This is a genomic window from Oerskovia merdavium, from assembly GCF_014836755.1.
GTDB classification, from domain to species: Bacteria; Actinomycetota; Actinomycetes; order Actinomycetales; family Cellulomonadaceae; genus Oerskovia; species Oerskovia merdavium.
Genome location: NZ_JACSQF010000001.1, coordinates 175852 through 231743, shown reverse-complemented (window position 1 = coordinate 231743; position 55892 = coordinate 175852). Strand labels below are relative to the sequence as shown.

Below are 55892 nucleotides of genomic sequence, written 5' to 3'. Positions count from 1 at the left end.
GGACCTTGGTCCCGGGCGGCTGGAGGACGGTTCCAGGTGGACTAGCCTCTTCCCTGGGAAGATCCGGAGAGCCGTGAGATGTGGGGGTCGATGTGAGTATCCGAGTGGCACCGAGCGCGGACGTCGCCGAGGGCGCCGAGATCGGCGACGGCAGCCAGGTCTGGCACCTGGCGCAAGTGCGCGAGGGCGTCCACCTGGGCGAGGGTTGCGTGGTGGGCCGTGGAGCTTACATCGGCACCGGCGTGCAGGTGGGGCGCAACTGCAAGATCCAGAACTACGCGCTCGTGTACGAGCCCGCCGTGCTGGGAGACGGTGTCTTCGTCGGCCCGGGGGTCGTCCTGACGAACGACACGTACCCGCGAGCGGTCAACCCCGACGGCTCCCTCAAGAGTGCTTCCGACTGGGATGCGGTCGGCGTGCGGATCGGTGACGGTGCCTCGATCGGGGCACGGGCGGTCTGCGTGGCTCCCCTGTCGATCGGTGCGTGGGCCACGGTGGCTGCTGGAGCGGTGGTCACGCGCGACGTCCCGGCGCACGCCATCGTCGCCGGGGTGCCCGCACGGCGGGTCGGCTGGGTCGGGCGGGCGGGCCACCCGCTGCGGCAGGACGGCCAGCACTGGGTGTGCCCCGAGACGGGGGTCCGGTACGAAGAGCACGACGACACCATCAGAGAGGTAGTGGCAGCATGAGCCAGAGCATGATCCCGGCGGCGAAGCCGATCATCGGCGACGAGGAGCGCGAGGCCGTGGACCGCGTGCTGCGCAGCGGCATGATCGCGCAGGGCCCGGAGGTCGCTACCTTCGAGAAGGAGTTCGCCGAGGTCCTCGTCGACGGGCAGACGTGCGTGGCGGTGAACTCGGGCACCTCGGGGCTGCACCTGGGGCTGCTCGCTGCGGGTGTCGGCCCCGGCGACGAGGTCATCGTGCCCTCGTTCACGTTCGCGGCGACCGCCAACTCGGTCGCACTGACCGGCGCGACACCGGTGTTCGCGGACATCGAGCCGGACTACTACTGCCTCGACCCGGAGTCGGTGCGCGCGGCCATCACCCCGCGCACCAAGGCGATCATGCCGGTGCACCTCTACGGTCACCCCGCGAACATGGCGGCGCTGCAGAAGCTGGCCGACGAGCACGACCTGCTCCTGTTCGAGGACGCGGCGCAGGCGCACGGTGCGATGCTGGACGGGCGCCGCGTGGGGTCGTTCGGGACCTTCGCGATGTTCAGTCTCTACCCGACGAAGAACATGACCTCCGGCGAAGGGGGCATGGTCTCGTGCGCGACCGAGGACGTCGCCCGCAACGTGCGCCTGCTGCGCAACCAGGGCATGGAACGTCAGTATGCGAACGAGGTCATCGGCTTCAACGCGCGCATGACCGACGTGCACGCGGCGATCGGGCGTGTGCAGCTCACCAAGGTCGAGGGGTGGACGGCGACGCGCCGCTCCAACGCCGACTTCCTCTCCGCGCACCTGGAGGGGGTCGTGGTCCCGGCTGTCGCGCCGGGGGCGACCCACGTCTACCACCAGTACACGATCCGCGTGCCCGAGGACCGTGACCGCGTCGTCCAGGCCCTGCGCGAGGAGCACGGAGTCGGGTGCGGGGTCTACTACCCGATCCCCAACCACCGCCTCGAGAGCCTCGCGCACTTCGCGCCGGACCTCCACCTGCCGCGCACCGAGGAGGCAGCCGCCCAGGTGATCTCCCTGCCGGTGCACCCGTCCCTGTCGGCCGAGGACCTCGACCGCATCGTCAACAGCGTCAACAGCGTCGTGAAGGCGGGTGCCTGAGATGGCGAACCTGCGGGCGGGGCTCATCGGGCTCGGGAGCATGGGACGTCACCACGCGCGTGTCCTGCGGGAGATCGACGGCGTCGACCTGGTCGCCGTCGCCGATCCTGGTGGCGACCCGTTCGGGGTGGCGGGCCCCCTGGAGGTGCTGCGCGACGTCGAGGAGCTCGTCGCCGCGGGCATCGACATGGCGATGGTCGCCGTCCCGACGGTCTACCACGAGGAGGTCTGCGTCGCGCTGGCGGACGCAGGCGTGCACACGATGGTCGAGAAGCCGATCGCCGCGACGGCCGAGGCCGGACGGCGGGTCGCGCAGGCGTTCACCGATGCGGGTCTCGTGGGCTGCGTCGGGCACGTCGAGCGCTTCAACCCGGCGCTGCAGGAGGCTCGACGACGCCTGGAGGCAGGCGAGCTCGGCGAGGTCTACCAGATCGCGACCCGCCGCCAGGGGCCGTTCCCCGCCCGGATCGCGGACGTCGGGGTCATCAAGGACCTCGGCACGCACGACATCGACCTGACCTCGTGGATCGCACGTTCGCCCTACCGCAGCATCTCGGCGCAGACGGCGCACCGCAGCGGCCGAGAGCACGAGGACATGGTGCTGGCCACCGGGCTCCTGGACAGCGGCGTGATCGTGAGCCACGTGGTGAACTGGCTCTCGCCCATGAAGGAGCGCCTGACGATCGTCACCGGTGAGCGCGGCGCCTTCGTCGCGGACACGGCGAGCGCGGACCTCACGTTCTACGCCAACGGTGTCATCCCCACCGAGTGGGACTCGATCACCGTGTTCCGTGGCGTCGCCGAGGGCGACATCATCCGGTATGCGCACGCGAAGCGCGAGCCGCTGAGGGTCGAGCACGAGGCCTTCCGCGACGCGGTCCTCGGGGTCCGCGACGACGTCGTCTCCCTGACGGCCGGGGTGCACACGCTGGTCGTCGCCGAGGCCGCGGCCGAGTCGGCGAGGACCGGGCAGACCATCAGGCTCTGACGCGGACCTGACGCCGAGGACCGGTGGTGGGCGAGGACACCTCGCCCACCACCGGTCCTCGCGCGTGGCCTTCGGACGGGACCCGCACCGACCGGCCGTCGGGCCTGCTGTCCCGCGACGCGGGTGCCCATGGTGCGCGGGCTCCTGGCGGCGGATCTTCCCGGACGTGCGTACAGGACTTTGCCCCGGGACCGGTACGCTCTTCACGTCACCTGGAAGGAACACCGTTGATCGTCTTCATCGTCGGCACGACCGCCGAACTCATCAAGATCGCCCCCGTCCACCACGAGCTGATCAGCCGTGGGAGCACCCCGGAGATCTGGTACACGGGCCAGCACGTCCAGGAGCTGCCCGCAGTGCTGGGCGACCTTGAGCTGCCGGATCCCGCCGTGTGGCTCGTGCCTCGTGAGAGCGCGAAGAACCTGGCGCGCACCGCCCAGGTGCCCGGGTGGGTGACGCGTGTCGCGCGGACGACGCTCTCACGACGCGCGGAGCTGCGCCGACGTCTGCGGGCGGACGGTCGCACGCCGGTCGTGCTGGTGCACGGGGACACGTTCACGACGTTCATCGGCGCGATGATCGGGCGCATGCTGGGTGCGAAGGTGGGGCACATCGAGGCAGGGATGCGTAGCGGTCACCTGCTGCACCCGCTGCCCGAGGAGATCAACCGCAAGCTGACCTCCGGGCTGGTGCACCTGCACTTCGCCCCGAGCGAGGTCGAGGTGAAGAACCTCTCGGGTCGTCGCGGGGTCGTGTGCACCGGAGGGAACACCGTCATCGACGCTGTGCGCCTGGTGCTGGAACGTGGACCCGCCGACGAGGTCGGCGACCTGCCGGCCGGATACGGCCTCTCGACGCTGCACCGGTTCGAGCTGGTCCGTGACCAGAAGGCGTACACGCAAGCGCTCCGCGTGCTCAAGGACGCCTCGGCGAAGATGCCGATCGTGTACTTCGCAGGCGAGTCCGAGAAGGCGCGTCTGGTCGAGTACGACCTGCTGGGGCTCTTCGACGACCGGTTCGTCATCAAGGACAAGCTGCGCTACGTCGACTTCCTCCCCGTGCTCTCCGGGGCCCGGTTCGTCGTGACCGACTCGGGCGGCGTGCAGCAGGAGTGCGCGCACCTGGGGATCCCGTGCGCGATCCACCGGCTCAAGACCGAGAGCCACCAGGGGTTGGGCGAGAACGCGATCCTCACCGAGATGGACGTCGCTCGGCTGGAGCACTTCCTGCAGGACGTCGACTCCTACCGTCGCACGGACCTCGAGGACGACGCCCACCCGTCGCGCGTCGTGGTCGACGCGATCGAGCGGCTCGAGGTCTGAGATGAGCTCACTCCGACGCGGGGCCGCCGCCCCTCGACCGATCCTGCCCCTGGAGGGAAGCCGTGCCCTCGTCCGCTGAGCGACGCGTACTCGTCGTCCTGCCCGCATGGAACGAGCAGGAGGCGCTGCCAGGAGTCCTGGACGACGTGCAGGCCACCCTTCCTGACGCAGACGTGCTCGTGGTCAACGACGGCTCGACGGACCGCACGAGCCAGGTGGCGCGTCGGGGCCGAGCCATGGTGCTCGACCTGCCGGTCAACCTCGGGGTGGGCGGGGCCATGCGCGCGGGGTACAAGTTTGCCCAGCGAGAGGGCTACGACGTCGCCGTCCAGCTCGACGCGGACGGCCAGCACGACCCTGCCGAGGTGGCCTCGCTGCTGCGGGTCATGGCTGAGGAGCAGGCTGACGTCGTGATCGGTGCCCGTTTCGCCGGCGAGGGCGCGTACTCCGTCCGCGGACCGCGTCGGTGGGCCATGCGGGTCCTCTCGCTCGTCCTGTCGAGGGTCGCGAACACACGGCTGACGGACACGACCTCCGGGTTCAAGGCCTCCAACCGTCGCGCGATCGAGCTCTTCGCGCGTGAGTACCCGGCCGAGTACCTTGGCGACACCGTCGAGTCGCTCGTCATCTCGGCGCGCTCGGGTCTGCGTGTGCGCCAGGTCGGGGTCTCGATGCGGCCTCGTGCCGGCGGCACGCCCTCGCACAATCCTGTCAAGGCCGCCGTCTTCCTGGCACGTGCCGTCCTTGCACTGCTCATCGCGCTCACGCGACCGGTCACTCTCCCGACGGAACACTCATGAAGCTCTACTTCCTTGCTCTCGCGACATGCGTCGTGGTCGTCGTCGTGCTGCTGATGCTCATGCGTACCCGACGCATCAAGGAGAAGTACGCCGCGGTGTGGCTCGTCCTGGCGGTCGCGGTGTGCATCATCGGTGCGTTCCCCGAGACGGTCTCGTCGATCGCGTCCCTCGTCGGAGTCGCCACCGCGAGCAACCTGCTGTTCGCCTCGGCTCTCGCCGTCCTGTTCGGGGTCTGCATACAGCTCAGCGTCGAGCTGTCCGCCACCGAGGAGAAGGCCCGGACGCTGACCGAGGAGATCGCGCTCCTTCGGCTGGACGTCGACCGGCTGGCTCGGGCTCAGTCCTGCGCGCCGGAAGGAGCACAGACCGAGACCCTCGGGCGAGGTGAGGGACAAGACGTTCGGCAGGGTGCCGTGGACGAGGAAGCAGGGGGACATCATGGCGACTGAGGAGCCGCAGACGACCGGCGGCGAGCCGGCGACCGGGCGCGCAGCGAGGCGCCCCCGGAGGGCGGTGCGAGCCGGGGTGATGCTCCTGGCGTTGTTCACGTTCCTGTTGACGTGGGCGTTCGCGTCACCCCTGGGGGCGACCCCTGACGAGAACTACCACATGGCAAGCATCTGGTGCGCTGAGGGCGAGCGCGACGGCGCCTGCCTGACGAACGGTGACGGCACCGTCTTCGCGGTGCCGGAGGCTCTGCCGATGAGGGTCTGCTATGCGTTCGACCCGGAGAAGGCGGCGACCTGCCAACCCGAGGTGGAGCTGGTCGGGACCGACCGTTACGTGGTCACCAAGGTCGGCAACTTCGGCGAGCACGCCGGCGACTACCCGGGGCTCTTCTACTCGGTGATGAGCCAGTTCGTCGGGCCCGACGTCCAACGCAGCATCCTGGTCATGCGTGTGCTGAACGCTGCGATCTTCACGCTGCTCGTCGGTGTCGTGTACGCCTTCTCGTCCGTGCGCGTGCGCCGAGCATTGGTGGCGACCACAGCGGTCACGCTGGTGCCGCTCGGCGCTTTCCTGATCCCGTCGATCAATCCGAGCGGCTGGACGATCGGTTCCGCTTCCATCCTGTTCTTCGCGCTCTACGGGGCCGTGCAGTCACGCTCCAGGACGACGATCGCCGTCCTCGCTTCGACCGCGGTGCTCGCGTTCACCATGAGCGTCGGTTCACGCGCTGACGGGGCCGTGTACGCCGGGCTCGCCGTGGTGGTCGCCACGATGCTCGGGCTGCGCTCGCTGCGCCCGACATGGCGCAATCTCCTGCGTCTGGTGCTACCGGCCGTGATGCTCGGCGTGGCACTCCGGGTCTTCCTGTCGGTGGGCAGCTCTGCGGTGCAGGCACCTCAGGAGGGATCGAGCGGTTCGTGGCCGGTCGTCCAGATCTTCCTCGACGTCTTCCAGTACATTCCGGGCTCGCTCGGTTGGTTCGCCCTCGGCTGGGGGGACACGACCATGCCCACGATCGTCTGGGTGCTCGTGGGTACTGCCTGCGCGGGGGTCGTGTTCGTGGGTCTCGCGCATCTCGGTCGCCGCCGTCTGGTCGCGACGCTCATTGCGGTCGGCGCACTCCTCGCCGTCCCGACGTACATCGCGGCGACGTCCTGGGTCGCGGGCGCTGCGCTTCAGGCCCGGTACATCTTCCCGATGGTGATCATCGCGGTTGCCGTGCTCACTCTCGTCACCGAGGCGCGCGGACCTGCCGCGACCACGTCGCGCGGTCTGACGCTCACCGTTCCTCAGCGGTGGTTCGTCGTCGGGGCGATCTCGGTCGCGGGCGCCGTGGCGATCTACATCAACCTCCGCCGGTACGTCACAGGTGTCGACGTGCAGAAGCTGCGTCTGACGCCTGCCGAGTGGTGGTGGCCCGGCGCACCGGTGTCGCCCGAGGTGCTCTGCATCATCTCTGCAGCGGCGCTCGTCACCGTGCTCGTCCTCGCCACGCGCGTGCTCGTCCCGGGGGCAGCCGACGTCGCCGGCGGCCCTGCCGCGAGCGACGAGCTCGGGGGATCGAGGTCCGTCGCGAGCGGAGCGGCTCCCGTCGCGCCGGTCCCGGAGGCTCCCCTGAAAGCCCTTGAAGCGACCGTGCCGCGACACGCTCGCGCAGCCCCTCAGAACTGATCGGAGCCCCTCCTTGCGCATCCTCCTCGACGCCACGGCCGTCCCCGCCGATCGCGGAGGCGTCGGGCGATACGTCGACGAGCTCGTGCCCGAGCTCGCAGCGGCCGGGATCGACCTCACGATCGTCGTCCAGCAGCGCGACGTCGAGCACTACCGACGGCTCGCCCCTGACGCGCGCGTCGTCGCGGCCCCCGCATGGACGGCCCGACGACCGGCTCGTCTGCTCTGGGAACAGACGGGGCTGCCGATGCTGGTCCGACGGATCAAGCCCGACGTCGTGCACAGTCCGCACTACACGATGCCCCTGCTGACCCGCACCCCCGTGGTCGTCACGCTGCACGACGCGACGTTCTTCACGACCCCCGAGCTGCACCTGCGCTCCAAGGCGGTCTTCTTCCGGACGGCCATCCGTGTCGCGGCACGCCGCGCCGCACGCCTGATCGTGCCTTCGCGTGCGACCCGTGACGAGGTGGTGCGCCTCGTCGGCGTCCGTCCCGAGAAGTTCACCGTCGCCTACCACGGCGTCGATCACGCGCTGTTCCACCCGACGAGCACGGCCGAGCAGTCCCGTGTCAGGGATTCGTTGGGGTTGGCCGAGGCGAGCTACGTGGCCTTCCTCGGTACGCTCGAGCCCCGCAAGAACGTGCCCGCTCTGGTCCGAGGCTGGGTCGCGGCGTGCGCGGACCGGGTGGACCCGCCCGCGCTCATGCTGGCGGGTGGTCGAGGGTGGGACGACAAGGTCGATGCCGCGATCGAGGCGGTCCCGGCCCATCTCACCGTCCGTCGCACCGGCTTCCTGCCGCTCGAGGACCTGCCGGCCTTTCTGGGGGGAGCCGTCGTGGTCGCCTACCCCAGCCTGGGCGAGGGGTTCGGCCTGCCGGTCCTGGAGGCCATGGCATGCCGCGTCCCGGTCCTCACGACCAGGGAGCTGTCCCTTCCCGAGGTGGGCGGCGAAGCGGTCGCCTACTGCGGAACCGATGCGGACTCGATCGGTCGGGAGCTCGCCGGGCTGCTCGACGACCCAGCGCGGCGCGGGATGCTGGCCGAGGCGGCTGCCGAGCGGGCCGTCGGATTCACGTGGGCGGCGGCGGCGCGCCTGCATGCGGAGACCTACGAGGCAGCCGCCGCCCACTGACCGCCGGGATGCGGGGCGGTCGGTGGGCGGCTTGCGGCGCCCCGCAGCCGGTCAGGCGGAGCGGAGCGTCTCGAGGTGTGCGCTGACCTGGTCCAGCGTGGGCAACAGCCCCAGTGCGGCTGCCTCGCTGAGCCCGGGAGCCGCGAGGTCCTTCTCCGAGAGCAGCGGAGTCAGCGGTGAGCCGTCCCGCGCCGAGGTCGGCCACTGGACGCCGACCTCCGGGTCGAGCGGGTGGATGCCGTGCTCTCGACCGGGCGAGTAGCCCGTCGAGCACAGGTACACGACGGTCGAGTCGTCCTCGAGCGAAAGGAACGCGTGGCCGAGGCCCTCGCCCAGGTAGATCGCGCGCCGGTCGGTGTCGTCCAGAAGCACCGAGTCCCACTGGCCGAAGGTCGGGGAGCCGACGCGGATGTCGACCACGACGTCCAGCACCGCACCCTTGGGGCACGTGACGTACTTGGCCTGTCCGGGAGGGGTGTCGGCGAAGTGGATGCCGCGGAGGACTCCCGCGGAGGACACCGACATGTTCGCCTGTTGCAGGTCGAGGCGGTGCCCGAGCGACTCCTCGAACTTCTCCGACTTGAACCACTCGAGGAAGACTCCCCGGGGATCACCGAACTGCTTCGGGGTGATCTCCCAGGCTCCGGGGACGGACAGCTCGCGATACTCCACAGGACGGCTCCTTCAGGCGGGTGCGTGCGGTGGATCGGTATCCACCACGGCCAAGGGTCGAGTCTAGTGTCGTGCGCGGCGTCCGGGAGCGGACGGCGAGCGCCCGCCGTCCTGCGAGGGCGGGCGCTCGTGGTGGCTGGTCAGTCGCGCTCGAGCAGACCGAGCAGGTAGGAGCCGTACCCCGACTTGACGAGCTTCTCGGCGCGCTCGCGCAGCTCGTCGTCCGTCAGGAAACCGCGGCGCCAGGCGACCTCCTCGGGAGCGCCGACCTTGAGGCCCTGGCGGTGCTCGATCGTCTTCACGAAGTCGGAGGCCTCGACGAGCGAGTCGAACGTCCCCGTGTCGAGCCAGGCGGTACCGCGGGGGAGGACCTCGACCTGCAGGCGCCCCTGCTCGAGATAGGTCCGGTTGACGTCGGTGATCTCGTACTCGCCCCGCGCAGAGGGGGCGAGGTCGCGTGCGATGGCGACGACGTCGTTGTCGTAGAAGTACAGGCCCGGCACGGCGTAGTTCGACTTGGGTGCGGTGGGCTTCTCCTCGAGCGAGAGCGCCTTGCCTGCCGCGTCGAACTCGACGACGCCGTAGGAGGTGGGGTCGGCGACCCGGTAGGCGAAGACGGCCCCACCGTCGAGGTCCGCGTAGCGCGAGAGGGTCGACCCCATGCCAGGGCCGTAGAAGATGTTGTCGCCCAGGACGAGCGCTGCGGACTCGGTGCCGATGAAGTCGGCCCCGAGGACGAATGCCTGTGCGAGCCCGTTCGGCTCGGCCTGGACCGTGTACTCGATCGACACCCCGAACTGCGAGCCGTCGCCGAGCAGCCGTCGGAACTGGTCCGCGTCGTGCGGGGTCGTGATGATGAGGATGTCCTTGATGCCCGCCAGGATCAGCGTCGAGAGCGGGTAGTAGATCATCGGCTTGTCGTAGACGGGGACGAGCTGCTTGCTGATACCAAGAGTGATCGGGTGCAGACGAGTGCCGGATCCGCCGGCCAGGATGATTCCACGCATGCGGGCCATTGTGCCGCATCGACCGATCATCGGCGCCGCGCGCTCCGGATCTCGAGGCGTTCGCGGATGCTCAGCCCCAGGGAGACCGACCAGCGCAGCGGGGCTTGGTACCAGGCGTCGTAGCGGCTCGAGAGATAGCGTCGAGCGCTCACGTGGTGTGCCCGGATCATCGGTGCAGGGTCCTTCTTCCAGGAGACTCCCTGGACGTGGGTCACCTCGGCTGCGGGGACGAACACGTTGCTCCACCCGGCCTGCCCCAGGCGGTCCCCGAGGTCGAGGTCCTCGAAGAACATGAAGTAGTTCTCGTCGAATCCTCCGACCTCCGCGAACGCCTCGCGACGGAGGAGGAGGCAGGCGCCCGAGAGCCAGCCGGCGGCCCGCTCGGTCCCGTCGCCCGGGTCGTTGGCGCTGCGGTACGCGCGCGAGTACGGGTTCTCGGCCCAGATCCTGCCGAGGACGGCATGCCCGGCGCCCAGACGCAAGGACGGGATGGCCCGCGCCGAGGGGTACTCGCTCCCGTCCGGGTTGAGGATCTTGGGCCCGAGAGCACCTGCGCGGGGATGGCGCCTGCCGGCGTCGAGGAGCACGTCGAGCGATCCGGGCGTCCAGACGAGATCGGGGTTGGCCACCACGATCCAGCTCCCCTCGGCGCCGCGGGCACCCAGGTTCGCGGCTCTGCCGTACCCGAGGTTTCCTCCTGACTCGACCACCCGCGTCCCGGGCTCCCGCGCGAGCTCGTCGGCGATCTCGCTGGGGCCGCCGTTGTTGACGAGGACGAGCTCGGTCGGGAGAGCGGTCGCGGATCTCAGCGAGGCCGCGAAGTCGAGGAGCTCTGCCCCGGGGTTGTAGATCACGCAGATGACACGAAGGGCGTTCGTTGCGCCGGTAGAGCTGCTCATGATGGCGCTCAGCCTATCGACACCTCGGACCCTGTCGAACCACGCCCGAGGCGCCCGCATCGGGCGTCCCGCGCGTCAGAGATCCACGCGCTCGCTCGTCCGCAGGCGGGAGAGCCGCTCAGGGTCCTGGGCGAGGGCCGTGGTCAGTGCGGGGGAGAGGACGACCACCGAACCGTCGACGGCCAGGACCTGCAGCGTGCGGCGCAGCAGCCGGGAGGCGTCGCCCTCCTGGACGAGGTCACGCGACCCCGGGGCGACGTCGTCGCCGAGCCGTGACGCCCAGGTGACCAGCTCGCCGTGGAGCACGGCTCCCGGCTCGAGCGCGACCGCGTCCGGGTCGACCTCCTCGACCCAGCCGATCTGGTCGCCGTACGTCATGACGGCCGAGCCTGCGTCGATGGCGCCGGCAGGAAGGTCGCCGTCGAACCGACGGGCGAGCGCGGGGAGCGGGACGGCGACGACAGGCGCGTGCGTCCCCGCCCAGGCCGCCGGCCGGGACGTCACGACGACGTCCGCGTCGTGCGCGAGGCCGAGGAGCGCGGGCGCCCCGGCCTCCTCCTCCCGCTCGACGGCGCCGCTCGCCGGGGTGTCCGGCAGGAGGACGAGCGTGGCGCCCGTCCTCCATGCGGCGAGGCCCCAGACAATCGCCCGCCAATGCGGGGGCAGGTCGAGCACGACTCGTGTCCCCGGGGCGGCGTCGAATTCTTCGACGAGGAGGTTGACGGTTTTGTTGATCCAGTTGTGCAGGACCGCTCCCGAAAGCTCCACGCGCTCGCCGTCGTCGCCGTACCAGGTGACACGGGGGCGCCCGGGGTCTCGGATGATGAGACGTTGCAGGTCAGCGACGTGAGCGACGGGTGCTGGAGAGGGGGCCATGGAGTCAAGCCTAGGGTGCGGTGGTCGGCGCGGTGGACTCCGTGATTTCACCCACGGGATCCGCTCGATAGCACATTTCGGCTTGACGGACGCGCATGACACGCGTGTAATTTCCCTAATGCAGTTTCCAAAGAACGGCATGAAGGGGCGCATCATGTGGAACGTGCTGGGCGAGGACCAAGGGGCATTCCCCTCGGATGCAGGTCGGACGATCGAGACGGTGGCCCCTGTGCTGCCGCTCTTCGGTCAGGTGGTGGACGACACGCTCATGGGGTGGCAGGAGCGTGCACTGTGCGCTCAGACGGATCCCGAGGCGTTCTTCCCGGAGAAGGGCGGCTCGACCCGCGAGGCGAAGAAGGTCTGCACGGGGTGCGAGGTCCGGTCCGAGTGCCTCGAGTACGCCCTCGAGCACGACGAGCGGTTCGGCATCTGGGGCGGTCTCTCGGAGCGTGAGCGCCGCAAGCTGAAGCGTCGGGTGGTCTGACCGGGCACCGCCCGGCTGAGGGGCCCGCGCGCCGTCGCGACGGGCCTCTGCACGGGGCACCCCCGGGTGCTCCGGGTCCGCGACCTGCCGAGCCGAGGTCCCACGATCCACGACGGACGCGGGTCATGATGACGGCAGGATGACTTCTTCAGACACCACCACCGTGACCGGGCCCCTCTCTCAGCCGGGTGCAACGCAGCAGCGTGCACGCGGCGTAGCGGCTGATGCCGCGGTGGCGGCAGCGGGCTCGTCCTCCGCGACGGTCACGGTCACCGCCGTGATCGTGACGCAGGGACACACGCGCTACCTTCCTGAGACTCTCGACGCGGTCAGGGCGCAGTCGATCGCCCCCGACGCGGTGATCGTCGTCGACGTGGCCACGTCCCGGGCCATGAGCGAGTACCAGGAGCTGCACCTGGGCGGTGCGCGCTTCCTCGCAGCCCCGCACGCCCGGTCGTTCGGGCAGGCGGTCGACACGGCCCTCGCGTCGCGCGGCGAGGATGCCCCGCCGACCTGGCTGTGGCTGCTGCACGACGACTCCCCGCCGGAGCCGGGCGCTCTGGCCGAGCTGCTGCGTGCGGTCGAGCACTCCGCCACGGTCGCGGTCGCGGGCGCCAAGCAGCGTCGATGGGACGCCGGCGGTGACGACGACGGGCTGCTGCTCGAGGTCGGCTTCACGATCTCCCCGCTGGGCCGTCGGATGACCGGCATCGACGAGCACGAGATCGACCAGGGCCAGCACGACGCCCGGGAGGACGTCCTGGCGGTCGGGCTCGCCGGCGCGCTGGTGCGGACCTCGGTCTGGCTGGAGCTGGGCGGCACCGACCCCGAGTACGGGGTGTTCGGGGACGGGCTCGACCTGTGCCGCCGTGCGCGCCTTGCCGGGCACCGGATCGTCGTCGTGCCTCGGGCAGTCGTGCGCCATGCGCAGGCCTCGCTCCTGGGGCTTCGGCGCGAGGACCAGCGCGACGACGAGCAGGAGGCTCCTGCTCCCGACGTCGACGCGTCCTACGGTGCACGACGACGGAGCCTCCTGCACCAGCGGCTCGTGAGCGTCTCCGCTCCGATGCTCGTGCCGGCCGCTCTCGCGATGATCCTCTGGGCCCCCTTTCAGGCCATGTACCGTCTCGCGGTCAAGCGTCCGGGCCAGGCGCGGGACGAGATCCTCGCGCCCTTGTGGGCGGTCTTCCGCTTCCGCGCGCTCGCGCGCTCGCGCAGCAGGGTCCGGCGGACGAGCGTCCTCCCGCGCCGCGCCCTGGCGCCCCTGCTGGGTACCTGGCGGGACGTGCTCGGCGAGCGCCGGGACCACCGCCTCGCGCACGCCGAGCTGAGCAGGACGGTCAAGGCCCCGACGGACCTCGAACGCGCCGAGCTGCGGGCCCTGGCCCGACGTCGACGCGCGATGCTCTCGGTGGTCGTGGTCGCCCTGCTCGGGGTGACCGCGGTCGTGTTCGGCCCGCTGCTCTCCGTGCTCGGCGCCGGGGGCCGGTTCGTCGGCGGAGCTCTCCTGCCTGCGCAGGGCCGTCTCGCCGAGACCTGGCAGGCGGCCACGGGCGGCTGGGTCGCGGAGGGGATGGGAACGGCCGCTCCGGCCGACCCGTTCACGGCCCTCCTGCTGTCGGCCTCGCTCCTGGGCGGGGGCGTCGCGCAGCCCGTGATCGGCGTGCTCGTCGTGATCTCCTTCCTCGTCGCGGGCCTCGGGGCGTGGTTCGCCGCCGGTGGGGTCACGCGCTCGGTGTGGTTGCGCGCCTGGGCGACCGTGGTCTGGGTCGCGGCACCCTCTCTCGTGCTCGCTCTCGGCGACGGCAGGCTGGGAGCCCTCGTCGCCCATGCGGCGCTTCCCTGGGTCGCCCTCGGGGTGCTGCGGGCGCTCGGCATCCATGCTCGGGACGAGGTCGCTCCCGCGCTCGTGACGAGGTCCGTCGTCGAGGTCGGCTCGACGCCGCCGGCCCCCCGCGTCGTCCGGACGGCCCGGAGCCGGCGCCAAGGCTCCATCGGAGCGGCTGCTGCGGCCGCCCTCGCGCTGCTCGTCGCGGTGTGCGGTGCCCCCGTGCTGCTCCCCGTCACCGCCCTCGCGCTGGCCGTCGTCGCCGTCGCGGCCGCACAGCACCGCAGGTACCTCCTCCTGGTGCTCCTTCCCTCGATCGTCCTGCTCGCGCCCTTCTGGGGGCGGGTCGTCACGACCTGGGACGACGGCGGCTGGCGACTCCTGTTCGCCGACCCGGGGGCTCCCGTGCAGGCCGTGACCGCACCTGCCTGGCAGCAGCTGCTCGGACAGCCTGTCGAGACTTCCGCCTGGTTCGACCTGGACGCCGGCGCCGTGGGAGAAGCAGCCCGCTGGGCGCCGCTCGCCACGGGTGCGCTGGTCGTCGCCCTCGCGATCGTGGCCCTGTTCCGTCGACGAGGAGCGGCCGTCGTGAGCGCCTGGTTCGTCGCCGTGCTCGGCCTCGTGACGGCTGCCGTGGCGGGTTCCGTGGAGGTCGCCGTCGGCGACCACGGGTCGACCTCGGGCTGGCCCGGAGCCGGGGTCTCGGTGGTCCTCCTGGCGCTCCTGGGCGCAGCGCTGCTCGGGGCGCCCGCCCTGCGCGGCCCGGCCCGCCCGTCCGTGTCCGCCGGCCCGCGGGACCGGGCCCGCGCCGCCTGGCGGGTCGGCGCCGTCGGGCTGCTCGCACTCGTCGCGCTCGCCGTCCCCGCGGCGTCGCTCACCTCGTGGGTCCTGTCCGCGACCGAGCAGGACGGCGCGGTCGGCGACCTGACCGTCACGACCGAGCCCGTCGTGCCCAGGGTGGGTCAGCAGATGCAGGACTCCGAGCGTGAGGTGCGCGTGCTCTCGATCGAGCTGGGGCCAGGCGGGGTGCTCGAGTACGCGCTGCTCCGTGGTGACGGTCCGCAGATGATCGACTCGTCGAGCGTCGTGCACGTCCGTGCCCTGGACGACCCGTCGTTCACGCAGGGCCCCGTCCCGGACCTCGTCGCCGCCATGGCCTCCGGGAGCTCGGCCGACGCAGCGACCGGGCTCGCCGACCTCGCCGTGGGGGCGGTCCTCATCCCCGCCGAGCCGGCCCCCGACCCGACGACCGCTCGCGAGCGCGCCGAGCTCGTCGCGCGCCTCGACATGGTGCCCGGCCTCGAGCGCGTGACCGAGGGGCAGTCGGGCGTGCTGTGGCGCGTCGCGCCGGGCCCGGCGGAGACCGACGCGCCCGCCTGGGCACGCGTCGTCGACGCCCTCCCCGCGACCCCTGCCGCAGGGGACGAGGCGAGCGGCGCGGTCGCCGTCGAGCGTCTCCTGCCTGCCGACGACAAGACCGTGGCGACCCGGGTCGACCCCGGTGCGCAGACACGCGCCGTGGTGCTCGCCGAGACGGCCGACCCCGGGTGGTCGGCGACGCTCGACGGCCGGAACCTCCCGCGCGCGGACGTCGACGGGCGCCAGGCCTTCCTGCTCGGTCCTGACGGCGGGTTCCTGAGCATCGAGCACGACCCCCCGCACCGGCTCCCGTGGCTCGTCGCCGCCGGGGTCACCCTGTTGATCTTCGTGCTCCTCGCCGTGCCGGTGGGACGTCGTCGGACCGGAACGAGGTAGTACCCGTGACCACCAGTCGCCCACGCCCACGCCCGCGCGCTGCCCTCCGCCGGGTCGCGACCATCTCCACGGGCCTCGTGGCCGTCGCGCTCACGGGGGTCGTGGCCGTCGTCGGTGTCCCCGAGGGCTGGGGTGCCGCACCGGGGGCGGTCGCGTCCGACGTCGAGCAGATCGAGGCGTCGACGCCCGAGCGCGTGCTGGTGTGCCCCGCACCCGTGCGCCTCGCGGACACGACGCAGGTCGGGGACGCGCAGTTCAGCGCGGCTCCCGTCGAGACCGCGACGGCCTTGCGGGCGGCGGTGGTCGGCGCTGCGGGGGCGGGCACGGCGAACCCGGGGGACACGCCCGTGAACCTCACGGGCCTCGACGCGCTGGACGCCTCGCCGCTCGAGCAGGGCGACGGCGCCACGACGGTCTCGCTGGCCGACGTGACGGGCAGCGAGGTGCTGCGCGTCGGTGCCGGGATGCCGGTCGACACCCGGGTCGCGGCGTCGGTGGGCTCGGTGACGACGGCAGGCGACCTGCGAGGTCTCGCGGCGGCGAGCTGCTCGGCACCGGACATCAGCCACTGGCTCGTCGGGGGGAGCACCGAGGTCGGCAGCAGCGCCCAGCTCGTGCTCCAGAATCCCGGACGCACGCCCGCCACGGTGCGGTTGAGCGTCTGGGGGCCCGGTGGTCCGGTCGTGCTGAGCGGGGGCGGTCAGTACCTCGTCCCGCCCGGCGAGGAGGTCGTGACCCTCGTCGAGGCGGTCGCGCCCGAGCAGCGCCGTCTGGCGGTGCACGTCGAGTCCACGGGCGGCACGGTCGCCGCCTACCTGCAGCACAGCACGCTCGACGGCCTGGTGCCGGTCGGGGTCGACTTCGTGGCCCCCGGGGCCGAGCCGGGCACGGCGCTCGCGCTCGGCGTCACGAGCGCGGGTGAGTCCGTCGAGGACCCCAGCGCACCCCAGCTGCGCCTGCTCGCGCCAGGGACCGAGGCGGGGACCGCGACCGTGACGGTCTACGGGACCGACGGGCGGGTGCGCTTGCGAGGCGGCGAGGAGCAGGACCTCACCCCCGGCGCGGTCACGGACGTGTCGCTCGGTGGGTTGCCCGTCGGCGACTACACCGTCGTGGTGGACTCGACCGTGCCGGTCGTCGCCGGAGCCCAGCAGGCGCGCGCGGGCGACCCGGTGCCCGACTCGCTCGACGACACCCCGCAGGTCGACCGTGCGTGGGTGGTGGCCACCGCGCTCGACCCGGCAGCGGCGTCGCGACCGGTCGGCGAGGACACGTCCGAGGCGGCAGGGGCGATCGAGCCGACCACGGCGCGGACGACCGACCGCGGGACCGTGGCCCTGGTCCCTGGCACCAGCAGCACCGTGCGCGTCGGGGCTGTGCCCTCGACCCCCTCGGAGCGCGCCGACGACGCGACATCGACCGGCGCCTTCAGTGGGACGCTGCGCGCCTACGGGGCCGACGGCGCCCTGCTCGGGGAGACCGCTCTCTCGGTCGGGGCGGGGACGACCATCAGCCTGGACGCGCTCGAGCTCGGCGGTGGGACGGATCCGGCGGTCCTGACGCTCGACGCGAGCGAGAAGTCTGCCGGGTCCTCCGAGGACGGGCCGGCCCCCGTGTGGTCGGTGCTCGCGAGCGCGGGTGCGCCCGTGGCCGGCGCGGCAGAAGGGGCGCCCGGCTCGTTGCTGTCGGTGCTCGTCCCGGTGCCGCCGGCGTCGAGCCAGGGCACGGTAGCGGTTCGTGCCACGAGCACCGCGGGCCTGCCCGACTGACTCTCAGTGCCCGCCCTGGTACCGCGGGTCGATCTCCTCGGGGGTCCGCGCGAGCATGTGCGCGACCTGCTCCACGACGACGTCTCGCACCAGGTCCGCCGTGTCGTCGTCGTCGAACGCTCGCGACTCGATGGGCCGCCGGTAGACGACGATCCGGGCGGGCTGCCCGGAGTCGGCGGGGAAGTACCGCCCGAGCGGTACCCCGGCGTCCTCCCAGGGCGCGGGGTCGGAGGGGGGGACGTCCTCGACCGCGAACTCGGTGCCGTGCAGCTGCTTGGACCAGCTGCGCTCGAGCAGGGCGATCGTGGCGATCACGTGCGCGTCGAACTTCTCGCCGCGCGTGCGGTTCGCCGGTGCCGAGGGCGGGAGCAGAGGACCTCGGATCCCCCGCCCGCGTCGGTCGCGGCGGCGCGGGTGCGGCCCGGAGTCGTTGAGGTCGGGCCCGCGCGCAGGGATGCGCAGCGACGCCACGAGTGGCGGCGGCGCGTCCGTCGCGGCCCGCTCAGGGCGTCGACGGCGCCCGTGCGGGGCGGGGGAGGGGGCGGGCGAGGGGTGGGCGGGCACGTCTCCGAGCCTAGAGGACGGCCGGGCGCCGTGCCCGGGCCGTCCGGTCGCGAGGACGGGACCGGCGTGTATGGCATCGTGACCACCGCGCAGGGCGTAGTGTCAGCCCGTGAGATCCGTCAGACAGTGCTCGCGCACCGCATGCACCCGTGCGTCGGTGGCGACCCTCACCTACGTCTACGCGGACTCGACCGCAGTGCTCGGGCCCCTGGCCCACATGGCCGAGCCCCACAGCTACGACCTCTGTGCCGAGCACGCCGAGCGGCTCACCGCCCCCCGCGGGTGGGAGGTCGTGCGGCTGACGCAGCACTTCGAGGAGACCGGACCCAGCGACGACGACCTGTCCGCGCTGGCGGAGGCCGTCCGCGAGGCGGGACGCACGCGCCGCGGCGCGGAGCCCGACGACGTCACGGAGGTCGGGCGTCGAGGTCACCTGCGGGTCCTGCGCGCCGAGGGCGACTGAACGCAGGGTCCAGTCGTCCCGGCTAGGCTGGGCCGGTGCCCATCGACCTGACCCAGCTGATCAAGGCCTACGACGTCCGGGGCACGGTCCCGGACCAGTTCAACCCCCAGGTGGCCCGAGCGATCGGCGCCGCCTTCGCGCGCGTCGTCGTGCTCCCTGAGGCGACCCCCGGCGAGCCGGGAGCGCGGCCGCGCGTCGCCGTCGGGCGGGACATGCGTGACAGCGGACCAGAGCTCGTCGACGCGTTCGCGCAGGGCCTCGCCGACGCGGGCGTGGACGTGATCCGGATCGGCCTGTGCTCGACCGACGGGCTCTACTACGCGTCCGGTGCGTTGGACATCCCTGGGGCCATGTTCACGGCCTCGCACAACCCCGCCGTCTACAACGGCATCAAGCTGTGCCGGGCCGGTGCGCGCCCCGTCGGGCAGGACTCGGGTCTGGTCGCAGTGCGCGAGCTCGCCCAGGAGTACCTCGACGGTGAGCTGCCCACCCCGGTCGAGGGCCGGGGCGAGATCACCGACCGCGACATGCTCGCCGACTACGCGGCCTTCCTGCGCTCGCTCGTGGACCTGCGCGGCATCCGCCCGCTCAAGGTCGTCGTCGACGCGGGCAACGGCATGGGCGGCTACACCGCTCCCGCAGTCCTGGGGACGGCGGCGGGCCTCGAGGCGCTGCCGCTCGACGTCGTGCCCCTGTACTTCGAGCTCGACGGCTCGTTCCCGAACCACGAGGCCAACCCGCTCGACCCCAAGAACCTCGTGGACCTGCAGGCCGCGGTCGTCGAGCACGACGCGGACCTGGGCCTTGCGTTCGACGGCGACGCCGACCGCTGCTTCGTGATCGACGAGCACGGAGACCCCGTGTCGCCGTCCGCGATCACGGCCCTGGTGGGGCTGCGCGAGGTCGAGCGCGAGAAGGCTGCCGGGCGGGTCCCGACGATCATCCACAACCTCATCACCTCGCGCGCGGTCCCGGACTTCATGTCGGCTGCGGGCGCGAAGGTCGTGCGGACGCGCGTGGGTCACTCGTTCATCAAGGCACAGATGGCCGACAACAACGCGGTGTTCGGCGGCGAGCACAGCGCCCACTACTACTTCCGTGACTTCTTCTTCGCCGACACGGGCATGCTCGCGGCGATGCACGTGCTCGCTGCGCTCGGCGGGCAGGAGCACCCGCTCTCGGCGCTCGGCGAGGTCTACGAGCCGTACACCTCGAGCGGGGAGATCAACTCCGAGGTGGCCGACGTGCCCGCCGCTCGGGCCCGTGTCGTCCAGGCGTACGTGACCGAGGAGGGGGCGGGGCCGGTCGTGGTCGACGAGCTCGACGGACTCACGGTCTCCCACTGGGACTCCCACCCGCAGTGGTGGTTCAACCTCCGTGCGTCCAACACCGAGCCGCTCCTGCGGCTCAACGTCGAGGCCGCCGACGAGGACATCATGGAGAAGGTGCGCGACGACGTCCTGTCGCTCGTGCGCGCCACCGAGAACGAGAGCTGAGGTCGAGCACATGAGCAAGGACACGACGGCGGGGGTCCCCGCAGGTGGATCCGTCACCCTCGACGCCTGGGTCCGGGAGGCGTTGCGCTGCCCCGTGACCGGCGCGACGCTCGTCGACGGCATCGGCCCCGACGGGAGTCCCGAGCTCCACTCGACGGACACCGAGCGCCCGCTCGCCTACCCGGTCCGCGACGGGATCCCGGTGCTGCTCGAGGGCGACGCGCGCGCCCTGTAGGGTCGTCGCTCCAGCGTCCGTCGCCGTGGGCCCCGCTTCCCCTCGGGTGGCTGAGGCCCCTCCAGCTCGGACGTAGTCCTCACCTCCGACGACGGTGAGCGGGCTCTACGCAGGGACGACCGGCGTCGTCGACTGGTCGGGACACGACGAGGCTCCGTGATCAGGACCGGTGCCCAGCGCCCGACACCGACTCGAGCACCGCAAGGTTCTGCCGCGCGAGGTCGGCGGTCGAAGGGTTCCGTGCGGCTACGTCGAGGTGCGCGCGGGCGAGATCGAGGTCTCCTGTCCGAGCTGCGGCGACACCGCGCAAAAGCCGCGCCCGGGGATCCTCACCTTGGTCGAGGACCTGGTCGAGCACGGACGCGGCCGCCATCGGGTCGGCCAGCGCGAGGTGCCCGAGCGCCAGCGAGACGCGGGCCTCGGAGGACGCGGGGTGGCTCTCCAGGGCGCGTTCGGCCCACGCGACGGTTGCTCGCGCAGACGGCTCGTGCCCGGCCTCCGAGCCTGCCGAGAAGGTTTGTGCGGCGATGAGGGCGACATCTCCATCCCAGGGGCGGAGTGCCTTGGCGAGGCCGAACGCGGACTCCGCGGCGTCGACGTCACCGACCGCCGCGGCCGCGGTCGCGCGGGCGAGGGGGATCTCGCCGGCCGACGCGAGGAACAGCACCGCGCAGAAGATCCCGCCCGTGGCCAGAGTGAGCGGCGTCGTCCACGGCTTCCGACGTACCGTGAAGCTCTGCGCGTCCGTCCCCTGTGCACCGTGCGGGCCGGAGACCAGCGCTCCCGCGGCGAGGCCTACGAGCGTGACCGTGCCGATCGTCGTGAAGTGCGTGCTGAGCGCGAAGGTCGTGCCGACCACTGCCGCGAGCGAGCCGTGGACGAGCAGTCTCCGAGCGTCCTGAGGCACTGGGGAGCGTACGTCGGTCCGCGCGTTCGCCCGGGAGGCCGCGCGGCCCCCGACGACGAGCACGGTCAGCGCGAGCGCGAGCGCGGCCAGGAGCAGTGGTACCCCGCCCGAGACGGCGGCTTGGAGCGGCCAGGCGTGCGGTGAGTCCAGGGCGAGCGATGGGTCGGAAACTCTGACGGCGAGATCGGACCGGTAGGCCGGATAGGCGTCGACGAGGCCGCTCGGTCCGTTCCCAACGAGCGGCCTGTCCTCGACCAGGTGCCGTATCGAGGCCCAGAGGTCGATGCGCCCCTCGGTCGTGGTCGCGGCGAGCGGGTCCTCGCCCGTGAGCCGGGCACGTGAGGCGGGGAGGAGCAGGGCGCCTGACAGCGCCAGGCCGGATGCAACGAGCGGCGCCAGGACAGTCGGGGTCGAGCGGCGCGAGGTGAGACGTACGGACCCCCGCGGCCGCAGCCGCGGCGCGACCGTGAGGATCGCACCGACGATCACGGTGCCCAGCAGCGCGGCGCGCGACCCGGACACCACGACCACGGTGATCGCGGCGAGCGCGCCGGAGAGCGGGAGGAGTCGGACGGTATGGCCCGGGACGACGTGCGGAGAGGCTGGCGACAAGGTCGAGACGACGTACGGCAGGAGGAGCGCGAGCAGGACCATCCCGCAGATGCCCTGGTCGGTCGCGTTGCCCAGCAGCGCACCGGGGCGGGAGACGTCGCCCCCCGTCGGTCGCAGACCGGTCGCCTCGAGGACGCTCACCACACCGAGGACGACCGACACGACCGAGAGCATCCTTGCCCATGCGAAGAGCACCCGGTCGGGGGCGTCTGGTCCGAGGACGCGCGCCCCGGCCCAGACGACTCCGACGTACACGGGCAGGGCGACGAGCCCCTCGTAGCGGGGCCATCGCCCGACGACCTGTGCGAACGGCGCGTCGGAGGCGAGGGCGGCGACCACCAGCCAGGCCGCGCCCAGGCCGAGCAGGATGGCGACGGTCCGCGGGAGCTTGCCGCGGCGGGCCACGGGGACCGTTGCCAGAACTGCGCACGCCGCGACCGCGAGCTTGGGGAGCGTGAACCGGTCGAGCCCTCCTGGCAGGAGGACGAGCGGGACGCAGGCCATCAGCAGGAGTGCCGCGCGGCCGTCGCGCACGGCGGCGAGCCCCGCGCTGACGACGGCAGGACGGCGTGGGCCCGAGAGCCGGGGATCGGGTGGAGGCACCGGACGAGAATAGTGGCCCTCACGAGCCCATGCCGCACGACATAACTACCTAGACCGGGACAAAAAATTGTATGTCCGAGGCATCCTCCGACACACTGTGCGCGTCCGTCCGCATCGGTGCGCGACGGATCCGAACGAACGGAGCATCGATGCCCCTCCCACCACGGACCCGACCTGCCGAGCGACGAGCTCGCCGGGAACGCCTCGCTCGACGCGTCGGCGGCAGGAGCCTCGCCGCCGCCCTGGCGCTCGCGGTTCTGCTGCCGACCGGAGCGGTCGCGGCCACGGACCAGGTGCCCGCCGGATCGCTGGCGGCTCAGTCTGCGCAGGTCGCGTCCTCGTTGAGCCTGAGCGGCAGGGTCGTCTCCCCGGAGAGCCAGCCGGTCGCAGACGTCCTGGTCCAGGTGCACGACGTTGCTGACGGGACGAGTCCCGTCGGGACCTGGACGTCGGTTGACGGGACGTTCAGCCTTGCCGGCCTCGATCCGACGACTGCTTACGAGGTCGCGGTCCACGACTCGACCTCGATGTACCTCGGAGGTTTCGTCGTGAGTGCCGGAGGAGAGAGCTGGCTCACCCGGGACCGTTCGAGCGCCCAGGTGTTTTCCGAGACGACTGCCCTCGGTGACGTCCGACTCGAGGCGCCTTCGACCATCCAGGGCAACGTGCTGGATTCGGAAGGACGGGCAGCGGCAGGAACGCAGGTCGTGGCCAGCGCTACCGACGAGTCGCTGAACGCGCTGGTCGGCGAAGACGGCACGTTCGTGATCGAGCGGGTCAGCACCCGCAACGACTATGTCCTTTCGGTCTCGGGCCAGCCGGGCATCAACACCTCGCAGTACCTCACGCTCAAGGACGGGACCTGGATCACGCAAGGCGACCTCGCGAGCGCGACCCCGGTGCGTGGGGGCACGTCGGACCTCACTGTGCGACTTCGCCCCTCTCCACGGATCGACGGGACGGTCCACGATGCCGACGGGATGGGGATCGACGGCCTGTACGTCCAGCTGCTGAAGAGCGGGTCGGGTGAGTGGGCAGGCTCCTCCCCGACCCTCAACTACGGGAAGTTCGCGTTCGACGGGCTCGAGATCGGTGCCGACTTCGTCCTGTTCGTCTCGAGCTACAGCGACCCACGCTATCTCGGTGGCTACGTCCGTGTCGCGGACGACGGGACCGCCACACTGGTCCCGGACGTCGCGGACGCGACGCGGGTCTCTACCGGGACGCTCGACCTCGACGTCACGGTCGGTGAGACGGGAGGGTTCTCGGGGCGGCTCACGGGCATCAGCGGGGCCTCGGAGTACCACTCGTTCACGCTCCACTCCGCGGACGGAAAGATCGTCGGCTGGCCCGGGCAAGTCGCGGTGGACTGGGGCCTCGGTGCGGACGGGGCGTACTCCCTGCGCTCGTCGACCCCTGGGACCTACCGGATCGGCGTCAACCGGCAGAGCGGCATCTCCCGGTACGCCGCGACGTACTTCTCGGCGACCAAGGCCCGGGGGGCGTCGACGGCCGCCAAGGCGTCGCCCGTGCTGCTGACCGCGGGCGAGATCACCCCGGACGTCGACGTCGAGCTGCGTACTTGTGCTTCCGTCAGCGGAAAGCTGACTGGATGGCATCCAACGGCCGCGACGGTCACCGTCTACGACGACGAGAATCCCGACGTCGCGACGCGCCAGGCGATCGTCGCCCCGGACGGGACGTACTCGGTCACGGGCCTGCTGCCCGGGCGCTACCACGTCGCTGCGGACTACTTCTCCGACTCGGGGCCGGCTGTGTGGGGCAAGGTGTTCCTGGGCGGCGGCGCGACAGAGCCTGAGCGCACGCGTCTCGACGTCCCTCGCTGCGCACCCGTCAAGGGCGTGAACATCGAGGTCCCGGTGCCTCGCCTCGAGGCCACCGAGGCACCGGCCGTCTCGGGCACGCCGGTCGTGGGTGCGGAGCTGGCCGTGACGCCGGGCGCCTGGACCCTCGAGGGGGCCTTCGAGCCGTCCGGACCGACGACCGTCCGGTACCAGTGGCTGCGTGACGGCAAGGTGGTCAAGGGGGCCAAGAACGCGACCTACGTGCCAGTCCGCGCCGACGTCGGCAAGAGCTTGTCGGTCCAGGTGACCGCCGAGCTGACGGGCTTCCGCAAGGGAAGTGTCACATCAGAGGGCACCGCACGGGTCGTCGCGGTGGCGCCTGGAAGCTGATGCCCGGCTGGCCCCGCTCTGGCGCATGACGGCGCCCCTCGCGGCACGACCGCAGGCCGGCACCCCTCGGGGCACGACCGCATGACGGCGCCCCTCGCGGCACGACCGCAGGCCGGCACCCCTCGCGGGGTGCCGGCCTGCGGCGTCTCAGGACCGAGGGGTCAGCTGTTCGCGGCGGCCTTCAGGTCGTCGACGAACGTCGGGTTGGCCTCGAGCCACTCGCGCACCGAGGCGTCGTTGTCCGAGCCCTCGTTCTCGTTGAACATGATGTTCTCGAGCGAGAAGAGCTGCTCGTCGCTCAGCGTGAGCGCCGAGATCCAGGACGCGACGTCAGGGTGGTCCGCGGTGAAGCCCGTGCGGGCGACCGAGTGGATCTTCTCGGCGTCACCCATCGCGCCCTCGGGGTCCTCGAGGTCCTTGACGGGGAACGCGTCGTAGGCCCAGTGCGGGCGCCACAGCGTCACGGCGACGTTCTCGCCCGCGTCGGTCTTGCTCTTGAGCTCGGCGAGCATGGCCGGGGTCGAGGAGATGACGAAGTCCATGTCGTCCAGGCCGTAGGTCGGGATGGCCTCGTCCTGCGTGATGCGGGTCAGGCCGGCGCCGGACTCGATGCCGACGATGCGGTTGTCGAACAGGTCGGCGTTCGCGGCGAGGTCGGCGAGGCTGTCGACGGGGGCGTCCTCGTTCACGGCGACGGTCAGCTTGGCGTCGTCGTACCAGTAGCCGAGGTCCTCGAGGTCGTCCCCGAACTTCTCCAGGTAGTCGGCGTGCGTGAGCGGGAGCCACATGTCGAAGTTGACGTCGAAGTCGCCTCCCGCCATGCCCGTGTAGACGACGCCGGGGTCGGCCGTCTCGGTGCGGACCGAGTAGCCCTCGTCCTCGAGGATCGCCTTGAACAGGTGCGAGACCGCGATGCCCTCGTCCCAGCCGGAGTGGATCGCGATGGTGATGTCCTTGCTGGGCTCGGCCGGGGCCGAGCCGGAGCCCGAGTCGGTCTCGCCCGAGGCGCAGGCTGCGAGCCCGAGCCCCAGCGCGAGCGAGGAGGCGACGATCGCCGTGCGACGACGGGCCTGGTGGTGACGTGCGGGAGACATGCTGTCCTTCCTTCGGGGGCCGGCCGCTGGGGCGGCCGTGCCCTCCTGGGTTGGTGGTGGTGCAGAAGACGTGCCGGCCCGGACGGGGCCGGGGCTCAGACCGCGCTGGCCGCGAGGGCCTTGGCGACGGGCGAGCGGGTGCTGAGCGCAGAGGTGACGCGGTCGAGGAAGATCGCGAGGATCACCACGGACAGGCCGGCCTCGAAGCCGAGCGAGATGTTGATGCGCTGCAGGGCCGCGACGACGTCGCCTCCCAGCCCGCCGGCACCGACGAGACCTGCGAGCACGACCATCGAGAGCGAGAGCATGATGACCTGGTTGACGCCGGCCATGATGGTCGGCATGGCGAGGGGGAGCTGGATCTGGCGCAGGATGCGCCCGGGAGTCGAGCCGAACGCATGGCCGGCCTCGACGACCTCGGAGTCGACCTGGCGGATGCCCAGCTCGGTGAAGCGCACGCCGGGGGCGAGGGCGAACACCACGGTCGCGACGATGCCAGGGACGGGGCCCGTGAGGAAGATCATGACCATGGGGATGAGGTAGACGAACCCCGGCATGGTCTGCATGAAGTCGAGCACGGGACGCACGACGCGTGAGACCTTGTCGTTCCGGGCGGCCCAGATGCCCAGCGGGATGCCGATGACGAGGGAGATCACGCTGGCCACGAGCACGAGCGCCAGGGTGTCCATGGCGTTGTCCCACTGGTCGACGCTCGCGATCACGACGAAGCCGACGAGGGCGGTGACGGCCAGCTTCCACCCCTTGGCGAAGAAGGCGAGGACCGCGAGCACGAGCGCGACGACGAGGAAGGGCGGGCCCTGGAGGACCAGCGCGAGAGCGTCGTAGCAGGAGAGCAGGACGTCCTTGACGACCGCGAAGAACGGCTTGAACGAGGCGATCAGCCAGGCGACGAAGAGGTCGACCCAGTCGCCGAGGGGCAGCCGGGGGACGAACGTGTCGGTGGTGCTCATGCGTTCGCTCCTTCCGTCGTGGGGACGTCGTGCGGGGCGGTCGCGCCCTCGGCAGCGTCGTTCGAAGGACGGGGTCCGTCGTTCTCGTCCTCGTCGGGCCCGACGTCGTCGCTCTCGTCGAGCGTGGGCGGCACCATGGCCTCGAGAAGGGTCACGCGCGGGATCACGCCGACCAGGCGGTTCCTGTCGTCGGTGACCGCGACGGGAAGGGGGGACTCGGCCGCGGGGGCGAAGAGCTCCGCGAGGGGGGTGTCGACGCTCACGGGAGCGACGCCGTCGTGCACGATCGACTCGATGCTCGTGTGGTCGCCGCCCGACTTGAGGAGGGCGACCGCGTCGTCGTCGCGCACGACGCCGCGCAGGACGCGCTGACGGTCGACGACGTAGGCCGCCGACACCTGCGCCTCGCGCATGGTGCGGCTCGCCACGCGCGGGCCCCCGCCGAGCGGGACGACCGCCGTGGGGCGGACCATGACCGACGAGGCGGTCAGGACGCGGGTGCGGTCGACGTCGGCGACGAACTGCGCGACGTAGTCGTTCGCGGGGTCGGAGAGGATCTCCTCGGCCGTGCCGATCTGGACCGTGCGACCGTCGCGCATGACCGCGATGCGGTCTCCCAGGTGCATGGCCTCGTTGAGGTCGTGGGTGATGAAGATGATGGTCTTGCCCAGGGTCTGCTGGAGATCGAGGAGCTGTTCCTGCATCTCGCGGCGGATGAGCGGGTCGAGCGCGGAGAACGCCTCGTCCATGAGCAGCACGTCGGTGTCCGCGGCCAGGGCACGGGCCAGGCCCACACGCTGGCGCATGCCGCCCGAGAGCTGCGAGGGCAGCGAGTCCTGCCAGCCGCCCAGGCCCACGAGGTCGAGGGCCTTCTGCGCCTTGTCGCGGCGCTCGGCCTTGCTCATGCCCTGGATCTCGAGCGGGTACGCGGCGTTGTCCAGGACGGTGCGGTGGGGGAGCAGGGCGAAGTGCTGGAACACCATGCTCACGCGGCTGCGCCGCAGGGCGCGCAGCTGCTTGGCGCTCACGGTCGCGAGGTCGGCGTCGCCCAGGAGGACGTGGCCGGCGGTGGGCTTCCACAGGCCGTTGAGCATGCGGATGAGCGTGGACTTGCCCGAGCCGGACAGGCCCATGACCACGAAGATCTCGCCCTGCTTGACGTCGAAGCTCGCGTCGATGACCGCGGCCGTGCCGAGGGGCTTGACGTCGGTGCGGCTCGCGCCCTCCTTGAGGCGGCGCACGGCCTCCTGCGGGCGACGGCCGAAGACCTTGTAGACGCCCTGGACGCTGACGGCCACGGGGCGGTCGTCGGGAAGGGCGGCGGCGCCGTGGGCGCCGGGATACGGCTCGGTCTCGACCGGGAGCAGGACCGGGGCCGTGCTCTGCCCGGTGCTGCTGTCGGTGCTGTTGCTCGTGCTGCTGGTCGTCATGCTGGCGGTGCTCGCCACCTTCCACGTGTCGTGGCGGTTCCGGAACGCTCCGGGGAGGGCGCCAGGGGGACCTGGCAGCGACCTCCCGGTGCGCTCAGCGCCGTCAGGCGCGTCACGGTCCACCGGATCGTGGCCCGCTGCCTGGGGCCGCCCGGGAGGGTGGCCGCCGCGAGACGCTGCGGGCCGTGACTTGTCGCCGGACGGCGAGGTGCCGGGCCGGGACAGGTCGATCTGTCTCCTGCACCCTGCCCGATCCCAGGGCGAATTGCTACCGAGTGACCAGTGTGCATGGCGGTTTGCGGAGAGTTGCTTGACTGTTCAATCGTTGCGAGCGCGCGGTTTTGACCATTCACAGGATCGTTACTGCTTCGTGATCTTGAAATGGTCAAGCAGATTTGTTATCGCGCGCGGGCGCGAACTGTTGTTACGGCTCCGCGCCGTTCCTCAGGGGTGCCGGTCTCGCGCAGGCCAGCCTGTGGCTCGCGAGCGACGCCTCGTCCTACATCACCGGTACGACGATCCACGCAGACGCCGGCTACACCTCGCGCTGAGCGCGGCACGACGGCGACCCGTCCTGTGCGGGTCGTCGTCGGGCGCACCGCGTGGCGGGCGAGCGTCCGACGTGGTCGTGCTCGGCGCTGTCCGGGTCACCCCCGGTAGTCTGGAGCGACACCGTCAGAACCGTCGTTCGGAGCACCATGTCTTCTGCCACGCCCGCCGCCCAGGCCTCCTTCGACGAGGTCCCCGGCCGCTACAAGGTCCGCGACCTGTCCCTCGCCGAAGCGGGTCGCCACCAGATCCGCCTGGCCGAGCACGAGATGCCCGGGCTCATGGCGCTGCGCGCCGAGTTCGGTGAGTCGCAGCCCCTGGCCGGCGCGCGCATCGCGGGCTCGCTCCACATGACCGTCCAGACGGCCGTCCTCATCGAGACCCTCGTCGCGATCGGTGCGCAGGTGCGCTGGGCGAGCTGCAACATCTTCTCGACGCAGGACGAGGCCGCCGCGGCCATCGTCGTCGGCCCGCACGGCACGCCCGAGGACCCCCAGGGCGTCCCGGTCTTCGCGTGGAAGGGCGAGAGCCTCGAGGAGTACTGGGACTGCACCGAGCAGATCCTGCTGTGGCCGGGTGACGAGGGCGCGAACCTCATCCTCGACGACGGCGGCGACGCCACGATGCTCGTCCACCTGGGCCTGCAGTACGAGCGCCTCGGCACGGTCCCCCCGGACACGCTGCCGGGCGAGCCGGACCACACGCACGAGATGAACGTCGTGCGCTCGGTCCTGCGCCGCGCGCTCGCCGCCGACCCGCTGCGGTGGACCGGCATCTCCGAGCAGCTGCTCGGCGTGACCGAGGAGACCACCACGGGCGTGCACCGCCTGTACCAGCTCGCCGAGTCGGGCGAGCTGCTGTTCCCCGCGATCAACGTCAACGACTCGGTCACCAAGTCGAAGTTCGACAACAAGTACGGCATCCGCCACTCGCTGCCCGACGGCATCAACCGCGCGACCGACGTCCTCATGGGCGGCAAGGTCGCGTTCGTCGCGGGCTACGGCGACGTGGGCAAGGGCGCAGCAGAGGCCTTCCGTGGTCAGGGCGCGCGCGTCATCGTGTCCGAGGTCGACCCGATCTGCGCGCTGCAGGCCGCGATGGACGGCTACCAGGTCGCGCGCATCGAGGACGTCCTGGGCGAGGCCGACTTCTTCATCACGACCACGGGCAACAAGGACGTGGTCACGGCCGAGCACATGACGGCGATGAAGAACAAGGCGATCGTCGGCAACATCGGCCACTTCGACAACGAGATCGACATGGCGGGGCTGGCCCAGATCCCGGGCATCACGCGCACCGAGATCAAGCCGCAGGTCCACGAGTGGACGTTCCCGGCCACGGGCGACGAGGAGCCGCGCTCGATCATCGTCCTGTCCGAGGGCCGTCTGCTCAACCTGGGCAACGCGACGGGCCACCCGTCGTTCGTCATGAGCAACTCGTTCTCGAACCAGGTCATCGGCCAGATCGAGCTCTTCGAGGACAGCAAGCGCCCCGAGGGCGGGCGGACCTACGAGCGTCAGGTCTACCGCCTGCCCAAGGTCCTCGACGAGAAGGTCGCGCGCCTGCACCTCGATGCTCTGGGCGTGCGCCTGACCGAGCTCTCGACGAGCCAGGCGGACTACCTCGGGATCCCGGTCGAGGGGCCGTACAAGCCTGAGCACTACCGCTACTGAGCGGACGCGCGCGCCCCTGAGCGCGAGGTCGACGCCGCAGGGCCGGGTTCCGGGAGGAGCCCGGCCCTGCGGCGTCGGTCTTCCCGAGCGCACCCCTCCCTCCTGCGCGAGGATGTACCCAGCACCGCGCTGACAGGAGAAGACGATGGCGACCGTCCCGAGCGAGCCCACGATCAGCGACCCCGAACGCGCCGAGCTCGAGGCCCTGCGCGCCGAGGTCCAGCGCCTGCGGGCCGAGCGGAGTGCACCCCCACCGTCACCCGGAGCGGCCGTCGCCGCCCCCCACCGCCACTGGGTCCGTTGGACCGCGGTGACGGTCCTCCTGGTCCTGGCCGGGGTCCTCATGCTCGGCTCGGTCCTCGCCCGCTACGTGCGCGGCGAGATCCTCGACACCGACCACTACGTCGCGACCGTGACCCCGCTGGGCTCGGACCCGGCGATCCAGGCGGAGATCGGCACCAAGGTCAGCGACGCGATCCTCGACCGGATCGACCTCGAGTCGGTCACGACCCAGGCACTGACGACGCTCACGCAGAACGCAGAGCGCCTCCCGCCGCAGGTCATGGGTCTGGCCCCGCTGCTCGCGAGCCAGGGCGAGTCGTTCGTCCGATCGACGGTCGACCGCATGGTGACCTCCCCGACGTTCGAGGAGCTGTGGATCGTCGCGAACCGTCAGGCGCACAAGAACCTGGTCTCGGTGCTCACGGGGGAGGGGGAGACGTCCGTCACGGCCGACGCGAACGGCCAGGTCACGCTCTCGCTCGGCCCCATGATCGACGAGGTGACCAAGCGGCTCTCGGCGCGCGGCTTCACGTTCGTCGAGAACCTTCCGTCGATCAACCCGCAGTTCGTGCTGTTCACCTCGGACGACGTCGTCACGGCCCAGCGAGCCGTCGCGTTCCTGGACAAGGCCGCGAACGTCCTGCCCTGGCTCTCGCTGGCGGTCGCGGTCTGCGCGGTGTGGGCCGCGCCGCGCGGCGGTCGTCGTCGCGCCGTGGTCCTGGCAGGCGTCGCGTACATCGTCGCCATGGCGCTCCTCGCGATCGGGATCACGGTCGGGAGGTCGCTGTACCTGAGCGCGGTCCCGTCCGACACCCTGTCGCCCTCGGCCGCGACGGCCCTGATCGACGCGGTCCTCGTCCCGCTGCGCACCTCGTTGCGGGCCGTCTTCGCGTTCGGTCTGGTCGTCGCGCTCGCGGCGTACCTCACAGGGTCCAGCCGGTCGGCGGTCGCGGTGCGCGGGGGCTTCAACTGGGCCGTGCGCGCGGTCAGCCGTGGCCACGCGGGTGACGGTGGGCGCGCGCCGCACCCGTTCGAGATCTGGGTCGCGAGGCTCCGCTGGCCCCTCGTCGGGCTCGTCCTCGCCGGCGCGCTGACGGTCCTGGTGTTCTCGCGCTACCCGAGCGGGAGCACGATCCTCGTGATCGCCCTGGTCGCGGCCGTCCTCGTGATCGCGATCCAGGTCGTCTCGGCGCCCGCGCGCGGCGCGACCCGGGCGACGGTCGAGGGAGAGGCGGGTGCCGCCGTCGGGCAGGGGACCGCCGAGACCCCCGAGGAACCCCCGGTCCCGGCGGCCCGCTAGCGTCCTGCGCACGGGGGACAACCCCCGTGCACGACGGCGGAGCGCACCCTGGGCGCAGAGGCGCGCGTCGGGAAGACTGGTGGCACCGCTCGAACCAGATGCAGGAGCCCTGACACCATGTCTGCTGTGACCTCTTCCCAGCCGCTCGGCGACGCCGGGCCCACCGGCGGCCCTGCCGACCCCACGGGTCCCGTGCCCCCTGCCGAGCCGTCCTCGCCGCCGTCTCCGGGCGGCACGCACCCGGCGTCCGCAGGCGCTGACGCGCCCCCGACGGCCCGCCCTCCCCGCCCGGGGCGGGTCCCCGTGCCCGTCGACCCGCGCTACACGGACCACCGCGAGGACGTCGGCTTCCTGCGCGCGCCGTTCGCGCGCAGCACGTGGCGCGAGTTCGGGTACATCTGGCTCTCGCTGCTCGTCGCGCCCGTGGCCTTCGCCTACGCGATCTTCACGGTGAGCTTCACGGCCGGGATCCTCGTGACGGTCGTCGGGCTGTTCGTGACGGGCGCGCTCGTCCTCGGGGCCCGCGGCTGGGGCGGCATGTACCGGACCATGGCGCGCTCCATGCTGTCGGTCGACGTCCTTGCCCCGGCCCCCTACGAGCGCCGCCGGGGGTTCTGGCGCGTGCTGTGGTCGACCGTGTCCGACGGGCCCGGGTGGCGTGCCCTGTCGTTCATGCTCGTGAGCTTCGTGCTCTCGATCGTGTCGTTCGTCGTGAGCGTGACCTTCTTCTTCACCGCCGTGGGGGCCATGACGCACTGGTACTGGTCCCAGTTCCTCCCGCTCCAGCAGGCGGCCGACGGCACGTGGCACCGCGGCGCACAGATGGGTACCGACTGGTTCGTCGACACCCCGATGCGTCAGTCGGCGCTCGCGGCCGCCGGAGTCGTGCTGTGGTGGCTGTGGCCGCAGCTCGTCCGGGGCTTCGCGCAGCTCTTCCGCCTGCTCACGATCAACCTCCTGGGCCCCACGCGCGCGAGCCTGCGTGTCCGTGACCTCGAGAAGTCCCGCGGTCGGACGGTCGAGGACGCCGACGCCAAGCTGCGCCGCATCGAGCGCGACCTGCACGACGGTACCCAGGCCCGGCTCGTCGCGGTCGCGATGCAGCTCGGAGAGGCCAAGGAGCAGCTCGCCTCGGGCGGCGACGCGACCGAGGCGCTCGAGCTCGTCGACAGCGCGCACGCCTCGACCAAGGAGGCGCTCGTCGAGCTGCGCGAGCTCGCGCGGGGCATCCACCCGCCCGCGCTCGACAACGGCCTCGCGGTCGCCCTGGAGACGCTCGCGGCGCGCTCGCCCCTGCCCGTGACGGTCGACGTCGACCCGCGCGTCGCGCCCTCGCCCGCAGTGGAGACCATCGCGTACTTCTGCGTCGCCGAGCTCGTGACCAACGCCGCGAAGCACGCACGCGCGTCCGGGGTGTACGTGCTCGTCGAGGAGCAGGGCAGCACGCTGCGCCTGCGCGTGCGCGACGACGGGCAGGGAGGCGCCCGGGTCTCGACACCCGACGCCCAGGGGCACCGCTCGGGGCTCGCAGGGCTCGAGGAGCGGGTCCGCTCGGTCGACGGCACGTTGGACCTCGTGAGCCCGGTCGGTGGGCCTACGGTGGTCACCGTGACCTTGCCGAGCAGGGTCTGACCCCGTCCGCTCCACCGGGTCGAGCACGACCCGGAACACGGGACTGCCTGCCTGCCCGCCGGCCGTGCGGCCTCCCGCTCCACCCCGACCCTTGAACACAGAAGAGGTACACCGTGCGGCTCGTCATCGCCGAGGACTCCGTCATCCTGCGCGACGGGCTCGTCGCGCTGCTCACGCGCCGCGGCCACGAGGTGGTCGCGGCGGTCGGCGACGGGGACGCGCTCGTCGCGGAGGTCGGCAGGCTCGGGGTCCTGGGCGAGCTGCCCGACGTCGTCATCATCGACATCCGCATGCCCCCGACCTTCACCGACGAGGGTCTGCGTGCGGCCCTGGCGCTGCGGGAGTCCTCGCCGGGGCTCGGGGTGCTGCTGTTCTCGCAGTACGTCGAGACGCGCTTCGTGAGCGACCTGCTCACGGGCGGCGCTGAGGGTGTGGGCTACCTCCTCAAGGACCGGGTCGCGGACGTGAGCGAGTTCCTCGACGCGCTGACCCGGATCGCCGCGGGGCAGACGGTCCTGGACCCCGAGGTCGTGAGCCAGCTCATGGGCGCCTCGCGCCTCGACGACGGCCTGGGACGCCTCACGCCGCGCGAGCGCGAGGTGCTCGAGCTCATGGCGCAGGGGCGGTCCAACACCGCGATCGCGGAGAGCCTGTTCCTGTCGTACGGCGCGGTCGAGAAGAACGTGACGGCGATCTTCGGCAAGCTCGGCCTGCCGCAGGACGCGGGGGACCACCGGCGGGTGCTCGCGGTACTGAGGTACCTGCGGGACTGAGCGTGACGTGGTGGTACCTGCGGGACTGAGCGTGAGGTGGCGGTACCTGCGGGACTGAGCGTGAGGTGGCGGTACCTGCGGGACTGAGCGTGAGGTGGCGGTACCTGCGTCCGGGGGACAGCCCCCGCACCGGCTCGCTGGATCGCCTCCACGGCCTCGGGGGCGGCTCCCATTCTGGGACGAACCGGGATCTTCAAGACTGACAGGGAACCTGATCCCCGTCTCGAGGAGCATCCCGTGGCCGTCGTCGACGCCCCCTCCGCACGGCCGTCCCGGCCGCTCGCGCCGCCCGCTGCACGTCCCGACCGCACGGCGGACGGCGTCCCTCGCCGCAGCGTCGGCCGCCACCCCGCCCAGGTCTCGGGCAAGACGCCCGCGACCGGACCGCTCGACCGGACGCTCCGCCGTCGGGCTGCCGTGCCGCCCGGCGGCGCCGCCAGGCGCGACGTGTTCGTCGACGCCGTGCGCGCCCTCGCGACCCTCGCGGTCCTCAGCGTCCACTGGCTCATGCCCGAGGCCACGTGGGACGGCGAACGGCTGGGCATCGGCAACGCGCTGTCGCACGGCGGCGCCTGGGCCCTCACGTGGGTCCTGCAGGTCCTGCCGCTGCTGTTCTTCGCGGCGGGCGCGTCGGCGGCGTACCAGCTGTGGCGCGGCACGGGCGGAGGACCCGACGGCGCCGCTCCGGTCGCGACCGCACGTCGCCAGGGCGTCGTCGCGGCCGGGTGGGACGTCGTCCGACGCAGGCTGCCGCGCATCTGGAGGCCCGTCGCGGCGTTCGTCGGTACGTGGGCCGTCGCGGTCCTCGTGCTGCCGGCGCTGGGGGTCTCGGAGGGGGCGGTGCAGCAGGTCGCACGCATCGCGCCCCAGCTCCTGTGGTTCCTCGGGGTCTACCTGCTGCTGCTCGCCGTCACGCCGGCCCTGCTGCGCGCCTACCGGGCGTGGGGGTGGCGTCTGGTCGCGCTCGTCGTGGCCGCACCGCTGCTCGTGGACGCGCTGCGCTTCGGTGCCGGCGTGGACCAGGTCGCGGTCGTCAACGTCCTGCTCGGCTGGGCCGTGCCCTACGTCCTGGGGATCACGTACGTCGACCTCGTGCGCCGAGACGCGCTGCCCTCGCGTCGTGCCCTGTGGCTCACGGCCGCGGCGTCGCTCGCCGCGATGGCGGGCCTCGTCACCGCGGGCCCCTACCCGCTGAGCCTCATCGGGATGCCCGGCGACGCGATCTCCAACCTCGGCCCGCCCACGGCCCTCGCCGTGACCCACGCGGTGCTCCAGGTGAGCGTGGCGCTCGCGGTGCGCGACGTCGTCGTGCGCTGGGCGGGCGGACGAGGCGCGACGCTCGTGACGTGGGTCGCAGCGCGCTCCATGACGCTGTACCTGTGGCACCTGACCGCGATGTTCGTCGTGATCGGTGTGGTGCTGCTCGGGCTGGGCTCGGCGCTGCCCGAGGCGTGGAGCGCCGACTGGTGGGCCAGCCGTCCCCTGTGGTTCGGAGCCGCGGCGCTCGTCCTGGGGGCGCTCGCGGCGGTCTTCGGCCGCTTCGAGGCCCCAGCGGCCCGGACGGCTGATTCCGCGGCGGCCAGGTCGGCCCAGCCCGGCGGGCGGGCCGGCTACGCGGCGGTCAGCTCCGAGGGTCGGGCACCGAGTACGGCAGCCGGTGCAGCATCTCGCCCTGCTCGTGCGCGAGCTGCTGTCCCCGCTGGGCCGTGACCCAGTCCCGGTTGCGCCGCTCGGCGAGCACCGCGCACAGGAAGTCCTCGGGGGGCGTGCCGGGCGGCGGGCCGGGGGCCACGTAGCGCTCGATGCGGCCCGCGAGGTCCTGCCCGATCCGCACGCGCGAGGCCGGGTTGAGCGTGGCCGCGCGGCCCAGGAACTGACGCACCGCGAGGGCCAGGCCGTCCGGGAGCTTGCGCATGTCGGTGTGCACCGCCCAGGCCGCCAGGTAGGGCGGCATGGAGATCGCGGCGTACGTCGGCCTGCCGCCGCGCACGCGGATCGCGTACGTCCCCGCGAGCATGTCGCCCACGCGCTTGCCCTTGTCGTTCGACAGCGACGCGATGAGGGCGACCGAGCCGAACGTCAGCCAGAGCTCGCCCACGCCCACGAGCGCACGGATGAACGCGTGCCGGAAGCGGACAGGGCCGCCGTCGTCGCGCACGACCCGGATCCCCAGGGCCAGCTTGCCGAGCGACCTGCCGCGCGAGAGGGTCTCGACCGTGGTGGGGATGCCCACCATGACGAGGACCAGGATCACGGCCCAGAGCGCCGGGGCGAACTCGGGGCTCACCGCGTCGAGCGCCGACCCGGCCGCGGCGAAGAGCAGGGCGAACAGCACGATCCCGATCGCCGTCAGGTCGATCACGGCCCCCAGGGCGCGCGTCACGAACGACGCCGGTCGTGCGTCGAGGACCACTCCCTCGCCGGTCAGGATGCCGTCTCGCACTCGTGCTCCTCGTTCGTGCCTCGTCGAACCTCGTGCCCCGTCGCGCGGACGGCCACGAAGCGGTCCGGCCCACTGTAGGTCAAGGGCGGTCCCGGAGGGTCCAGGTGTGGCAAGGTTGCCGCGTGGACCTGGATGCCTTCAACGCCGTGCACAGCGCCGAGTGGTCGCGACTCGAGGAGCTGACCAAGAAGCGCTCGCTCGACGGCGCCGAGGCCGACGAGCTCGTCCGCCTCTACCAGTCGGTCGCGACGCACCTGTCCACGATCCGTTCGGCTGCCCCGGACCCGGTGCTCATCACGCGGCTCTCCGACCTGCTCGGGCGTGCCCGTACGCGCATCGCCGGGGCCCACGAGCCCGCGTGGCGTGACGTCGTGCGGTTCGCGACCGTCTCGGTGCCCGCAGCCCTCTACCGGATCCGGTGGTGGACCGTGACGATCATGGTCCTGTTCGTGGGCGTCGCCGTGATCTCGGGGTGGTGGGTCGCCACGAACCCCGACGCGCTCGCCTCGATGGGGACGCCCGCGCAGCGCGAGCAGTACGTCGACGAGGCCTTCGCGAGCTACTACGACCCCGGTGCGGGCTTCGCGTCGATGGTCTGGACCAACAACGCCCGGATCGCCGCGCTGTGCATCGCGCTCGGGATCTCCGGGGTCTTCCCGGCGTACATCATGTTCGCCAACGCGGTCGGCGTCGGGTCGACGGGCGGCATGATGGCGTACTACGGCGAGCTCGACACGTTCCTCACGCTCATCGCCCCGCACGGCCTGCTCGAGCTCACGGCGATCTTCGTCGCAGGGGCCGCCGGGCTGAGACTCTTCTGGGCCCTGATCGACCCGGGGCCGCGCACCCGCGGGCGGGCCGTCGCGGAGGAAGGGCGGGCGCTCTTCACGATCGCGATCGGGCTCGTGGTGGTCCTTGCGGTCTCCGGGATCATCGAGGGGTTCGTGACCGGGTCGAGCATGGCGTGGTGGCTCAAGATCGTCATCGGCGCGATCGCGCTCGCGGCGTTCTGGGTCTACACGATCGTGCTCGGTCGGCGCGCCGTGCAGGCCGGCGAGACGGGGGACCTCACGGCCGACCATGCAGGGGACGTCGCACCCGTCGCGGCCTGAGGCCTACTGCGCTCCTACCGCCACCACGCGCTCGGTCGCCTCGGGGGCCACGAACCGCAGCAGCTCGTCGCCGCGCTCCTCGAGGGCGGCGCGCTGGGTGGGCGTGAAGACGTGGCCGAGCGGGGTGACGTCGAGGTACGCGGCCGCGTCGGGCGTCGTGGCCTGCCGGGGACCGGACCGTCGGACCTTCCACGTCGCGGCGACGTAGCCGTCCACGAGGACCGTCCCGGGCACCTGGCCGTTGACGGTCGTGATCGCCCTGCGCCGCACGTCGTCCACGACGCGCGTGCGGTCGGCATGGCCCAGCACGAGGTTGTCGAACTCCGCGACGAGCGCGAGAGGGGCGGGGGCGGATGCGCCGGGGCGTGGTGCTCCGGGCAGGTCGAGGTACTCCTTGCCCTCGGGCCCGGTGAAGGTCGAGAGCTCGGGTCGCAGGTGCCCGACGACGTCGCGCAGGCCCGTCAGCCCGGACCACCGCTGGGCGTCCATGACGGTGGCGGGGCCGAACGCGGCGAGGTAGCGCCGCACGAGGCGCACGAGGGCCTCGAAGCGTTCTTCGGGGTCTCGCAGCGATCGGCTCGGTCGTTCGGTCCAGGCGTCGGCCGTGGTCCAGGTCGTCGTCGTGCCGGAGCCGCTCGCTCCCCACACCCCGCGCGGCGTGACCTGGACGAGCGGGAGGTAGCAGCGGGCCGTGTAGGCCAGGTGCTGGGGGTGGACGTCGGGCCAGCGCTCCCCGAGGAGCCTGCCCAGGTCGGTCGAGGTGAGCGGCCCCTCGGCCAGGAGGTCCTGCGCGGCCGCCGCGACGTCGTCGAGGTCGGTGCCGACCAGCGCCTTGGCGTGGACGCTGCCCACCCGCACACCCGACTCGAGCAGCGGGCGCAGCACGCCCGGCAGCTCGAGGGCGTCGTCGGCCGTGACGAGGTGGACCGTGCCGCGCATGACCGCGATGCGCGTGACCGAGCGGTCGAGGAACCGGTCCGCGAGGTCGTCGGTGCGGAACCCGTCGAGGCGCGACCACAACCCGGGGTACGGGGTCGTGGGGACCTGCGACTGGAGCCCCACGAGATGGTCGACCTCGGCGAGGGTCGGGGTGCGGGGGCCGACCGGCACGCCCGGCGCCGGGGCAGGGCGCGGGGCCAGCAGGTGCTGGCGCGCGAGCAGCGCGCGGTTGAGGTCGTCGAGGCTGAGCGTGGGCCCGTGGCGGCCGGCGGCGGTCATGGGGCCATCCTGCCGCGAGGGGCCGACGGACGGGAGGTCTCGGCGCGCGTGCCGGGGCGACGCCCGGCCCTCTCCCGGCAGCGGCGCTGCTCGGGCCGGCGTCAGAAGATCAGGAAGCCGAGCGCGGGGATGACGAACGTTGCGGACAGCGCGAAGATCACGATGATCGCGACGCGGCGGTTGCGTGCTTCACGGTCGCGCGAGGTGGCCGGTCGGCGCACGGTGCTGCTCCTCGGGTGGTGGGGCGGGACAGGTACCAGCCTAGACGGCGTCCTGGGAGCGGTGCGACGGGTCGTGTGACGGTGCTGTGACGGCGGGTCTCGCCGGTCCCGACGAGTACCGGCGAGACCCCGGTGCCGTGCTCGTGTCTTGCCGGCGTCTTGCCGGGGCCGGGCGGCCCGGCGGTCACAGCCGCCCGGCCGCCTTGAGCGCGAGGTACGTGTCGGCGAGCCGCGGCGCGAGCTCCTCGGGCAGCCCCTCGACCACCTCGACGCCCTTCTGCGAGAGCACGGTCCGCACCGCCGTGCGCTCGAGCTCGACGCGCGCGGCAGCCGCGGCGTCGTAGACGTCGGCGCTCGAGTCCCTGGCCGCACGCAGGGCCGCGACCTCGGGGTCGGCGACCGAGGCGACGACGACCTGGTGCTTGGAGGTCAGCTGCCCGACGACGGGCAGCAGGCCGGTCTCGACAGCAGCCGGGTCGAGCGTCGTGAGCAGGACCACGAGCGCGCGCTGCGAGAGGCGCTGGTGGACCGAGCCGACGAGCCCCGGCCAGTCGGTCTCGAGCAGCGCGGGCTCGATGGGTGCGAGCGCGTCGGCGAGGGCCGGCATGAGCCGCGGGCCCGCCGCACCTGCGACGCGGGCGCGCACCCCGCGGTCGTACGCGAACAGCTCGACGCGGTCGCCGGCCCTCCCCGCCAGGGCCGAGAGCAGCAGGGCAGCCTCGATGCTCGCGTCGAGCCGCGGCTCGTCGCCGATGCGGGCCGCGGACGTGCGCGAGGTGTCGAGCACGATCAGGACGCGACGGTCGCGCTCGGGTCGCCACGTGCGCACGACCATGTCCGCCCGGCGCGCCGAGGCACGCCAGTCGATCGACCGTACGTCGTCGCCGATCACGTACTCGCGCAGCGAGTCGAACTCGGTCCCCTCGCCGCGCACCTGGACCGCGGCGCGCCCGTCCATCTCGCGCAGGCGGGCGAGCCGGCTCGGCAGGTGCCGGCGCGACGCGAACTCGGGCAGGACGCGCAGACGTCCGGGCACGTCGAGCGAGACCTGGCGGGCCGCGAGCCCGAGCGGTCCCGCGGCGCGGATCGTGACCTTGTCCGCGAGCCGGTCGCCGCGCCGGGTGGGCACCAGCACGGTCGTCAGGCGCGCCGACTCACCGGGGGGCAGGTCGACGGGGTGCCGGTTGACCTGCGGGCCCGCCGAGGGGGCCCAGGCGTCGCGGACCACTGCGCGCAGGCGCCTGCCGGTCAGGTTCGTCACGACGAGCTGCGACGTCGCGCGACCCGTGAGGCGGACCGAGCCCGGGACACGCCGTTCGACCGCGACCCGCCGCGGGGAGGCCGCCAGGGTCACGTCGAGCGCGCACAGCAGCGCCACCACGAGCGCCCAGACCAGGACCGTGCCGTACGAGGGCACGACGAGGACCGCCACCACCCCGAGGGCGGCCAGCGCGACGGCACGCCACGTCAGAGCCATGTCATCCCTTCAGGCTGCCGGCGCTCAGCGCGGGACCGGCACGGAGGCCAGCACCGTGTCCAGCACGCTCTCCGCGGTCACGCCCTCGAGCTCGGCCTCGGGGCGCAGCTGGACGCGGTGACGCAGCGTCGGGTGGGCCAGGGCCTTGACGTCGTCGGGCGTGACGTACCCGCGACCGGACAGCCAGGCCCACGCGCGGGACGTCGCGAGCAGCGCCGTGGCGCCTCGGGGCGACACGCCGAGCGACAGCGAGGGGGAGTGACGCGTCGCGCGGCACACGTCCACGGCGTAGCCGAGGACCTCGCGCGAGACCTGGACCTGGGCGACCTCGGCGCGTGCGCGGTCGAGGACCTCGCGGCCCGCGACGGGCCGCACCCCCGCGGCGGCGAGGTCGCGCGGGTTGAAGCCCGCGGCGTGCCGTGCGAGGACCTCGATCTCCTGGTCGCGCTCGGGCAGCGGCAGGACGAGCTTGAGCAGGAAGCGGTCGAGCTGGGCCTCGGGCAGCGGGTAGGTGCCCTCGTACTCGACGGGGTTCTGCGTCGCGATGACGAGGAACGGGTCCGGCAGCATCCGCGGCGTCCCGTCGACCGAGACCTGGCGCTCCTCCATGGCCTCGAGCAGCGAGGCCTGCGTCTTGGGAGGCGTGCGGTTGATCTCGTCGGCCAGGAGCAGGTTCGTGAAGACGGGGCCCTCGCGGAACGAGAACTCGGCCGTGCGCGCGTCGTACACGAGCGATCCCGTGACGTCGCCGGGCATGAGGTCGGGCGTGAACTGGACGCGCTTGGTGTCCAGGTCGAGCGAGGCTGCGAGCGTGCGCACGAGCAGCGTCTTGGCGACGCCGGGCACGCCCTCGAGGAGCACGTGGCCCTTGCAGAGCATCGCGATGAGCAGGCTCGTGACCGCGGCATCCTGACCGACGACGGCCTTGCCGACCTCGGTGCGCACGGCCGCGAGGGCTGCGCGCAGCTCGTGCGAGGGGCCCGACGGCGCAGCGTGCGCGGGAGCGTCGGTCACGGGCTGCGGGGCGGGCGCCGCGGGTGCCTGCGCCGGGGTGGGCTGGGCGGGAGCAGCGGGGACCGGAGCCCCGTACGCGGGGGGCGTCGCGGGCTGGGCCGGCGACGGCGCGTAGCGCTCGGCGGGCTGCTGATAGGGGTTCGTCCCCTCGGGGTGGTGCGTCACGGGTGGAAGACCTCGCTCTCCAACTGGTCAAGGTGACGTGCGAGCTCGAGCAGCGCTGCGTCGTCGGCGGGTGGTGGTCCGTACAGGAGGTGCGCGACCTGCTCGGCCGGTCGGTGCGTGGCACGGACGATCGCGTCGATCAGGGCCGGGGCGGCCGCCGAGCGGGGAAGTCCCAGGCGTGCGGCCATGCGGTCGGCGCTGTGGGCCCGCAGGCCCGCGGCCGCGTGGCCGCGCGAGCGGGAGCGCCGGTAGAGCCGTCCGCGTCCTCGCGTGGTCTCCGACGCGCGGACCACGACGGGCAGGTCCTCGGTCACGAGCCGTCCCAGGCGGCGCCCGCGCCAGAGTGCCGCGAAGAACGCGACCACGAGGAGCTGGACGAGCACGACCGAGACCCACGGGGGGAGCGTGCCGGTGCCAGCACCGACGTCCTCGGAGATCGTGGCGTCCGTGAGGCTCGGCACGAACCACGTGAGGGTCTCGTGGCGTCCGAGCGAGCGCAGCGCGAGCGCGGCGTTCCCGTCCTCGGTGATGCTCGCGTTGGTGAGCAGGGTCCCGTCGTCGAGCGCGACGACGCGGCGCTCGCCCTCGTGGACGAGGTACGCGCCGGTGTCCGGCGGGCTGTCGTCCCCCGGGAAGCAGACGAGGGAACCGGGCCCGGTCGCGGTGAGCCCGAAGCCCGTGCTGCGGATGGCGCCCGCGGCGACGGCGTCCGGGTCGCTGCACTCCGGGGCTCGGGTGGCGTCGGGAGAAGACCAGTCGTCGGCCAGGGTCGCGGTCCCGCCGGTCGCACCCTCGAGCAGGTCGTACCCGGGCTCGACGAGCACCAGGTCGGCCTCGGTCTCGAGGAGGGCGTCGATCTGCTCGGGCAGGAGGTCGAGGTCCGAGGTCACGAGGAGAGTGGTCCCGGCGAGGGCCCGGGAGACCGCGTCCGCGGTCGTGGTCACGTACGCGACCTCGACGCCCTGGTCGCCGAGCACCTGGGCGAGCGCACGGGCACCGTAGGGGCCCGGGTTGTCGGGGGCCAGGGGCGTGCTGGACACGGCCGGTCGGGACAGGGCCGCGAGGCCCGCGACGATCGCGACGAGGAGCAGGACCGCGAGCGGCCAGCGCACGGCACGCCACCGTCGCCGTGCGCGCGAGCCGGCCGTGGTGCCGTCGCCGATGACCGGGGCGGGCACGTAGGCGGTGGTGACCGCGGACGAGGACGCGTCCGGGGCCGAGACAGGGGGCGGAGGGGCGGCGAGTCCGGTCGTCATCGTTCTGCTCCCGACGTCGAGGACGTCCCGGTCCCGACGGGCAGGTCGCCGGCTCCGTCGGCGGGATCCGGCGTCGGGCCGGTACCGACGGGCGTCGGGCGGGTCGCGAGCGCTGCGGCGTCGAGCTCGCGCAGGGTCTGGTCGGCGGCGGCGCCGACGGACACCTTCCCGTACCGGACGTCGTCGAACAGGCGGGCGCCGCCTGCGAGCCGGTCCGCGAGGGACGGAAGACGCAGGGTCGCCGCGTCGGCCGCCTCGTGGGCCGTGCGCCCGGGGCGCGGGTCGAGGATCACCCGTTCCTCGAGCGAGCGGACGACGGCCCGGTAGCGCTCGACGACGGCCGTGGCCCAGTCGCCGGCCGCCGCCGCGGCGTCGGCCGCCGCGCGCAGGTCGGTGGCCGAGCGCGTGTCGTCCTCGAACACCGTGGCCGACGTACGAGCCCGGCGCGAGAGCCGGACGGGGCCCGCGATCACGTAGGCGATCACCGCGACGACGAGGACCACGCCGACCACGACGAGCGACGCGACCACCGGGTTCACGTCGAGGACCTCGACGCCGTCGAACAGACCGACCAGCCAGTCGATGAAGCGCATGAGCAGGGATGGCTGGTCCTGGTAGACGGGATCGAGCAGCTCCTCCTGGAGCCAGCGGCGGGCCGTGTCGGCGTCGGGAGTCACGGGGACGTCCCCACGCAGCGCCACCGGCAGCTCCAGGCGCGCCGACCAGGCCGCCTGCCCGGCGGCGAGCGACGCGGAGAGCGCCCCGGTCACGCCGTGCCGTGCTCGGCGTGCTCGTTCGCCGCGGCCGTGAGCTCGACGTCGAGTCCCTCACGGCGCATGCGCACGTCGATGTACAGGAGCGAGACGACGCCCGCGAGGAACACCGACGTGACGACCGAGCTGATGATCTGTGCCACCGCGGTCAGGGCCAGGACCCCGAAGGTGTCCGTCACGAGGAAGGTCGTGATGGCCGAGAACGGGTAGACGACGATGCTGGCGATGACGCTCACCGCGATGTAGGCCAGCAGCGAGATCCCGAGGGTGCGCCAGTAGGCGCCACGGGTCAGCGTCCAACCACGCACGACCGCCGAACGGAACCCCTGGCCCTCGAGCACCAGGGCGGGCGGGATCAGGAGCGTCCGGACGATGAACCACGCGAGGAACGCGACAAGTCCGGCGAGCCCGACGAGCAGGAGGACGATCCCGAGCCCCACGCCGACCGTGAAGCCCAGGATCGTCAGCAGCACGTACAGGAACGTCGCCACGTAGACCACGAGGTTGCTGAGGAACGAGAAGCCGATGAGGGGCCACACCTTGGAGCGCACCTGGGCCCAGACCTCACCGACGGTCGCCTTGCGCCCGATGACCGACTGCCCGACGGACGTGATCAGGATGCCGTTGACGATCGGCAGCGCGAGCGCGAGGACGACGCCGGTCACGAGCGACGCCCCCAGGAGCGGGAGCATGTCCGTGAGGACCTGTACGTCGCTGCCGAGCTCCGTCTCGAGCTGGGCGAGCTGCGGCGCGAAGATCCCGGACACGAGGGCTCCGAGCGCCATCCCGAGGATCGTCGCGATCGCGATCACGGTCGCGCTCATCCCGAGCATGACCTTGGGGTTGGAACGGATCGCGCCGAACGCGCCGTCGAAGATCTCGCCCAGCGTCAGGGGGCGCAGCGGGATGATGCCGGGCTTGTTCGCGGGCGGGGCGTAGGGCATTCCGGCGAAGGCCGGCGGTCCGTAGCCGGGCTGCACCGGGGCGCCGTACTGGGGGGCACCGTACTGCCCCTGCTGGCCCTGCTGTCCGTACTGGCCCGGCTGCCCGTACTGCGGCTGGCCCCAGGCGTTCGGCGCGGGCTGGCCCGGCTGCGCGGGCTGGCCCGGCTGCGCGGGCTGGCCGTACTGGCCCTGCTGGCCGTACGGCGTACCGGGCTGCGTCGGCTGGCCGTACTGACCGGGCTGTCCGTACTGCGGCGCACCGGGCTGGACGGGTGCGCCGCCACCGGGCGTGACCGTGCCCTCAGGGGGCTGCGGTGCGCGCTGGCCGTAGCGCGGGGTGTCGTCCGGTGCTGGCGTGCCGGCGTCGTCGGGCGTCGTCATCTGCTCTGCTGTCCCCGCTCGGTTCTGTGGGGCCCGGAGGCCTCGTCCTGGTGCGGCCGTGCACGGCACTGCGGCAGTGCCCTGCGTGGTCGCGGCCCACCCTAGTACGGGGGCCTGTCAGGTGCTGCGAGCGAACCGCCCGGGTGAACAGTGGGCGCCGTACGGTGGTTCGGTCGGGCGCTGCCGGGGTCGATGGCAAAATGGGGTCATGAAGGTACGCGTGCTTGTGGTCGACGACGACACCGCCCTCTCCGAGATGATCGGCATCGTGCTGCGCTCCGAGGGGTTCGACCCGGTCTTCTGCGCGGACGGGGACCTCGCCCTGGCGACGTTCCGCAGCACGCAGCCGGACCTCGTCCTCCTGGACCTGATGCTCCCGGGCAAGGACGGCACCGAGGTGTGCCGCCTGATCCGCGCGGAGTCCGGGGTGCCCATCATCATGCTCACGGCCAAGAGCGACACGGTCGACGTGGTGCTCGGCCTCGAGTCCGGAGCAGACGACTACATCTCCAAGCCGTTCAAGCCCAAGGAGCTCGTGGCTCGCATCCGTGCGCGGCTGCGCCGCTCGGACGAGCCGGCCCCCGAGCACCTGGCGATCGGTGACGTGGAGATCGACGTGACGGGGCACCGGGTCACGCGCGACGCGCGCCCCATCGCGCTCACGCCGCTCGAGTTCGACCTGCTGGTCGCCCTGGCGCGCAAGCCCTGGCAGGTCTTCACGCGCGAGGTCCTCCTGGAGAAGGTCTGGGGCTATCGCCACGCTGCGGACACACGCCTGGTGAACGTCCACGTGCAGCGGCTGCGGTCCAAGGTCGAGCACGACCCGGAGAACCCGGAGATCGTCCTGACGGTGCGCGGCGTCGGCTACAAGGCGGGCGCGGCACGCGGGTGAGCAGCTCGTCGCTGCGAGGTCGGGTGGGGCTGAGGTTCCGCCGTACCCGACGTCGTGTGCGCGCCACGGTCGGTCGGCTCACCTGGCGCGCCCGGTCGTCGATGCAGCTGCGCGTGGTCGGGACCGCGCTCGTCGTGGGTGCGGTCACGGTCGCGGCCCTCGGGGCCTACCTGTCGAGCACCATGCGTGACGGCCTGTTCGAGCAGCGGCTCGAGCAGATCAACGTCGAGAGCGCGAACTCGTTCCAGCAGGCGCAGAGCCTGTTCACGGCGTCGCTGTCCAAGACCAAGGACTCCGAGCTCCAGACGCTCCTGCTCGACGTCCACAACACCCTGCGCACGAGCGGCAGCCCCGACCGCAAGATCTTCCTCATGCGGCCCGAGGGGGCCACCTCGCGCCTCAACGACGTCAGCACCGACAACCAGCTGACGAGCCTGGTCTCGGACGAGCTGCGCGACGCGGTCCTCGAGAGCGACGGTCGCGAGCTCCAGTCGGTCGCGATCCCGCGGGACCCGTCCGACCCGAGCTCGCCCGTGGACCCCGGAGTGCTCGTGGGCTCCAAGGTCCAGGTCCCCACGGTCGGGACCTACGAGCTCTACTTCCTCTACTCGCTCGCGCCCGAGCAGGAGACGCTGTCCTTCCTCCAGGGGACGCTCGCCCTCGGTGCGGCCTTCATGGTGGGCATCCTGGTGCTCATCACCTGGGTCGTGACCCGCCAGGCGGTCCAGCCGGTCCGCAACGCCGCGAGCGTCGCCGAACGCCTCGCCGACGGTCACCTGAACGAGCGTCTGCCGGTGAAGGGCCACGACGAGCTCGCGACGCTCGCGCGCTCGTTCAACGAGATGGCCGAGAGCCTCCAGCTCCAGATCGGTCGGATGGAGGAGCTGTCGCTGCTCCAGCGGCGCTTCGTGTCGGACGTGTCGCACGAGCTGCGCACGCCGCTCACGACGATCCGCATGGCAGGCGAGGTCCTGCACGCCTCGCGCGACGAGTTCGACCCCGCGTCCAAGCGGTCGGCCGAGCTCCTCCAGACCCAGCTCGACAGGTTCGAGGACCTTCTGGCGGACCTCCTCGAGATCAGCCGGTTCGACGCGGGGGCCGCGCAGCTGGACGCCGAGCGGCGCGACGTGCGTGACGTCGTCAACGCGGCGGTCGACCTCGCGGCTCCGCTCGCCGAGCGCAAGGGCGTGTGGATGTCGGTGCACTTCCCGGACGAGCCCGCGATCGCGGACGTCGACCCGCGACGGGTCGAGCGGATCGTGCGCAACCTCGTGGTCAACGCGATCGAGCACGCCGAGGAGCGACCCGTCGAGATCACTGTCGCGCAGGACCGTCACGCGGTCGCGATCGTCGTCCGTGACCACGGCGTGGGGATGACCGAGGACGAGGCGATGCACGTGTTCGACCGCTTCTGGCGGGCCGACCCGGCGCGGGCTCGCACGACCGGCGGGACCGGGCTCGGCCTGGCGATCTCGCTCGAGGACGCCCACCTGCACGGCGGGTGGCTCGAGGTGTGGGGCCGCCCGGGTCGGGGCGCTGCGTTCCGGCTCACGCTCCCGCTCCGGGCCGGGATCCACCTCGCGTCCTCCCCGCTGCCGCTCGTCCCGGAGGAACCGACCCGCATGCGTGGGCTCGGCCCGGTGACGGGTCCGGTCGGTCAGGTCGAGGACCCGGCCGAGGGGACCACGAGCCCGTCGGCGCTGCCCGTCCTTCCGGACGAGCTTCTGGTCGCCGGACGCCAGGGGGCGCTCCGAGCGGCGTCCGAGCACACCGCCGACGAGGAGCGACCGTGACGAGCACCGTGGAACGACGACGTCGCTGGATCGCGCGGGCCGCGAGCCTCGTCGTGGCGGCTGTCGCGCTCTCGGGCTGCGCGGCGATCCCCACCTCCGGTCCCGTGATCCAGGGGGACACCGTGGTGCAGGGCTTCAACGCTCCCGGCCTGCGGGCGCGGGGTCCCGCGGCCGGAGACGACCCGAAGGGCATCGTGTCGGGCTTCCTGACCGCGCAGGCAGCCGGGCCGGCCGGCGACTTCGACGTCGCGCAGGAGTTCCTCACGTCGGACGACTGGGACTGGAAGACGCAGGTGCTGGTCTTCGACGGGGACCTCGACCTGACGTACGACGAGGAGGCGATGCAGACCGGCGCTGTCACGGTCACGGGCAGCGCGTCGGTCGTCGGGGCGCTCGACAAGCGCGGCGTGTACACCGAGGACGTGCCGGTCACCACGGTCGTCTCGTTCGGGCTCGTGCGTCAGGGGGACGGGCAGTGGAGGATCGAGACGGCCGAGGACGGGTTGCTGCTGTCTCAGGCCAGCTTCCTGGCAGCCTTCAGGTCGACCCGCCTCTACTTCCCCTCGGCCGACCGTGAGGTCCTGGTCCCCGACGAGCGGTGGTTCCCCAACCGGACCTGGCAGACCAACGCGGTGGACGAGACGTTGATCGGCCCCGTCGAGTGGCTCCGGGGGTCGACGGACGTCGTCGTCCCCGAGGGGACGCGCCTGAGCATCGACGCGGTCACGAACGAGGGTGGCGTCGTCGACGTCCGACTGACGGACGCGATCTCGCTCGCCTCCCCCGAGGACCGTGCGCTGCTCAAGGCGCAGCTCGAGGCGACGCTCTTCGACGCGGTGCCGCTGACGGTCAACCTCTACCGGGGCGAGGACCTGCTCAGCACGCCCGCCGGCGGCCCGGTGCTGGCCAAGGCCGACGCCGTGGGCAACGAGATCGTCGCGGCCGAGGGGCAGGTCATGACGCTCGAGACGGGAGCCGACGACCTGGTGCCGCTGGCGCCTGCCGTCCCGCTCGAGGGCATCGACGCGACCGCGCTCGCGCAGGGCGCCAACGCCCGGCTGCTCGTCGTCAGGGACGGAGCGGGCAGCCTGCTGCGTCTGCCGTCCAAGAACCTTCCGGGCGCGACCCTCCTGACCGGCACCGGTCTGCTCGCTCCGAGCGTGGACCGGCTGGGTGGCGTCTGGTCGGGGCCGCGGGCGCAGGCGGGAGCGCTGCAGGTCGTGCGGTCGGACCTGACCGAACCCGGGACCCCGGTCGACGTGGCGGTCCCGTGGCTCGCTGGTCGCTCCGTCCAGTCGATCCGGGTGGCTCACGACGGGGCGAGGATCGCGGTGGTCAGCTCGGACGCCCTGGGAGCCACGCGCGTCGACGTCGCAGGGATCGTGCGCGACGAGAAGGACGTGCCGACCGCGCTGTCGGAACCTTTCCGTGTCGGGGCACCGATCAGGTCGGCCGCGCAGGTCGTGTGGGCCGACGAGACGCTGCTCGCGGTCCTGGGGACCGACGAGGCGGAGACGTCTCCGGCGGTCCACCTCGTCGCGGTCGGGGGAGACACGACCCGACTCTCCCCGGTCGCGGGAGCGACGGCGATCAGCGCGGGCGACGGGGAACGGACGGTCCAGGTCCTGACCGAGGACGGCACGCTGTTCGGGCGCAGCCGGTCCGGCGCCGTGTGGGAGAAGCGGATCGAGGGGGTCGCCCTGCCGGCGTTCCCGGGTTGACCTGGCGGTGGTCCTGCCCGTGCACAGGCACGGGGACGGGCCACGTGTCCACAGAACGGGCTCGCCCTCGCCCGGTGTGCGGCGGGACGTGACAGGCTCGGGCCGTGCCCTCCTCCGTGCAGCCCTCCCGGTCCCCGGACGACCCGTCGCCCCGGCCGGGCACGGGACGCGACCGGCGCGTGTCGGTCACGCCTGTCACGCCCGTCACGGCTGCCGGGGGCACACGCCCTCTCGTCGCCGCGCTCGCGGGCGCTGCGGCCTCGCTGACCCGGCTCGTCGTCCCGATCGAGTGTCCGGGCTGCGGTATGCGGGACATCGCCCTGTGCCCGGCGTGCGCCGGGCTGCTCGACGGCGCCCCGATCCGCCGTGAGCGCGACGCCCCTCGGCTCGACAGGCTCGACGGCCGGGCCCCGTTGCCCGTGTGGGCCTGTGCGCCGTACGCGGGCCCGCTGAGGGACGTGGTCGTGGCGTGGAAGGACAAGGGCCGGGTCGACCTCACGGGGGTGCTCGACGCCGCGGCGCACCACGCTGGGGTGATCCTGGCGCCCGGCGTGCGGGCCGCCGTCGGGCGCGGAGAGGCCAGGGCCTGTGCCGGGAGCGGCCGGGACCCCGTGCTCGTGGTGCCCGCGCCCTCGACCGCCGCAGCACGGCGCGCACGGGGACGAGAACCCGTCCTGTCGCTGGCCCGCGCGCTCGCGCAGGGGCTCTGTGCGGCAGGCGTCGAGGCGACGCCCGTACGGCTGCTGACGCAACGCGGGCACGACCAGGTGGGGCGGGGGTCACGAGGCCGCGGAGAACGGTTGACGACCGTCCGTGCGCCCCGGCGCGGCGCCGCCCCGGGCCCGTCGCTCGCGGGAGCCGCATGCCTCCTGGTCGACGACGTACTCACCACGGGCGCCACGCTCGCGGCCTGCGAGCGGGCCCTGGAAGGGCTCGGAGCGCACGTCCTGGGGGCCTTCGTGGTCGCCGCGACACCCCCTCCGCGGCAGGGTTCCGCGGCCCACGAAGTTCATCTCACGTAGATGCTGCCTTTACCTCGCAGGGGGGTTAACCTGGGGTCCAGTCGTCACGGGGAACGGTTGGTAACGGGACCCGTGCGGCCACAGAGCGACAGGCCCGAGGCTAGGTCTTCGGGCAGGGAGGTGATAGGTACTCCGGATCCCCCTCGGGGGAGCCAGACCCAGGACCACACGGGACGCTCTGGAGTAACGGGAGCGTCCGAGACCCTTTGCGGAGGCTCACATGGAGATCGTTGTCGTCGGCAGGCACACGGAAGTGGCTGACCGCTTCCGCCGACACGTGGAAGAAAAGCTCGCGAAGTTCGAGCAGCTCGCACCGACCGCCCAGCGGATCGACGTCGAGGTCACCCACGAGAACAACCCCCGACTGTCCGAGGTGCGCGAGAGGGTCGAGCTGACCGTCCGCGCCAAGGGACCCGTCGTCCGCGCCGAGGCGGCAGCAGACGACCGGTTCGGGGCACTCGACCTGGCCATGAACAAGCTCCAGGAGAGGCTGCGGCGTGTCAGCGACCGCCGCAAGGACCACCGCAACAACAACCCGCAGCCGCCCGTCGACGTCCGCCCGTTCATCCCGGAGGACAAGCAGCCGGAGCCGGTGGTCGCGCACCCCGGCGTGCCCGGCGAAGCGGTCGAGACCCAGCTCGGCGACTCGCCCGTCGTCATCCGTCAGAAGCTCCACTCCGCCGAGCCCATGACGATCGACGACGCCCTCTACGAGATGGAGATGGTGGGCCACGACTTCTACCTCTTCGTCGACGTCGAGACCGCCCGCCCCTCGGTCGCCTACCGGCGCAGGGGCTGGAGCTACGGGGTCATCGCGCTCGACACGGCCTGCGCGGGTGGCATGAAGGGATCCCCCGACCAGGGGTGAGCACCGTGAGGTCCACGTGACCTAGGACCGACCCGACGGGGTGGCGTCGCCGACCAGGCGGCGCCACCCCGTCGGCGTGCGCCCTGCACCGCGTGGCCCGTGCGGTGTGACGCGGCGCGTGTCAGGGGGGACGGGCAGGATGGGTCGGGTGAAGACCGAGACCATGTCGCTCGCCCAGGCTCGCCGCGTCGCGCTCGCCGCGCAGGGTCTGCACGCCCCCCGGCCCGACGACGGCGCTGCGCCCCGGCAGGTCACGCTGCGGCACGTCCAGCGCACCGTGGACCGCCTGGGGCTGCTCCAGATCGACTCGGTCAACGTCCTGGCCCGGGCGCACCTGGTCCCGCTCTACTCACGGCTCGGTCCCTACGACGTGACCCTGCTCGACCGCGCGGCGGGCCGGGCGCCGCGCCGGCTCGTGGAGTACTGGGGGCACGTGGCCTCGTACGTACCGCCCGAGACCTACCGGCTCCTCGAGTGGCGCCAGCGTGCCTACCGGACCGAGGCGTGGGGGGCCATCAGCGGTGTCGAGCTGTCGCACTCCGCGGTGGTCGAGCACGTCCGGGGGATCGTCGCGGAGCGTGGACCGATCACGGCCGGCGAGGTCCACGAGCTGCTCGAGGCGCAGGGCATGGGCGAGGCGCGCACCACGACCGAGTGGGGCTGGAACTGGTCGCTCGCCAAGCGGGCCCTCGAGTTCCTCTTCTTCACGGGTGAGATCACGGCCGCGCGCCGCAACGCGGCGTTCGAGCGCTGCTACGACCTGACCGAACGCGTCCTTCCCCCCGCGGTCGTCGCGGCCCCACCCGTGAGCGACCAGGACGCGGTCCGCCGGCTCCTGGAGATCGGGGCCAGGGCGCACGGGGTCGGGACGCTGCGCTGCTTCCGCGACTACTTCCGGCTCAAGGGGCCGGCCCCACGTCGTGCGCTCGACGAGCTCGTCGAGGACGGCGTGCTCCGGCCCGTCGAGGTGCGGGGTTGGGACGAGACCACGTATCTCCACCGTGACGCCGTGCTCCCGCGCCGGGCCCAGGGGCGCGCGCTGCTCAGCCCGTTCGACCCGCTCGTGTTCGAGCGCACGCGGCTCGAGCAGCTGTTCGGGACCCGCTACCGCATCGAGATCTACGTGCCCGCGGCCAAGCGGGTCCACGGCTACTACGTCCTGCCGTTCCTCCAGGGGGACCGCATCACGGCCAAGGTGGACCTCAAGGCGGACCGCCGTGCGGGCGTCCTGCGGGTCCTCGCGGCCCACCGCGAGGAGTACGCGGACACGGAGACCGCCCCGGCGCTCGCGGCCGAGCTGCGCCTCATGGCGGGCTGGCTGGGGATGGCGAGCGTCGCCGTCGGGCCTGCGGGGGACCTCGCCCCCGCGCTCGCCGCCGAGCTCGCCCAGGTCCCGGTCCAGGGCGCCGCGGGGTAGGCGTCCCGGGCGGCCGGCGATGGGGGTTTCGCCGCAGAGCGAAACCCCCATCGCCGGACAGAAGCCCTACCACGCTCGGGACTCGCCTACGATGGTCTGTGGTGTGATCCAGCCGACTGCCGAACGGTGGTCGCCTCGCATTCGCCCCGGACCGTCCGGCCCGGGGGCGCGATCGATACGGGAGTACTGCGTGCCTGCGATCCTCGAGAAGGTCCTGCGCTTCGGCGAGGGCCGGATCCTGAAGAAGTTGTCCGGCCTGGCTGAGCAGGTCAACAAGCTGGAGCCCAGCTTCGAGGACCTCAGTGACGAGGAGCTGCGCGAGGAGACGGACCGCTTCAAGGAGCGGATCGCGAACGGGGCGACGCTCGACGAGCTGCTCCCCGAGGCCTTCGCCGCGGTCCGCGAGGCGGCTCGCCGCACCCTGGGTCAGCGCGCCTACGACGTGCAGCTCATGGGTGGCGCCGCCCTGCACATGGGCAACATCGCGGAGATGAAGACCGGTGAGGGCAAGACCCTCGTCGGGACGTTCCCGGCGTACCTCAACGCGCTGTCCGGCAAGGGCGTCCACGTCGTCACGGTCAACGACTACCTCGCCAAGTACCAGAGCGACCTGATGGGCCGCGTGTTCCGCGCCCTCGGCCTCACGACGGGCTGCATCATCTCCGGGCAGACCCCGGCGGTCCGCCGCGAGCAGTACGCCGCGGACATCACGTACGGGACGAACAACGAGTTCGGCTTCGACTACCTGCGCGACAACATGGCGTGGAGCACCGACGACCTGGTGCAGCGCGGCCACAACTACGCGATCGTCGACGAGGTCGACTCGATCCTCATCGACGAAGCGCGCACGCCGCTCATCATCTCGGGTCCTGCGTCGGGCGACGCGAACCGCTGGTACGGCGAGTTCTCCAAGGTCGTCCGCCGCCTGAACCCGGAGACCGACTACGAGGTCGACGAGAAGAAGCGCACCATCGGCGTGCTCGAGCCCGGCATCGCGAAGGTCGAGGACTACCTCGGCATCGACAACCTGTACGAGTCGCTCAACACGCCGCTCATCGGGTTCCTCAACAACGCGATCAAGGCCAAGGAGCTCTTCAAGCGCGACAAGGACTACGTCGTCCTCAACGGCGAGGTCATGATCGTCGACGAGCACACGGGTCGTATCCTCGCGGGCCGCCGCTACAACGAGGGCATGCACCAGGCCATCGAGGCCAAGGAGGGCGTGCAGATCAAGGCGGAGAACCAGACGCTCGCCACGATCACGCTCCAGAACTACTTCCGTCTGTACGACAAGATCTCGGGGATGACCGGTACGGCCGACACCGAGGCCGCCGAGTTCCAGGGCACGTACAAGCTGGGCGTCGTCCCCATCCCCACGAACCGCAAGATGCAGCGCGTGGACCAGCCGGACCTCGTCTACAAGAACGAGGAGGGCAAGTTCGACGCGGTCGTCGCGGACATCGTCGAGCGCCACGCCGAGGGGCAGCCGGTCCTGGTCGGCACCACGAGCGTCGAGAAGTCCGAGCTGCTCTCGTCCAAGCTTAAGAAGCAGGGCGTCCCGCACGAGGTCCTCAACGCCAAGCAGCACGAGCGCGAGGCCGCGATCGTCGCGCAGGCCGGCCGCAAGGGATCGGTCACGGTCGCGACCAACATGGCCGGTCGTGGGACGGACATCATGCTCGGTGGCAACGCCGAGTTCATGGCCGTCGCGGACCTCGCGGCCCGTGGGCTGGACGCCACGGAGAACCCCGAGGAGTACGAGGCCGCGTGGCCCGAGGCCGTCGAGCGCGCGAAGGCCGCGGTGGCCGCGGAGCACGACGAGGTCAAGGAGCTCGGCGGGCTGTACGTGCTCGGCACCGAGCGTCACGAGTCGCGTCGTATCGACAACCAGCTGCGTGGTCGTTCCGGCCGTCAGGGTGACCCGGGCGAGTCCCGGTTCTACCTGTCGATGCAGGACGACCTGATGCGTCTGTTCAACTCGAACCTCGCCGAGTCCATGATGAACCGCGCGGGCTTCCCGGACGACGTGCCTCTCGAGTCCAAGATCGTCACGCGCGGCATCGCGAGCGCGCAGGGTCAGGTCGAGGCGCGCAACTTCGAGATCCGCAAGAACGTCCTCAAGTACGACGACGTCCTCTCGCGTCAGCGCACCGTCATCTACGACGAGCGTCGCCGCGTCCTCGAGGGCGAGGACATGCAGGAGCAGATCCAGCACTTCATCACCGACGTCGTCACGGCGTACGTCGACGGCGCCACGTCCGAGGGCAACCCGGAGCACTGGGACCTCGAGGGCCTGTGGACGGCGCTGCGCGCGGTCTACCCGGTCTCGATCGAGGTGGACGAGGTCGTCGAGCAGGCGGGGGGAGCCACGCGTCTGACGCGTGAGCTGATCCTCGAGGAGATCCTGTCCGACGCACGCGTGGCCTACCAGGACCGTGAGGCGTCGCTCGGGAGCTCCAACATGCGTCAGCTCGAGCGCCGCGTGGTGCTCTCGGTGCTGGACCGCAAGTGGCGCGAGCACCTCTACGAGATGGACTACCTCAAGGAGGGCATCGGCCTGCGCGCCATGGCGCAGCGCGACCCGCTCGTCGAGTACCAGCGCGAGGGCTTCCAGCTCTTCCAGGCCATGACCGAGGCCATCAAGGAGGAGTCGGTCGGCTTCCTGTTCAACCTCGAGGTCAAGGTCGCCGAGCCCACCACGCCCGCGGTCAACCCGGTGTCGGCCGCTGCGGCCGCGCAGTCGGCGGCGGGCCAGGCGTTCGGCGGGACGGCCGGGGCTGCGGCCGCGGGTGCTGCCGTGGCGGCAGCCGCCGCCGCGAAGGCCGCGGCTGAGGCGCAGGCCGTGCAGGACGAGCCGGTCGCCGAGGAGGTCGTGGACGCGCCCGTCGAGGACGCTCCTGCGGCCCCCGAGGCCCCGGCACCGAAGGCCGAGCCCACGCTCATCGCCAAGGGCC

The 55892-nt window shown here is 72.2% G+C and carries 45 protein-coding genes (1 of these 45 running past the window's edge); 29 read left to right on the top strand and 16 right to left on the bottom strand.

The genetic code is table 11. The annotated features are described in order from the left end of the window. Positions 1-92 precede the first annotated feature (92 nt). The 8 genes from H9641_RS00885 (at position 93) to H9641_RS00850 (ending at position 8152) form a co-directional block, all read left to right on the top strand. On the top strand, positions 93-689 hold the full coding sequence (locus H9641_RS00885; RefSeq protein WP_191800140.1) for an acyltransferase: 597 nt from the start codon (positions 93-95) through the stop codon (positions 687-689). Beyond that, positions 686-1786 carry a DegT/DnrJ/EryC1/StrS family aminotransferase gene (locus H9641_RS00880; RefSeq protein ID WP_191800138.1) on the top strand — a complete coding sequence of 367 codons (1101 nt, stop codon included), beginning with the start codon at positions 686-688 and terminating at the stop codon, positions 1784-1786. The genes H9641_RS00885 and H9641_RS00880 overlap by 4 nt, the downstream gene beginning before the upstream one ends. A gap of 1 nt (position 1787) precedes the next feature. Continuing rightward, on the top strand, positions 1788-2774 hold the full coding sequence (locus tag H9641_RS00875) for a Gfo/Idh/MocA family protein (protein ID WP_191800136.1): 987 nt from the start codon (positions 1788-1790) through the stop codon (positions 2772-2774). Between the two features lie 227 nt (positions 2775-3001). Beyond that, positions 3002-4096 (top strand): UDP-N-acetylglucosamine 2-epimerase, encoded by a 1095-nt coding sequence (locus tag H9641_RS00870; protein WP_191800133.1) that lies wholly within the window; start codon positions 3002-3004, stop codon positions 4094-4096. Positions 4097-4158: 62 nt separating this feature from the next. Continuing rightward, a complete protein-coding gene (locus H9641_RS00865) occupies positions 4159-4896 on the top strand; it encodes a glycosyltransferase family 2 protein (protein ID WP_191800131.1) in 738 nt (245 codons plus the stop codon). Continuing rightward, positions 4893-5345, top strand: coding sequence for a DUF2304 domain-containing protein (locus H9641_RS00860; RefSeq protein ID WP_191800129.1), 453 nt, complete (start codon positions 4893-4895; stop codon positions 5343-5345). Before H9641_RS00865 ends, H9641_RS00860 begins: the two co-directional genes overlap by 4 nt. After that, on the top strand, positions 5335-7017 hold the full coding sequence (locus H9641_RS00855; protein ID WP_191800127.1) for a DUF2142 domain-containing protein: 1683 nt from the start codon (positions 5335-5337) through the stop codon (positions 7015-7017). Before H9641_RS00860 ends, H9641_RS00855 begins: the two co-directional genes overlap by 11 nt. A 13-nt stretch (positions 7018-7030) precedes the next feature. Next, entirely contained in the window at positions 7031-8152 is a 1122-nt protein-coding gene (locus tag H9641_RS00850) for a glycosyltransferase family 4 protein (protein WP_191800125.1), read from the top strand. Positions 8153-8203: 51 nt separating this feature from the next. Here the strand turns inward: H9641_RS00850 and H9641_RS00845 are convergent, their stop codons facing one another. From H9641_RS00845 to H9641_RS00830, 4 genes are all read right to left on the bottom strand, one after another. Next, entirely contained in the window at positions 8204-8824 is a 621-nt protein-coding gene (locus H9641_RS00845) for a dTDP-4-dehydrorhamnose 3,5-epimerase family protein (protein WP_191800123.1), read from the bottom strand. A 140-nt stretch (positions 8825-8964) separates the two neighbouring features. Then, positions 8965-9831 (bottom strand): glucose-1-phosphate thymidylyltransferase RfbA, encoded by an 867-nt coding sequence (gene rfbA, locus H9641_RS00840; RefSeq protein WP_068709902.1) that lies wholly within the window; start codon positions 9829-9831, stop codon positions 8965-8967. Positions 9832-9857: 26 nt separating this feature from the next. After that, complete coding sequence (locus H9641_RS00835; protein ID WP_191800121.1) at positions 9858-10730, bottom strand: glycosyltransferase family 2 protein; 873 nt, start codon at positions 10728-10730, stop codon at positions 9858-9860. A gap of 75 nt (positions 10731-10805) precedes the next feature. Then, a complete protein-coding gene (locus H9641_RS00830; protein WP_191800119.1) occupies positions 10806-11606 on the bottom strand; it encodes a TIGR03089 family protein in 801 nt (266 codons plus the stop codon). A 154-nt stretch (positions 11607-11760) separates the two neighbouring features. Between H9641_RS00830 and H9641_RS00825 the strand changes: the two genes are divergently transcribed. The 3 genes from H9641_RS00825 (at position 11761) to H9641_RS00815 (ending at position 17442) form a co-directional block, all read left to right on the top strand. After that, positions 11761-12090, top strand: coding sequence for a WhiB family transcriptional regulator (locus tag H9641_RS00825; protein WP_056764226.1), 330 nt, complete (start codon positions 11761-11763; stop codon positions 12088-12090). A gap of 277 nt (positions 12091-12367) precedes the next feature. Next, complete coding sequence (locus H9641_RS00820; protein ID WP_318244303.1) at positions 12368-15673, top strand: glycosyltransferase; 3306 nt, start codon at positions 12368-12370, stop codon at positions 15671-15673. Between the two features lie 5 nt (positions 15674-15678). Next, on the top strand, positions 15679-17442 hold the full coding sequence (locus tag H9641_RS00815; protein ID WP_191800114.1) for a DUF5719 family protein: 1764 nt from the start codon (positions 15679-15681) through the stop codon (positions 17440-17442). Positions 17443-17445: 3 nt separating this feature from the next. Here H9641_RS00815 and H9641_RS00810 read toward each other — a convergent pair whose 3' ends face one another. Further along, positions 17446-18006, bottom strand: a complete 561-nt coding sequence (locus H9641_RS00810; protein ID WP_318244302.1) for a metallopeptidase family protein — start codon at positions 18004-18006, stop codon at positions 17446-17448. A 109-nt stretch (positions 18007-18115) separates the two neighbouring features. On the opposite strand from H9641_RS00810, the gene H9641_RS00805 reads away from it, so the two are divergent. The 3 genes from H9641_RS00805 to H9641_RS00795 are packed head-to-tail and all read left to right on the top strand — an operon-like array spanning position 18116 to position 20200. Further along, positions 18116-18469, top strand: a complete 354-nt coding sequence (locus H9641_RS00805; protein ID WP_056646034.1) for a DUF3499 domain-containing protein — start codon at positions 18116-18118, stop codon at positions 18467-18469. A 35-nt stretch (positions 18470-18504) separates the two neighbouring features. Then, the gene (locus H9641_RS00800; RefSeq protein WP_191800112.1) at positions 18505-19965 is read left to right on the top strand and encodes a phosphomannomutase/phosphoglucomutase; all 1461 of its coding nucleotides are present in this window, start codon (positions 18505-18507) and stop codon (positions 19963-19965) included. A 10-nt stretch (positions 19966-19975) separates the two neighbouring features. Next, positions 19976-20200, top strand: a complete 225-nt coding sequence (locus tag H9641_RS00795) for a Trm112 family protein (RefSeq protein WP_191800110.1) — start codon at positions 19976-19978, stop codon at positions 20198-20200. A gap of 160 nt (positions 20201-20360) precedes the next feature. Here H9641_RS00795 and H9641_RS00790 read toward each other — a convergent pair whose 3' ends face one another. Further along, positions 20361-22322, bottom strand: coding sequence for an O-antigen ligase family protein (locus tag H9641_RS00790; protein WP_191800108.1), 1962 nt, complete (start codon positions 22320-22322; stop codon positions 20361-20363). A 707-nt stretch (positions 22323-23029) separates the two neighbouring features. Between H9641_RS00790 and H9641_RS00785 the strand changes: the two genes are divergently transcribed. Beyond that, positions 23030-24517 carry a hypothetical protein gene (locus H9641_RS00785; RefSeq protein WP_225219746.1) on the top strand — a complete coding sequence of 496 codons (1488 nt, stop codon included), beginning with the start codon at positions 23030-23032 and terminating at the stop codon, positions 24515-24517. A 161-nt stretch (positions 24518-24678) separates the two neighbouring features. On the opposite strand, the gene H9641_RS00780 is transcribed toward H9641_RS00785, so the two are convergent. From H9641_RS00780 to H9641_RS00770, 3 genes are all read right to left on the bottom strand, one after another. Next, entirely contained in the window at positions 24679-25611 is a 933-nt protein-coding gene (locus tag H9641_RS00780; protein WP_191800104.1) for a glycine betaine ABC transporter substrate-binding protein, read from the bottom strand. A gap of 95 nt (positions 25612-25706) precedes the next feature. Next, complete coding sequence (locus H9641_RS00775; protein ID WP_191800102.1) at positions 25707-26582, bottom strand: ABC transporter permease; 876 nt, start codon at positions 26580-26582, stop codon at positions 25707-25709. Beyond that, positions 26579-28012: a quaternary amine ABC transporter ATP-binding protein gene (locus H9641_RS00770; protein WP_191800100.1), complete on the bottom strand. Its 1434-nt coding sequence runs from the start codon at positions 28010-28012 to the stop codon at positions 26579-26581. The genes H9641_RS00775 and H9641_RS00770 overlap by 4 nt, the downstream gene beginning before the upstream one ends. Before the next feature lie 395 nt (positions 28013-28407). Here H9641_RS00770 and H9641_RS19830 point away from each other — a divergent pair, with 395 nt between their 5' ends. The 6 genes from H9641_RS19830 to H9641_RS00740 all read left to right on the top strand — a co-directional run bounded on the left by H9641_RS19830 (position 28408) and on the right by H9641_RS00740 (position 35931). After that, positions 28408-28563 carry an SDR family oxidoreductase gene (locus H9641_RS19830; protein ID WP_225219745.1) on the top strand — a complete coding sequence of 52 codons (156 nt, stop codon included), beginning with the start codon at positions 28408-28410 and terminating at the stop codon, positions 28561-28563. A 147-nt stretch (positions 28564-28710) separates the two neighbouring features. Beyond that, on the top strand, positions 28711-30234 hold the full coding sequence (gene ahcY / locus H9641_RS00760; RefSeq protein WP_191800098.1) for an adenosylhomocysteinase: 1524 nt from the start codon (positions 28711-28713) through the stop codon (positions 30232-30234). 145 nt (positions 30235-30379) lie between these two features. Then, positions 30380-31816: a hypothetical protein gene (locus H9641_RS00755; protein ID WP_191800096.1), complete on the top strand. Its 1437-nt coding sequence runs from the start codon at positions 30380-30382 to the stop codon at positions 31814-31816. Between the two features lie 126 nt (positions 31817-31942). After that, a complete protein-coding gene (locus H9641_RS00750; protein ID WP_318244301.1) occupies positions 31943-33448 on the top strand; it encodes a sensor histidine kinase in 1506 nt (501 codons plus the stop codon). 113 nt (positions 33449-33561) lie between these two features. Further along, a complete protein-coding gene (locus tag H9641_RS00745; RefSeq protein WP_191800092.1) occupies positions 33562-34221 on the top strand; it encodes a response regulator transcription factor in 660 nt (219 codons plus the stop codon). Between the two features lie 237 nt (positions 34222-34458). Further along, the gene (locus H9641_RS00740) at positions 34459-35931 is read left to right on the top strand and encodes an acyltransferase family protein (protein ID WP_318244300.1); all 1473 of its coding nucleotides are present in this window, start codon (positions 34459-34461) and stop codon (positions 35929-35931) included. Here H9641_RS00740 and H9641_RS00735 read toward each other — a convergent pair. Then, positions 35843-36664: an RDD family protein gene (locus H9641_RS00735; protein ID WP_191800090.1), complete on the bottom strand. Its 822-nt coding sequence runs from the start codon at positions 36662-36664 to the stop codon at positions 35843-35845. The genes H9641_RS00740 and H9641_RS00735 overlap by 89 nt on opposite strands. Positions 36665-36786: 122 nt before the next feature. On the opposite strand from H9641_RS00735, the gene H9641_RS00730 reads away from it, so the two are divergent. After that, positions 36787-37776 (top strand): stage II sporulation protein M, encoded by a 990-nt coding sequence (locus H9641_RS00730; protein WP_191800088.1) that lies wholly within the window; start codon positions 36787-36789, stop codon positions 37774-37776. 3 nt (positions 37777-37779) lie between these two features. Here the strand turns inward: H9641_RS00730 and H9641_RS00725 are convergent, their stop codons facing one another. The 6 genes from H9641_RS00725 to H9641_RS00700 all read right to left on the bottom strand — a co-directional run bounded on the left by H9641_RS00725 (position 37780) and on the right by H9641_RS00700 (position 45225). Further along, positions 37780-38994 (bottom strand): winged helix DNA-binding domain-containing protein, encoded by a 1215-nt coding sequence (locus tag H9641_RS00725; protein WP_191800086.1) that lies wholly within the window; start codon positions 38992-38994, stop codon positions 37780-37782. A gap of 405 nt (positions 38995-39399) precedes the next feature. After that, entirely contained in the window at positions 39400-40692 is a 1293-nt protein-coding gene (locus H9641_RS00720) for a DUF58 domain-containing protein (RefSeq protein WP_191800084.1), read from the bottom strand. A 24-nt stretch (positions 40693-40716) separates the two neighbouring features. Next, positions 40717-41706 (bottom strand): AAA family ATPase, encoded by a 990-nt coding sequence (locus H9641_RS00715; RefSeq protein WP_191800590.1) that lies wholly within the window; start codon positions 41704-41706, stop codon positions 40717-40719. Between the two features lie 161 nt (positions 41707-41867). Beyond that, positions 41868-43127: a DUF4350 domain-containing protein gene (locus H9641_RS00710; protein ID WP_191800082.1), complete on the bottom strand. Its 1260-nt coding sequence runs from the start codon at positions 43125-43127 to the stop codon at positions 41868-41870. Beyond that, on the bottom strand, positions 43124-43897 hold the full coding sequence (locus tag H9641_RS00705; protein WP_318244299.1) for a DUF4129 domain-containing protein: 774 nt from the start codon (positions 43895-43897) through the stop codon (positions 43124-43126). Before H9641_RS00705 ends, H9641_RS00710 begins: the two co-directional genes overlap by 4 nt. Continuing rightward, positions 43894-45225, bottom strand: a complete 1332-nt coding sequence (locus tag H9641_RS00700) for a hypothetical protein (protein WP_191800080.1) — start codon at positions 45223-45225, stop codon at positions 43894-43896. The genes H9641_RS00705 and H9641_RS00700 overlap by 4 nt, the downstream gene beginning before the upstream one ends. A 208-nt stretch (positions 45226-45433) precedes the next feature. On the opposite strand from H9641_RS00700, the gene mtrA reads away from it, so the two are divergent. From mtrA to secA, 7 genes are all read left to right on the top strand, one after another. After that, the gene (mtrA, locus tag H9641_RS00695) at positions 45434-46117 is read left to right on the top strand and encodes an MtrAB system response regulator MtrA (RefSeq protein WP_056646082.1); all 684 of its coding nucleotides are present in this window, start codon (positions 45434-45436) and stop codon (positions 46115-46117) included. Between the two features lie 101 nt (positions 46118-46218). Next, the gene (gene mtrB / locus H9641_RS00690; RefSeq protein ID WP_191800586.1) at positions 46219-47910 is read left to right on the top strand and encodes an MtrAB system histidine kinase MtrB; all 1692 of its coding nucleotides are present in this window, start codon (positions 46219-46221) and stop codon (positions 47908-47910) included. After that, entirely contained in the window at positions 47907-49631 is a 1725-nt protein-coding gene (locus H9641_RS20535; protein ID WP_056646085.1) for an LpqB family beta-propeller domain-containing protein, read from the top strand. Before mtrB ends, H9641_RS20535 begins: the two co-directional genes overlap by 4 nt. Before the next feature lie 104 nt (positions 49632-49735). Further along, a complete protein-coding gene (locus tag H9641_RS00680) occupies positions 49736-50653 on the top strand; it encodes a ComF family protein (protein WP_318244297.1) in 918 nt (305 codons plus the stop codon). A gap of 220 nt (positions 50654-50873) precedes the next feature. Beyond that, a complete protein-coding gene (hpf, locus tag H9641_RS00675; protein ID WP_056646087.1) occupies positions 50874-51521 on the top strand; it encodes a ribosome hibernation-promoting factor, HPF/YfiA family in 648 nt (215 codons plus the stop codon). Between the two features lie 139 nt (positions 51522-51660). Further along, a complete protein-coding gene (locus H9641_RS00670) occupies positions 51661-52938 on the top strand; it encodes a winged helix-turn-helix domain-containing protein (RefSeq protein ID WP_056646090.1) in 1278 nt (425 codons plus the stop codon). 190 nt (positions 52939-53128) lie between these two features. Beyond that, positions 53129-55892 carry the 5' portion of a preprotein translocase subunit SecA gene (secA, locus tag H9641_RS00665; protein WP_191800078.1) on the top strand. It continues 236 nt past the right edge of the window, so the window shows 2764 of its 3000 coding nt (coding positions 1-2764); it begins with the start codon at positions 53129-53131; its stop codon lies off the right edge, out of view.

Excerpts from the sequence above, each read along its gene's own strand:
- H9641_RS00880 (WP_191800138.1), top strand. The coding sequence starts at position 686 with ATGAGCCAGAGCATGATCCCGGCGGCGAAGCCGATCATCGGCGACGAG.
- ahcY (WP_191800098.1), top strand. The coding sequence starts at position 28,711 with ATGTCTTCTGCCACGCCCGCCGCCCAGGCCTCCTTCGACGAGGTCCCC.
- H9641_RS00860 (WP_191800129.1), top strand. The coding sequence starts at position 4,893 with ATGAAGCTCTACTTCCTTGCTCTCGCGACATGCGTCGTGGTCGTCGTC.
- H9641_RS00710 (WP_191800082.1), bottom strand. The coding sequence starts at position 43,127 with ATGACGACCGGACTCGCCGCCCCTCCGCCCCCTGTCTCGGCCCCGGAC.
- mtrA (WP_056646082.1), top strand. The coding sequence starts at position 45,434 with ATGAAGGTACGCGTGCTTGTGGTCGACGACGACACCGCCCTCTCCGAG.
- H9641_RS00700 (WP_191800080.1), bottom strand. The coding sequence starts at position 45,225 with ATGACGACGCCCGACGACGCCGGCACGCCAGCACCGGACGACACCCCG.
- H9641_RS00725 (WP_191800086.1), bottom strand. The coding sequence starts at position 38,994 with ATGACCGCCGCCGGCCGCCACGGGCCCACGCTCAGCCTCGACGACCTC.
- H9641_RS00795 (WP_191800110.1), top strand. The coding sequence starts at position 19,976 with ATGAGCAAGGACACGACGGCGGGGGTCCCCGCAGGTGGATCCGTCACC.
- H9641_RS00825 (WP_056764226.1), top strand. The coding sequence starts at position 11,761 with ATGTGGAACGTGCTGGGCGAGGACCAAGGGGCATTCCCCTCGGATGCA.
- H9641_RS00755 (WP_191800096.1), top strand. The coding sequence starts at position 30,380 with ATGGCGACCGTCCCGAGCGAGCCCACGATCAGCGACCCCGAACGCGCC.
- H9641_RS00770 (WP_191800100.1), bottom strand. The coding sequence starts at position 28,012 with ATGACGACCAGCAGCACGAGCAACAGCACCGACAGCAGCACCGGGCAG.
- mtrB (WP_191800586.1), top strand. The coding sequence starts at position 46,219 with ATGCAGCTGCGCGTGGTCGGGACCGCGCTCGTCGTGGGTGCGGTCACG.
- H9641_RS00875 (WP_191800136.1), top strand. The coding sequence starts at position 1,788 with ATGGCGAACCTGCGGGCGGGGCTCATCGGGCTCGGGAGCATGGGACGT.
- hpf (WP_056646087.1), top strand. The coding sequence starts at position 50,874 with ATGGAGATCGTTGTCGTCGGCAGGCACACGGAAGTGGCTGACCGCTTC.
- H9641_RS00670 (WP_056646090.1), top strand. The coding sequence starts at position 51,661 with ATGGGTCGGGTGAAGACCGAGACCATGTCGCTCGCCCAGGCTCGCCGC.
- H9641_RS00720 (WP_191800084.1), bottom strand. The coding sequence starts at position 40,692 with ATGGCTCTGACGTGGCGTGCCGTCGCGCTGGCCGCCCTCGGGGTGGTG.
- H9641_RS00835 (WP_191800121.1), bottom strand. The coding sequence starts at position 10,730 with ATGAGCAGCTCTACCGGCGCAACGAACGCCCTTCGTGTCATCTGCGTG.
- H9641_RS00830 (WP_191800119.1), bottom strand. The coding sequence starts at position 11,606 with ATGGCCCCCTCTCCAGCACCCGTCGCTCACGTCGCTGACCTGCAACGT.
- H9641_RS00855 (WP_191800127.1), top strand. The coding sequence starts at position 5,335 with ATGGCGACTGAGGAGCCGCAGACGACCGGCGGCGAGCCGGCGACCGGG.
- rfbA (WP_068709902.1), bottom strand. The coding sequence starts at position 9,831 with ATGCGTGGAATCATCCTGGCCGGCGGATCCGGCACTCGTCTGCACCCG.
- H9641_RS00780 (WP_191800104.1), bottom strand. The coding sequence starts at position 25,611 with ATGTCTCCCGCACGTCACCACCAGGCCCGTCGTCGCACGGCGATCGTC.
- H9641_RS00775 (WP_191800102.1), bottom strand. The coding sequence starts at position 26,582 with ATGAGCACCACCGACACGTTCGTCCCCCGGCTGCCCCTCGGCGACTGG.